The sequence below is a fragment of the Staphylococcus gallinarum genome, assembly GCF_000875895.1.
GTDB classification, from domain to species: domain Bacteria; phylum Bacillota; class Bacilli; order Staphylococcales; family Staphylococcaceae; genus Staphylococcus; species Staphylococcus gallinarum.
This window is the reverse complement of sequence record NZ_JXCF01000009.1, coordinates 1-57,119: the sequence shown is the minus strand read 5'-3', so window position 1 is coordinate 57,119 and position 57,119 is coordinate 1. Positions and strand designations below refer to the sequence as shown.

Genomic DNA, 57,119 nt, shown 5'->3' with positions numbered 1-57,119 from the left:
GTACACAAAGTAGATACGCATAATCAAGTGTTGCAAATGTATATTGATGAGGGATTGTTTACATTGAAATTAAGTGAGATTGTTGAAATAAAATAAATGGGGGTATGGTCTACATACTTTAATTGGAACGCCTCCATTAATCATTTTGAAGGGTCAGTATCAGTCGGCTTTCGGTGAGGAAATTAGTTTCGCAAAATGGATGATTATTGGGGTTCCTACGGTGATTATTTTACTGGCAATTGTCTGGGCTTATATTCGATTTGTAGCATTTAAACATGAAATGAAAACTTTGCCTGGTGGTCATAATGTTATCAAGGATAAACTTGATGAGTTAGGCAAGATGAAATTTGAAGAAAAGGTCGTTCAATTTGTGTTTATTTTAGCTAGTTTTTTATGGATTAGTAGGGAATTTTTATTAAAGCGTTGGGAATTAACATCTGAAGTTGCAGATGGCACAATCGCTATATTTATATCTGTCTTATTATTTTTAATACCTGCGAAAAATAAAGCTAAGCATAAACGTATTATTGATTGGGATGTCGCAAAGGATTTACCTTGGGGTGTCTTAATATTATTCGGAGGAGGTTTAGCATTAGCTAAAGGTATCTCCTCAAGTGGATTGGCAAAATGGTTGGGCGACCAATTACGCTTAATAGAAGGCGTCAGTCCATTACTTATCGTTATTGTTATTACTTTATTTGTACTCTTCTTAACAGAAATCACATCGAATACAGCTACAGCGACAATGATATTACCTATATTAGCTACACTATCAGTAGCAGTAAATGTTCACCCATTATTATTAATGGTGCCAGCAGCTATGGCAGCTAATTGCGCATACATGCTACCGGTTGGAACACCTCCAAATGCCATTGTTTTTGGAACAGGTCGGATTACGATAAAGAAAATGGCAAGTGTAGGATTTTGGGTAAACATGATCAGTGTGGTCGTTATCGTACTTATTGTCTATTTCCTAGTACCACCAGTGTTAGGTATAGATATTACGAAACCATTGCCACTGAAATAATATGTAAAAAAAGCGATAATGTCGACACTAAAATTGTGTCACATTATCGCTTTTCGTATTTGTTAAAACTTTGTTTTGACGAAAAATGGTGAAAGTTTTTATATCTATGATTTATCTGATAGGTCCATTTTATTAAAGGAACCAATTACTGTAACTTCAAAGTCTAAAGTATTTAATATTTTAATCACTTTATTAAGCTCGTCATTAATAGGTGAGTCAGCCTGTACGAAAAAGTGATACATACCTAGCTGTGTCTTTAATGGACGTGATTCAATCCACGATAAGTTAATATTAAATAATGCGAATGTGTTTAATATGCTCGCCAATAATCCAGGTTTATCATATTTTGGTGTGATGAGTACCATGCTATCACTTGCATCTTTAATATGCTGAGGTTGATTACTCACAACTAAAAAACGTGTTGTATTATGTGGAAAGTCTTGGATATTGTGAGCGATTGCTTTATATCCATATGGTTCGCCACTGCCTAAGGGTGCAATAGCGCCAGTTTGATCTGAAATTTTATCTAGGCTACTGATTGTACTTTCGACATAATCATAATCAAATCCGTGGTTTTGAATATATTGACTTGTCTGACTGATTGCCGGTGCAATGGAATAGACTTTGTTAATATCATTAACAGTTGCATCGTCCGGGCCATAAAGTGCAAATTGAATATCTAAATGTAATTCACCTTGTGCATAGATATTTTGTTGAGTTAATGCATCAGCGACGATATTAATGGTTCCCTCAATTGAGTTTTCAATCGGAACGACTGCGATACTTTCGTCATCATGAGATACTGCTTGAACGACCTCGTATAAATTTGATTTAGGTATAAAATCATATGCATCTTCAGATTTATATTGTTTTGCAGCTAAGTAAGAAAATGTACCCTTCGGTCCCAGATAATAAAGTTTCATAACGTTACCCCTTGTTCTATATGTTGATTACGTACTTTTAATGAAAAGGACAACCGGTCGGTGCTTTCTTTTTATAATGAAAATTAGGATCCTTGATCTCGTTTTTATACCCATGATGATAGTTTGGAACTAATGACGGTGACAAAGATGGTGCTAACCAAGACCATTTTCCTGTTACTTCACGACCTGCAGTATGTTCTGCTTGTTCAAACATTTCAAATTGCTTTGATGCAGTTAAATGATCCACTATAGAGACGCCTTCATTTCTAAAAGAATGGTAGACTGCATAATTTAATTCGACAAGTGTTCTATCTTTATTAAAAGTATTATTCCTAAGTGTATCAAATTCAAAGGCATCTGCAACAGTTTCTAATAAATTATAACGATAATTATCTGTGAAATTTCTAACTGCAATTTCATTGACCATATACCAACCATTAAAGGGAGCAGTTGGATAAGTAATACCACCTATGCTTAAATCCATACTTGAGATAATTGGTACTGCATACCATTTGAGACCTAATGATTGTAATTTTGGGTAACGGTCATGAGTAATTGGCACTTCCTTAATTAACGATTTTGGATAGTTATGGTACTTAATACTATCATTTGGCATTTGATAGATAAGTGGAAGAATATCAAAGTTTGTATGCTCGCCTTGCCAACCTAGATGTTGTGCGAGTGTTGTAACTTCCTTCTCTGCTGGGTCACCTAAATCGTCATAACCGGCATAGCGAATTAATTGATTATTGTATATAGTAGGTGGATTTGTAGCACTGAAAATAGTGATATAAGGTTTGATTCTACCATTATTTGTAGCGTGTTCAATATGATTTTCAATTTCTGTTATAAACTCTGTTTCAGTATGAATTGACCTTGCATCATTGACGGTTAAAGATTCCCAGAATAGTCTTCCGATACAGCGATTTGAATTACGCCATGCCATTTTAGCACCGTACGTGAGTTCAGCTGTTGTGTGCTCATACGTACCAGTGTTAGTGATGGCGTGTTCAATTTCTGATAAGCGTTGACGTAATGTGTCGTTGCTATAATTTAATTCATTATACATTGCTTTAATAAACGCTTTGGCTTCATTTAACATTTCTAACACCTCATAATATATTATAAAAGATTTGCTCTTAAATATAATGAGATAATTTGAAAATTCATTATTTTGTTTTGTTTCAGTCACATAATCATCATAATTTTAATTTTTATATGGAAATTGTACAATATATATAAGGTATAGAAAGAACATAAAATCCATCATATTTAAGGTGCTATCAGTGTTTCTTTTATGCTAAACTAATGGAAAAGCTGATTGGAGAGATAATTGTGTACCAATTTGAAGATGATACATTTGTATTACATAATGATTTATATCAAATAAATATGGCTGAAACATACTGGAATGATGGCATTCATGAGCGATGGTCAGTATTTGATTTATATTTTAGAAATATGCCATTTGACAGTGGTTACGCTGTATTTAATGGATTAAAAAAAATTATAGATTTTATTAGTGATTTTCATTTTTCAGCAAATGATATTGCGTATTTAAAATCAATTGGCTACCAAGATGACTTTCTAGGCTATTTAAAGGACTTGAAATTCACTGGTCATATACGCTCAATGCAAGAAGGGGAACTTTGCTTTGGGAATGAGCCGCTACTTCGAGTAGAAGCACCGTTAATTCAAGCACAACTTATAGAAACCATGTTGTTGAATATTGTGAATTTCCACACGCTAATTACAACAAAAGCGAGTAGAATTAGACAAGTTGCGAGAAACGATAAATTAATGGAATTTGGTACGCGAAGAGCACAAGAAGCAGATGCTGCTTTATGGGGAGCGAGAGCTGCATTTATCGGTGGTTTTAATTCAACGAGTAATGTGAGAGCTGGCAAACTATTTGATATCCCTGTATCTGGCACACATGCGCATGCAATGGTACAAGCATATGGCGATGAGTATATTGCCTTTAAAAAGTACGCAGAACGTCATAGAGATTGTGTGTTCTTAGTTGATACGTTCCATACATTAAAGTCAGGTGTACCAACAGCAATAAAGGTTGCTAAGGAGTTAGGTGACAAAATAAACTTTGTTGGTATCCGTTTGGATTCAGGGGATATCGCTTATTTATCTAAAGAAGCTCGAAAAATGTTAGATGAAGCGGGCTTTAAAGATGCCAAAATTATTGCCTCAAATGATTTAGATGAAGAAACAATCATGAGTTTGAAATCACAAGGTGCAAGAGTCGATTCGTGGGGCGTTGGCACGAAATTAATTACTGGCTACGATCAACCAGCACTTGGTGCGGTATATAAACTTGTTGCCGTCGAAAATGAACAAGGTGAATATGTAGATCGTATTAAATTATCTAATAATGCTGAAAAGGTAACAACACCAGGTAAAAAGAATGTTTACCGTATTATTAATAAGAAAACAAACAAAGCAGAAGGTGACTACATTACATTAGAACATGAAAATCCAAATGACGAAGCACCTCTGAAATTGTTCCATCCTGTCCACACATATAAAATGAAATTTATTAAATCATTTATAGCTAAGGACTTACACAGTGATATTTTTAAAGATGGACAACTCGTTTATGACTTACCAAGTGAAAAGGAAGCGCAACGTTATTTAACAGAGAACCTTTCACATTTATGGGAAGAAAATAAACGTCATTTAAATCCACAAGAGTATCCAGTTGATTTAAGTACTGCATGTTGGGAAAATAAACATAAACGTATATTTGAAGTGGCTGAACATGTAAAGGAGATGGAGGAAGAACATGAGTAATTTACAAGATATTATCGTAAAGGAAATGAAAGTGAAACCTGAAATAGATAGTAAAGCTGAAATTCGTAGCATCATTCAATTTATTAAAGGTTATATACAAACGCATTCTTTTATTAAGTCATTGGTATTAGGTATTTCTGGAGGGCAAGATTCAACATTAACAGGTAAATTATGCCAAATCGCAGTTAATGAATTGAGAGAAGAGCAAATAGATTGTCAATTTATTGCAGTGAAATTACCCTATGGTCAACAACAAGATGCGGACGAAGTAGAGGATGCATTAGCATTTATTCAACCGGATAAGACAATTACAGTAAATATTAAGCCTGCGGTTGATCAAAGTGTACAGTCATTAAAAGAGGCTGGAATTGAACTTACTGATTTCCAAAAAGGTAATGAAAAAGCACGTGAACGTATGAAGGTGCAATTTTCTATTGCTTCAAATAAACAGGGCATTGTTGTAGGTACGGATCATTCAGCAGAAAATATTACTGGATTTTATACTAAATATGGTGACGGTGCAGCAGATATCGCACCGATATTTGGTCTGAATAAGCGACAAGGTAGACAGTTATTACAAACTTTAGATGCCCCAAGTCATTTATATGAAAAAACACCAACAGCAGATTTAGAAGAAGACAAACCGCAATTACCAGACGAAGAAGCTTTGGGTGTCAGCTATAATGACATTGATGATTATCTAGAAGGTAAGCCAGTGTCTAGTGAAGCGAAGGCGACAATTGAACAACACTATATCAAAACAGCACATAAAAGAGAGCTAGCATACACAAGATATTCATGGCCGAAAAATTAAATTTAGCGTAATTTTTTTAGTGACAAATAAAGTGTGAGTTGATAAAATTACTTAAATTTAATGTATGAGAAAGGACAATGAATATGTCAGTAATAACTTCTAATCCGTGGTTAATGGTATTAGCGATATTTGTAGTTAATGTTGCATATGTATCATTTTTAACAATGCGAACAATATTGACGTTAAAAGGTTATCGATATGTTGCTGCTGTCGTTAGTTTTTTAGAAGTCTTAGTTTATGTTGTCGGTCTAGGGATGGTAATGTCAAGTTTAGACCAAATTCAAAATATTATTGCTTACGCTTTTGGTTTTTCAATCGGTATTATTGTAGGGATGAAGATAGAAGAAAAATTGGCTCTCGGCTATACTGTCGTCAATGTTACATCTTCAGAGTATGAATTAGATTTACCGCGACAATTGAGAGATTTAGGGTATGGTGTAACACACTATACTGCTTACGGTAGAGACGGTGACCGCTTAATTCTACAAATTTTAACGCCGAGACGATTTGAGTTTAAATTAATCGATACAATTAAACAAATAGACAATAAGGCTTTTATCGTAGCATATGAACCACGTACGATACATGGAGGCTTTTGGGCTAAAGGTCTTAAAAGTAAGAAACTTAAACAATATGATACGGATGAAGTTGAAAGTATATGAAAAAACAACAAAAATTCAAAGTAGAAGAAAACGAATCAATTCAGGATTGTTTACAGCGCATGCGTGAAGCAGGGTATATGCCGGTGAAACGTTTCGAAAAGCCTGTTTACAAAGAAAATAAAGACGGTAGTGTCGAAGTGCTAAGACAAGATATTGAATTTGTAGGTCGTTTAATGGAATCTTAAAATAATGATCGCATGGTGTTACCATGCGGTCTTTTTTTAAAGGATGAATTTAATTGAACTGAACAACAAGTTAAAAATTTTAAAAGAAAACCTAAAAGGTTTATACATTTGATAATAATTCTGTTAAACTAGTAGTGAAGAGATTAAACACGAACTTTAAACTCTATTTTTCATTAAATGTACATGTTTTTGGGTTTGTGAACTAAAACTTACGTAAGATAGGAGCTTATTTCAATGATTGAACGTTATTCAAGAGAAGAAATGTCAAATATTTGGACTGACCAAAACCGCTATGAAGCATGGTTAGAAGTGGAAATTCTAGCATGTGAAGCTTGGAGTAAATTAGGGGACATCCCGGAAGAAGATGTAAAGAAAATCCGTCAAAATGCAAAAGTGAATGTAGAACGTGCGCAAGAAATTGAGCAAGAAACACGTCATGACGTCGTTGCATTTACTAGACAAGTTTCAGAAACTTTAGGTGAAGAGCGTAAGTGGGTTCATTATGGTTTAACTTCAACAGATGTTGTAGATACTGCTTTGAGTTATGTAATTAAACAAGCAAATGACATTATTGAAAAAGATTTAGAGAGATTTATCGAAGTATTAGCACAAAAAGCAAAAGATTATAAATATACATTAATGATGGGACGTACACATGGTGTTCATGCTGAACCTACTACATTTGGTGTGAAGATGGCACTTTGGTACACAGAAATGCAACGTAATTTAGAGCGTTTTAAACGTGTAAGAGAAGAAATTGAAGTTGGTAAAATGAGTGGAGCAGTTGGTACATTTGCAAATATTCCACCAGAAATTGAAGCATATGTATGTGAGCATTTAGGAATTGATACTGCACCGGTTTCTACTCAAACATTACAACGTGATAGACACGCTTATTATATTGCGACATTAGCCTTGATTGGCACTTCTTTGGAAAAATTCGCAGTAGAAATTCGTAATTTACAAAAAACTGAAACAAGAGAAGTTGAAGAAGCATTTGCTAAAGGTCAGAAGGGTTCTTCAGCAATGCCTCATAAACGTAATCCTATCGGTTCTGAAAACATTACAGGTATCGCACGTGTGATCAGAGGTTACGTTACAACAGCCTACGAAAATGTACCATTATGGCATGAACGAGATATTTCACATTCATCTGCTGAACGTATCATGTTACCGGATGTTACTATTGCACTAGATTACGCATTAAATCGATTCACAAATATCGTGGACAGATTAACAGTCTATGAAGATAATATGAAAGCAAATATTGATAAAACATTTGGTCTAATTTATTCACAACGTGTTTTATTAGCATTAATTAATAAAGGTATGGCACGTGAGGCAGCTTATGACAGTGTTCAACCTAAAGCAATGGAATCATGGCAAACTAAGACACCATTCAGAACTTTAATTGAACAAGACGATGCAATTACAAGTCAATTGTCAAAAGAAGAATTAGATGAATGTTTCAATCCTGAACATCATTTAAATCAAGTTGATACAATTTTTGAACGTGCAGGTTTAGTTTAAAAGTTAACTTAACTTGAATTTTTCAATAAAAATCGTTACACTTTAATGTGTTAGTACGTTAAAACGAGATTAAATTGAAAAATACAGGGGTTGTTTTTATGCAAATAGAAAAATTAAGAGGACAAGCATTGGACGAATTGTTTGATGCAATTTTAACGCTTGAAAATCGTGAAGAATGTTATCAATTTTTTGATGATTTATGTACCGTAAATGAATTACAGTCATTATCACAACGATTACAAGTAGCTAAAATGATTAAGCAAGGTTACACTTACGCAACTATTGAACAAGAATCAGGTGCTTCAACTGCTACAATTTCTCGAGTGAAGAGATCTTTACAGTGGGGGAACGATGCCTACACTGTTATTCTTGAACGCATGAATATTGAAACAGCCGACTAAATAATAATTAATTACTACCAACTATGTCATAGAACTGAGTTGGTAGTTTTTTTACTATAAAAATCTTTTTTATTGTGATAAATTTTGTTGTATGTAATATTGGATGTTGACATAGTAAAGTGTAGCTTGTTAATTATTATGCGTGTATATTGGGGGATAAATGATGTGATAAGCGTATGCTTTTATATGATGGAAGGGGTAATTTATGTTAAAAAAGTTGATGATTAGCAGTGTGATTTTTATTATAATTTGTTTGATTATTATCGTCTGGTTAATCATATCGGTTGTTAAGTCTTATAATAAAAATACAGAAGAAGCAAATACAATGATAAAGCCGACTCATGCGGTGCCAATCATCACCAAAGCACAGGGCGTTACACGAGTGAATGGTCATGTCATTGTTAACAAACGTTATAGCCTACCTCCAAACTATAAGCCAAAGGAAAATAAGCATGCGCGCCATCAGCTTGATAAATTATTAGAAAATGCTCAAAAGGATAACATGGATTTAAACTATGTCAGTGGCTATCGTAGTTATAATGAACAAAAGAAAGTAGTAGCAGCATATGAGAAAAAAGACGGTAAAATGACAGCAGAGCAATATACAGCGAAACCAGGTCATTCTGAACATCAAACTGGATTGGCATTTGATGTTGGTACTCATAGACCAATGAAAGATTTTCATAAAGACTTTCAAAATTCTAAAGAAGCACATTGGTTAGAGCGTCATGTAGCTGAGTATGGTTTTATTATTCGTTATCCCAAGGGACAATCTAAACAAACTGGGTATGCTTATGAAGCATGGCATATTAGGTATGTTGGTAAAACATTAGCGAAAATAATCACAGATGAACATACTAATTTAGAACATTATTACGAAATACAATCAAAATAATAACTTAAGTTAAAAGCGCTTGGATCATGAATTTCAATTTCAGAATAATAGCGCCAATACGTAATGATTAGTACCCTTCAAAATTGACACTGGAAAATGTTAACTTTGAAGGGAATTTTTTATGGCTGGCTGAAATCCTCCTCCAAAACCTATCAAACGACATACAATTTATAAAGTGTGGGATATTTATTACCCATTTTTGTTAAATAAAGAAAGGAATTATAATACCTTGTAACTATTAAAGAATGAGAAAAAGTGAATAAATACTACCTGCATTTAGTTAAATGGATGTTAACAAAAAACTCGCTTATTGAGTCGCTCATTTTTAACATCATTTTAGAAACCACTGGCTAAAAATGATATAATACAATGTATGCTAAATAAAGGAGTAACATATCATGTATGACATAAAACAGTGGGAACATATTTTTAAATTAGACCCTGCAAAAACAATCTCAGATGAGGATTTGGAATCATTATGTATGTCAAACACTGACGCAATCATTATCGGAGGGACTGACAATGTTACAGAGGATAATGTAATCCAGTTAATGAGTCGTGTAAGACGTTATCCATTACCTTTAGCTTTAGAGGTTTCTAATGTTGAAAGTGTAATGCCAGGATTTGATTTTTATTTTATTCCAACCGTCTTAAATAGTAATGACGTTAAATTTCATAATGGCATATTATTAGAGGCTTTAAAGTCATTCGGTCATGTTATTGATTTCGATGAAGTCGTGTTTGAAGGTTATGTTGTGTTGAATCCTAAGAGTAAGGTTGCCGAATTGACTGATGCGAGCACAGATTTGTCAATTGAAGATATTGAAGCGTATGCTCAGATGATTAATGATATGTATAAGTTGCCTGTCATGTACATAGAATATAGTGGGACATATGGTAATAAAGATTATGTAAAAGCTGCAGCTGATATGTTAACTGAAACACAATTATTTTATGGTGGTGGTATTGACAGTTTAGAGGCTGCAAGAGAAATGGCAGCATATGCAGATACCATAATTGTCGGAGATGTTATATATACAGATATTAAACAAGCATTAAAAACAGTTAAAATAAAGGAGTCACATAAATGAATGCATTAGTTAGTAAGATGAATGATGAACAAAGCCAAGCAGTACGTACGACTGAAGGTCCATTGCTGATAATGGCAGGAGCAGGATCAGGTAAGACACGTGTATTAACACATCGTATAGCTTATTTGCTTGATGAAAAAGATGTGTCTCCATATAATGTGTTAGCAATAACGTTCACAAATAAAGCTGCAAGAGAAATGAAAGAACGTGTAGAGGCATTAGTTGGCGAAGAAGCGCAAGTAATTTGGATGTCAACATTCCATTCAATGTGCGTGAGAATATTAAGACGTGATGCTGATCGTATAGGTATTGAAAGAAACTTTACGATTATCGATCCAACAGATCAAAAGTCTGTCATTAAAGATGTATTGAAAAATGAAAATATCGATAGTAAAAAATTTGAACCAAGAATGTTTATCGGAGCAATCAGTAACCTTAAAAATGAATTGAAAACACCGGAAGATGCTCAAAACGAAGCTCAAGATTACCATTCACAAATGGTAGCTACAGTATATAAAGGTTATCAAAGACAACTTTCACGTAATGAGGCATTAGATTTTGATGATTTAATCATGGTAACAATTCGTTTATTTGAACGTGTGCCAGAGGTGTTAGATTATTATCAAAATAAATTCCAATACATTCATGTGGATGAGTATCAAGATACCAATAAGGCACAATATACGTTAGTTAATTTATTAGCAAGTAAATTTAAAAACTTATGTGTCGTAGGTGATTCAGACCAGTCTATTTATGGTTGGCGTGGTGCAGATATTCAAAATATTTTATCATTTGAAGAAGACTATCCAGAAGCAAAGACTATTTTCCTAGAGCAAAATTACCGTTCTACAAAAAATATTCTGAACGCAGCTAATGAGGTAATTAAACATAATTCTGAAAGAAAGCCGAAAGGACTTTGGACTGGTAATACTGATGGTGATAAGATTCATTATTATGAGGCTACGACAGAGCGTGATGAAGCGGAATATGTTGTTCGTGAAATGATGAAGCATCAACGCAATGGTAAGAAGTATCAAGATATGGCTATTTTATATCGTACAAATGCACAATCTCGTGTATTAGAGGAAACATTTATGAAATCGAATATTCCTTATACGATGGTTGGTGGTCAAAAGTTCTATGATCGTAAAGAAATTAAGGATCTATTAAGTTATTTACGTATTATTGCAAATAGTAATGATGACATCAGTTTACAACGTATTATAAATGTTCCTAAGAGAGGTATAGGTCCGTCATCAGTGGATAAGATACAAGCATACGCAAATCAAAATGATATTAGTATGTTTGATGCCTTAGCAGAAGTAGACTTTATTGGATTATCTAAGAAAGTGACACAAGAATGTGTTCAGTTTTATGAGGTAATGCAAAACTTAATAAAACAACAAGAATTCTTAGAAATTAGTGAAATTGTAGTCGAAGTGCTTGAAAAATCTGGGTATAGAGAAATGTTAGAACGTGAACAAACTTTAGAATCAAGAAGTCGTTTGGAAAATATTGATGAATTTATGTCTGTACCGAAAGATTATGAAGAAAATACACCACTTGAAGAACAATCATTAATTAATTTCTTGACGGACTTATCATTAGTTGCAGATATTGACGAAGCGCAAATCGAAGATGGTGTTACATTGATGACAATGCACTCTGCTAAAGGTTTGGAGTTTCCAATTGTCTTTATAATGGGTATGGAAGAATCACTGTTCCCACATATTAGAGCTATAAAAAGTGACGATGATCACGAAATGGAAGAAGAACGTAGAATATGCTACGTAGCCATTACAAGAGCAGAAGAGACATTATATATAACTCACGCAACTTCAAGAATGTTATTTGGGCGCCCACAATCTAACGTGCCATCAAGGTTCCTAAGAGAGATTCCTGAAGATTTATTAGATAAAGTAAATCAATCTAAGCCAAGATCACAAACTACCAATGGATTTAAATCAGCGACGAAACAACCAGCAAAGCGTGGATATAGTAGACGCGCGACAACATCAAGTAATTCGCAATCAACTTCAGATTGGAAAGTTGGAGATAAAGTCATTCATAAATCTTGGGGTGAGGGTATGGTTAGTAATGTAAATGAAAAGAATGGTTCAGTAGAATTAGATATTATTTTCAAATCTCAAGGACCTAAACGATTACTCGCTCAATTTGCACCGATAGAAAAGAAAGGGGAATAACACTTGGCAGAGTTACAAACACGTGTAAAAACGTTACACAAATTATTAAACCAATATAGTTACGAATACTATGTACAAGATAACCCATCGGTACCCGATAGTGAATATGATAAATTATTACATGAATTAATCGACATTGAAGCAGAACATCCAGAATTGCGTTCACCAGATTCACCAACAGTAAGAGTTGGTGGATCGGCGCAATCTACATTTGAAAAGGTTGCACATGATACACCAATGTTGAGTTTAGGCAATGCATTCAATGAAGAAGATTTGCGCAAATTTGATCAGCGTATCAGGGACCTTATTGGTCCAGTTGAATATATGTGCGAATTGAAAATTGATGGATTAGCCGTTTCTCTTAAATATGAGAATGGTCGTTTCGTACAAGGCTTAACACGTGGCGATGGGACGATTGGTGAAGACATTACAGAAAATTTACGTACCATTCATGCGATACCATTAAAAATCAACGATACGCGAACTTTTGAAGTTCGTGGTGAGGCATACATGCCACGTCAATCATTTATTAATTTAAATGAAGAAAAGGAAAAAAATGATGAGCAACCTTTTGCCAATCCACGAAATGCTGCAGCAGGTTCATTACGCCAATTAGATTCTAAATTAGCGGCCAAACGTAAATTGAGCGTATTTTTATATAGTGTCAATGACTTTACACAGTTTAATGCTGTTACACAAAGTGAAGCGTTAGATGAGTTAGATGAACTAGGATTTAAAACGAATCACGAACGCCAACGTGTAGAAACGATAGACGAAGTTTTACAATATATTGAAAAATGGACAGCACAGCGTGAGGATTTACCTTATGACATTGACGGTATAGTTATAAAGGTTAATGCTATTGACCAACAAGATGAATTAGGTTTTACTCAAAAATCGCCAAGATGGGCCATTGCATATAAGTTTCCAGCTGAAGAAGTGATTACAAAGCTAAAAGATATTGAACTAAGTATTGGGCGAACTGGCGTAGTCACACCAACTGCAGTATTAGAACCTGTTAAAGTTGCAGGGACAACAGTATCACGTGCCTCGTTACATAATGAAGACTTAATACATGAAAAAGACATCAGAATTGGTGACAGTGTAATTATCAAAAAGGCTGGAGATATCATTCCGGAAGTTATAAAAAGTGTTATCGACAGAAGACCTGAAGATGCGACTGTTTATCACATGCCTACGCATTGTCCAAGTTGTGACCATGAACTTGTTCGTATTGAAGGAGAGGTAGCACTTAGATGTATCAATCCTAAATGTCAGGCACAATTGGTAGAAGGTATGATTCATTTTGTTTCTAGACAAGCAATGAATATTGATGGTTTAGGTACGAAAATTATTCAACAATTATATGAAAACGAAAAAATTAAAGATGTAGCAGATATTTTTTATCTAACGGCAGAAGACCTATTACCACTAGAGAGAATGGGTGAAAAGAAAGTCAATAATCTTTTAACTGCGATTGAAAATGCTAAATCTAATTCTCTAGAACAATTACTTTTTGGTTTAGGTATACGACATCTAGGGGTAAAGGCGAGTAGAGTTATTGCTGAAAAATATGGCTCTATCGATAAATTATTTGAAGTAACCGAGGAAGAATTTACCAGTATTCATGATATTGGTCATAAACTCGCTCAATCAGTGGTTACATATTTAGAAAATGAAGATATTCGTGCGCTAATTGATAAACTTAAAGCGAAAAATGTTAATATGCTTTACAAAGGTGTGAAAGTTTCTGAAGTGGAAGGTCACCCTGAGTTCAATGATAAAACAATTGTATTGACCGGTAAGTTACAACAGATGACTAGAAGTGAAGCTTCTAAATGGTTAGAAAATCATGGTGCTAAGGTGACAAGTAGTGTCACTAAGAGTACAGATTTAGTTATTGCTGGTGAAGATGCTGGTTCAAAATTAACAAAAGCTGAAAAGTTTGGTACTGAAGTCTGGTCAGAAGAAGAGTTTATGAATAAACAAAAAGAAATTGAGGGATAGAGGAGATCTGGCATGAAAAGAACGCTTATATTAATCATCTCGGCGATTTTTGTGTTGTCTGCATGTGGTAATGATGACAATGGCAACAACAAAAAACAACAAGCAACAAATGATCAACAAGAATCAGGCTCTGTAAAAGAAATTGCAACTGATAAAAATGTCCAAGGTAATAACTATAGAACCATTCTGCCGTTTAAAGAAAGTCAAGCTCGTGGTGTATTACAAGATAATATGGCAAATAGTTATAATGGTGAAGACTTTGAAGATGGCTTATTGGAATTAAGTAAAGAAGTATTCCCAACTGATGACTATATCTATCAAGATGGTCAGTACTTTGATAAGGATACAATTAATGCTTATCTACAACCCAAATATACTAAGAGTGAAGTAGATAAGATGGACGAAGATGAGCGCAAAGAAAAGAAAGCGAATGAAAATTTAGGTTTAAATCCTTCACATAAAGGTGAAAGTGATCCTGAAAAAATTGCCAAAAAATCACCGGCATATCTTTCTAATATTTTGGAACAAGATTTCTATGCGAGTGGAGATACAAAAGGTAAGAAAATAAAGGGTATGACTATTGGATTAGCGATGAATGGTACATATTACTATCAAAAGGAAAAAGATGGCGAAACATTTAGTAAAAAATTAGACGATAAAGAAATCAAAAAGCAAGGTCAACAAATGGCTAGTGAAATTCTATCAAGATTGAGAGAAAATAAAGAACTTAAGGATATTCCTATCCACTTTGCTATTTATAAGCAATCTGGTGAAAACTCTATTGTACCAGGTGAATTTATCAGTGGTACGACAGTAGAAGAAGGAAAAACACGTATCAATGAATGGAAAGATATTAAACAAAAAACAGTGTTACTACCTTCAAATGAAGCAGCTGATTTAGATGAAAATTTAAACACGAATTTCAAACAATTTAATGATAATTTGCAAAGTTATTTCAATAACTTCTCTCAAGCTGTTGGGACGGCTAAATTTGATAATAAAAAAGCGAAGCAATTGTCTGTTGATATTCCGATAGATTTCTATGGTAAAGCAGAAACAATTGGAATCACACAATATGTTACGGAACAAGCTGAAAAATATTTCGATAATATTGATGAATATGAGATTCACATTAAGGATGGAAATGATTCAAAAGCATTAATCAGCAAAACAAAAGATGATAAAGAGCCACAAGTTCATATTTATAAAAACAATAATTAAAAATTATGAGATTTAAATTCCAAATAAAGCACTCAGATGAATGAATTAAATTTATCTGAGTGCTTTATTTTTATATATTACGTATTGTTGGCTCGCTTTCCTAGGGGACAGCTTCAGCCTATAGTCTTCCGCTCGTCCTGTTCCCTCAGGAGTCTCGCCAAAATACGTAGAAAACATTTGTGACTTTTAAATTAGCATTCATTTAAATGCTTGTATTCAATTTGTCTTGTTTATGTTGCTATATCAATCATTAAATAAATAATACTTCAGCTGTTGGTTTATTATTCATATTTCTTATTGTTGGCTCGCTTTCCTAGGGGACAGCTTCAGCCTGTAGTCTTCCGCTTGTCCTGTTCCCTCAGGAGTCTCGCCAAAATACGTCATTGCCAGATCTGAGGGTAGATTAAAATACTTTAAAAAAAGGCAATTCCTATATTATTTCAATAGAAATTGCCTTTTCATGTATCTAATATTTTAATATCTCAGACGTTATGTGATTTGTTAAAAACTTTTTATTAATCTTTCAATATACGTTTCACTTCTGCGATATCATGATCTACAAAGTCTCCTGGCTTCTTAGTCATTTTACTAACGACATAAGTTACGATGACACTAGCTAAGAATCCTGGGATAATTTCATACATACCAAAAATTTCATTAATTTCAGCGAGTGGTTTAATCCACGCAATCCAAATGATAACAACGATTGCACCAACAATCATACCACTTAAAGCACCAGCTCTTGATAAACCTTTCCAATAAAGTGAGAAGATGACAAGTGGACTAAATGCTGCACCGAAACCTGCCCAAGCATTACCAACTAAGTTTAAGATCGTATCGTTTGGTGACCAAGCAATCCAAATTGCTACTATCGCCACAAGTAATACAGATAAACGACCGACCATTACAAATTCTTTTTCATGTGTCTTTGCTTTTTCTTCTCCACGAATTAATTTGTAAAAGTCCTCAGTTAAAGAACTAGAGGTAACGAGCAATTGTGAAGAAATGGTGCTCATAATTGCTGCTAAAATTGCTGCAAGCAAGAAACCACCAACTAATGGATGGAATAAGATTTGACTCATAATAATAAATAGAGTTTCAGGGTCTTCCATTTTAATGTTGCGTTCAGAAATGAAAGCAATACCTGTAAGTCCAACTGCTACGGCACCAAGTAAACCAACCACCATCCAGCTAATACCAAGGCGACGCGCTTTTGGTAACATTTTATGTGTTTTAATAGACATAAAACGCACAATGATATGTGGTTGTCCAAAGTAACCTAATCCCCATGCTAATAGTGAAATAATTCCTAACACTGTTGTCCCTTTAAATAAATTTAAATTCGTTGGTTTCATTTCGGCAACTTGTCTAAATGTATCTAAGCCACTTAATTCAATCAAAGCAACGATAGGTACCATAACCATAGCAATTAACATGATTACACCTTGGAAGAAGTCAGTGATGGATACTGCCATATAACCTCCAAAGAATGTATAAAAAATAACGATTGCAGCGACTAAAATTAAACCAAAGTGATAATTTAAGCCAAATGCGCTCTCGAATAATTTACCACCAGAAACAAAACCTGAATGAGTATATAAAGTAAAGAAGACGACGATAATTAAGCCAGAAATAATTTTAATATAATTTTTACGATCGTCTAATCTATTCTTGAAGAAATCAGGTAATGTGATAGCATCCCCAGCTATTTCTGTATAAACACGTAGTCTTGGTGCTACTACAAAGTAATTTATGTATGCACCTAGTGAAAGACCAATAGTGATCCACATTGCTGATAGACCGGTACTGTATACCGAACCAGGTAATCCCATTATCATCCAACCACTCATATCAGAGGCACCAGCAGATAAAGCTGTTACATAGGGCCCTATGCTTCTACCTCCGAGCATAAATTCACTCAAGTTACCAGTTGACTGTTTATAACCATAATAACCAATCACAAGTAAAATGAGGAAATAAACTACGATCATGATATATGTTTGCCAAGTTGCATGTACTTGACTGGCTAATGAAGAACCTAAAATCATCATGATGAACATCCCCCTTTGTCTATAAGTATATAATTGTGTTACATGAATTATTATACATTGAATTTAATTGTTAGAATAGTGGGAATTCAAATAAATTTTATAAAAATCTTTTTATCACAGTAAATTAAGCGCTTACAATATAATAGTGCAATTATATCCCGTGTATAAAAAAGGGTGGTTTAATATGCAAAATGTACATCGCAACTTTAATAAAATTATAAAAGAGTCAAGTTGCTTAAAATTATATTGTTGATTAAAATCACAAGGAAAGATAAAGCTTTATAGACTAATTTACTGATAATAGTGAAAAACTTAGATTTTTAAGCGAAATTTTGGTACAATTTTGTAATGAATGAGTAAAAAGGAGGCTTTTAATTTAATGGCTAAAGTTACACGTGAAGAAGTTGAGCATATTGCAAACTTAGCTAGACTTCAAATTACTGAAGAAGAAACAACTGAAATGCAAGATACATTAGAAAGTATCTTAAATTTTGCCAACCAAATTGATACTGCAGATACAAGTGATATCGAACCAACATATCACGTTTTAGATTTACAAAATGTATTACGTGAAGATAAAGCAATCGAGGGTATTCCTCAAGAGCTTGCATTGAAAAATGCAAAAGACACTGAAGATGGTCAATTTAAAGTACCATCTATCATGAATGAGGAGGACGCGTAAGATGACCATTCGTTATGAGTCTGTAGAAAATTTAATTAAATTAATTAAAAATAAAGAAGTTAAACCGTCACAAATCGTTAGTGATATATACGATGCAATAGAAGAAACAGATCCAACAATTAAATCGTTTCTTGCTTTAGATAAAGAAAATGCTATTAAAAAAGCACAAGAATTAGATGAATTACAAGCGAAAGATCAAATGGAAGGGAAACTATTTGGTATCCCAATGGGAATTAAAGATAACATTATTACAGAAGGCGTGGAAACAACGTGTGCAAGTAAAATGTTAGAAGGATTCGTACCGATTTATGAATCAACTGTAATGAATAAACTACATAATGAGCAAGCGATACTAATCGGTAAAGTCAATATGGATGAGTTCGCAATGGGTGGTTCAACAGAGACTTCATATTATAAGAAGACAGTGAATCCATTTGACCATACTGCTGTTCCTGGTGGATCATCAGGTGGTTCTGCTGCAGCGGTTGCAGCCGGTTTAGTACCATTTACTTTAGGATCTGATACAGGTGGTTCTATTCGTCAACCAGCAGCATATTGCGGAATTGTAGGATTGAAACCAACATACGGTCGTGTGTCTCGCTTTGGATTAGTTGCATTCGCTTCATCTTTAGACCAAATTGGACCATTGACTCGTACTGTTAAAGATAACGCATTAGTACTTGAAGCAATTACTGGATTAGACGAACATGATTCAACAAGTGCACCAGTTGAAGATGCTGATTTTACTTCAGATATCGGTAAAGACATTAAAGGATTAAAAATTGCATTACCTAAAGAATATTTAGGAGAAGGTGTTTCTGAAGAAGTTAAAGCATCTGTACAACAAGCAGTTGAAACTTTAACTGAATTAGGAGCTACCGTAGAAGAAGTATCACTACCTAATACTAAATATGGTATTCCATCATATTATGTTATTGCATCTTCTGAAGCATCATCAAACTTATCACGTTTTGATGGTATTAGATATGGTTATCACTCACCTGAAGCAAACTCATTAGAAGAATTATACAAAATGTCTCGAAGCGAAGGCTTTGGTGCTGAAGTTAAGCGTCGTATTTACTTAGGAACATTTGCTTTAAGTTCAGGATACTATGACGCATTTTATAAAAAATCACAAAAAGTAAGAACACTTATCAAAAATGATTTTGATCGTGTATTCAAAGAATATGACGTTGTTGTTGGTCCAACTACACCAACTCCAGCCTTTAATCTAGGTGAGGAAATTGATGATCCATTAACAATGTATGCAAATGATCTATTAACGACACCAGTTAACTTGGCTGGTTTACCAGGTATTTCTGTTCCTTGTGGTAAATCTAACGGTCGTCCAATTGGCTTACAATTTATCGGTAAACCGTTCGATGAGAAGACGTTATATCGTGTTGCTTACCAATATGAAACAAAATTCAATCTTCATAATGAATACGAAAATTTATAAGGAGTGGAAACCATGCATTTTGAAACAGTTATTGGACTAGAGGTCCATGTTGAACTTAAAACAGAATCTAAGATGTTCTCTCCATCACCAGCGCATTTTGGTGCAAATCCAAACTCTAATACGAACGTAATTGATCTTGCTTACCCAGGTGTCTTACCAGTAGTAAATAGACGTGCAGTAGACTGGGCGATGAGAGCTTCAATGGCATTAAATATGGATATTGCTACAGAATCTAAATTCGATCGTAAAAACTATTTCTACCCAGATAATCCGAAAGCATATCAAATTTCTCAATTTGACCAACCAATTGGTGAAAATGGTTATATTGATATTGAAGTAGGCGGAAAAACAAAACGAATCGGTATTACACGTCTTCATATGGAAGAAGATGCTGGTAAATCAACGCACAAAGATGGTTATTCATTAGTTGACTTAAACCGTCAAGGTACACCATTAATCGAGATTGTGTCTGAGCCTGACATCCGTTCTCCACAAGAAGCATATGCTTATTTAGAAAAATTACGCTCAATTATTCAATACACTGGCGTATCTGATTGTAAAATGGAAGAGGGATCATTACGTTGTGATGCTAACATTTCTTTACGACCATATGGTCAAGAGGAATTTGGTACTAAAGCAGAGTTGAAAAACCTTAACTCATTTACTTACGTACGTAAAGGTCTTGAATATGAAGAAAAACGTCAAGAAGAAGAATTATTAAATGGCGGAGAAATTCTTCAAGAAACACGTAGATTTGATGAATCAACTGGTAAAACAATTCTAATGCGTGTGAAAGAAGGTTCTGATGATTATCGTTACTTCCCAGAACCTGATATTGTTCCACTTTATGTAGATGAAGAATGGAAAGAGCGCGTACGTCAAACTATTCCTGAATTGCCAGATGAAAGAAAAGAAAAATATGTTAATCAATTTGGTCTGCCAGCTTACGATGCACATGTCTTAACATTAACTAAAGAAATGTCAGATTTCTTTGAAGGTGCAGTAGAAGCAGGTGCCGATGTGAAATTAACATCAAACTGGTTAATGGGTGGCGTAAATGAATATCTAAATAAAAACCAAGTTGAGCTGTTAGATACAAAATTAACACCAGAAAATTTAGCTGGTATGATTAAGTTAATTGAAGATGGCACAATGAGTAGTAAAATTGCTAAAAAAGTATTCCCAGAATTAGCTGAAAATGGTGGAGATGCTAAACAAATTATGGAAGATAAAGGACTAGTTCAAATTTCTGATGAGGCTACATTATTGAAATTTGTTAACGAAGCTTTAGATAATAATCCACAATCTGTTGAAGACTTTAAAAATGGTAAAGGTAAGGCGATGGGCTTCTTAGTCGGTCAAATTATGAAAGCCTCTAAAGGTCAAGCAAACCCACAATTAGTTAACCAATTATTAAAGCAAGAATTAGAAAAGAGATAATTGAGTAATTAATATAATAGCTTGGGGTCATCATTGCACATAGCTTATACAAGTAGGGCTAATCCAATTTTTTTGGATTAGCCCTACTTGTTATTTTATAGAAAAAGGTTATCTTATATTTTTAAACATAATGACTATCTATTGATTTTCAGTCAATGATACAGTTTATGTGGAAGTCAATTTTGTCTATTTGCATAATATATTCAGTTAATTTGGTCTAAATGCTTTTATCCATTTCATAAATCATTTAATATAGAGTATGAGTAAATGAAGTTGAGGGATAAAATATGAGAAAACGAGCTAGAATCATTTATAATCCAACGTCAGGTAAGGAATTATTTAAACGTACGTTACCAGATGTGTTAATAAAATTAGAAAAAGCTGGATTTGAGACGAGTGCATATGCGACTGAAAAGGTTGGCGATGCGACTGCAGAAGCAGCAAGATGTTTAGAACATAACTACGATGTACTGATTGCAGCTGGTGGTGATGGTACCCTTAATGAAGTAATCAATGGTATCGCTGAACAGCCTAACAGACCCCAATTAGGTATTATTCCAATGGGGACTGTGAATGATTTTGGACGTGCTTTACATCTGCCTAATGACATCATGAGTGCAATCGATGTTATTATAGAAGGTCACAGTACCAAAGTTGATATTGGTAAGATGAATAGTAGATACTTTATAAACTTGGCGGCTGGCGGTCAACTCACACAAGTTTCATATGAGACACCAAGTAAATTGAAGTCGATTGTAGGACCTTTTGCATACTATATCAAAGGTTTCGAAATGTTACCACAAATGAAGGCTGTCGATTTACGTATAGAATATGATGATGAAGTGTTCCAAGGTGAAGCCTTGTTATTCTTATTAGGTTTAACAAATTCGATGGCAGGATTTGAAAAGTTAGTACCAGATGCCAAGCTAGATGACGGACATTTTACATTGATTATCGTTGAGAAGGCTAATTTAGCAGAATTAGGGCATATTATGACGTTAGCTTCAAGAGGCGAGCACACCAAACATCCAAAGGTGCATTATAAGAAAGCAAAATCAGTCAGTGTGTCATCATTCGTTGATATGCAGTTAAATGTCGATGGCGAATATGGCGGTAAATTACCAGGTAATTTCTTGAATTTAAAGCAACACATTGAAGTTTATACACCGAGTGATGTTCACAATCAAGAATTAGTAGAACAATAATAACGTAAATTAAGCTTGAAGTGTGTATTCACTTTAAGTTAAAATAAATAGTCGAAAAAATTTAAAAGAGAGTTAAGCGACGAGGTTAGGTAAACATCAAGTATCCTAACCTCTTTTCATGTGGGGTGAAATAATGAGTACATTACAAAAAAATGAAGTGCGAGAAGGTAAAGTGATTGATTTGACACATGAAGGGCATGGTGTTGTTAAATTAGATCGCTATCCTATTTTTATACCGAATGCATTAATTGATGAAACAATTGAATATAAAGTGATTAAGGTAAAAAAGAACTTTGCAATTGGTAAGTTATTAGATATTAAAGTACAAAGCAATCAAAGAGTTGAACCACCCTGTGTTTATTATTACAAGTGTGGTGGTTGTCAGTTGCAACACTTGTCATATCAAGCACAGTTAGCAATGAAAAAAGAGCAAGTAATTAATTTGTTTCACCGTAAGGCCAACTTCGAAAATACTATTATCCATGACACAATAGGAATGGAGACGCCATGGCGCTATCGAAACAAATCTCAAATTCCTGTAGGTAAAAATGAAAATAATGATGCAATCATGGGTTTTTATCGTCAAAGAAGTCATCAAATCATAGATATGGATGAATGTTTAATACAAGATACAAAACATCAAGATGTAATGAATCATGTGAAGCAATGGTGCAATGAACTAAATGTGAGTATTTATGATGAACGCAAAAAAGCTGGACTTATGCGTCATGTTGTTATCAGAACAGGTCATTATACTGGAGATTTGATGGTTATATTTGTTACAAATGGTAAGAAATTCAAACAAAGTGACATTATGACTCAAAAATTAATTGAAACATTTCCAAATATAAAAAGTGTAAAGCATAATATTAACAATACCCATTCTAATGTCATCATGGGTGACGTTTCACATACACTTTATGGTGTAGATCAAATTGAAGATACTTTATCAGATATTACCTTTAAGATTAGCGATCAATCGTTTTACCAAATTAACTCTACTCAAACTGAAAAATTATATCAACGTGCGATTGAATATGCAGATTTACAAGGCGAGGAAACAGTGTTAGACACATATTGTGGTATAGGTACCATTGGTCTTTACATGGCACCAAAAGCAAAGCATGTATATGGTGTTGAAGTTGTACCTGAAGCTATTGAGGATGCTAAAAAGAATGCGACTATAAACCAGTTTGAAAATACTACTTTTGTCTGTGGTAAAGCAGAAGAAGTTATTTTAAAATGGAAAGCACAAGGAATCAAGCCTGATGTAGTTATGGTTGATCCCCCACGCAAAGGTTGCGATGAAAGTTTTTTAGATACATTATTAGAATTAAATCCAAGAAGAATTGTCTATATATCTTGTAATCCTTCAACGCAACAAAGAGATGCACAACATTTAGCAACTCAGTACGAGTTAACACAAATTACACCTGTCGATATGTTCCCACATACAACACATGTGGAAACAGTGGCGCAATTTGATAGAATATAATATTTGTTAGTAAAAGGTAATAAAGGGAATAGACCAACTAACATAGAACTATAATATTTCGAAATATTGCAGGAAACGGATGTTTGTTAAAATTCAATTACAGGCAACTAACTTTCGTGAAATGTACTTTAAACGTGGGAATAACCATTGTATACTCTAGGTAATAGGTAACGATTGGGAGGTTAGCTAATGTTTAAAATTGATTTGCTTGCTAATAAAAAAGCATTGGAAAGGTTTATATTGTTCCAACTCACAGTGGTTATGATTTCAATTTTATTTTGCTATAAGTTGGCATATTCATTAACGCATATTATTGAGCAAAACATCGTCTTTAACATGATATTTGGGATTCTAGGGTTTACGGTGATTTATTTCTTACATGAACTGATTCATATCGTATGTTTTAAATTGTTCTCTAAAGGTGAGAAGCCCACATATAAATTTAAACTGGGCTTGTTGTCGACACATATGCCAAAGGTATATTTTAAAAGATGGCAATATATCATTATAATGTTAGCACCTTTAGTCGTTATCACAGCATTATTATTTATTGTATTTTCATTTTATGCTTACTCATCAATATTGTTTATTGCTAGTATACATGTGGGATATTGTGTACTTGATATTTATTTTGTGACTGGGGCATTAAATAGTAAAGTCAAACTTATTGAAGATACTGAAGAGGGTATATTGTTTTATACAGAAGATAAGACTACATACCGCACTGAGCTAGAATAAGCTAAATTAGGCAATTGCAATTGTATATTATGTTAGTTCGATTATAGAGCCAATGATTTCAAGTTATTATTGAAACCATTGGCTTTAACTATGTCATGAATTGTAAATATTTTAAATTTCTAATAACTCAATAGAATAGACAAATGGCTACAACTGAAACTAAATTGCTAGTATAATAAATGTACTAGAAGGTAATATCCATGATGAAATTTTATGACATAAATGAAAAGGAGGTGTATGGTATTGGCAGAAAGACGCATTATTCATGTTGATATGGATTATTTCTTCGCGCAAGTTGAAATGCGTGATAATCCAAAGTTAAAAGGGAAACCAGTTATTGTAGGAGGTAAAGCGAGTAGTCGGGGCGTGGTATCTACAGCATCTTATGAAGCACGTCAATATGGTGTTCATTCTGCAATGCCTACAGCTCAAGCGCATAAACTATGTCCGAATGGCTATTATGTTTCTCCAAGATTTGAAGCATATAAAGCAGCTTCTGATAAAATTATGAAAATATTTAAAAGTTATACAGATATTGTTGAACCATTATCTTTAGATGAGGCGTATTTAGATATAACCCATTTGGTGAGACCTGATCTTCCAGCATCAAGTATTGCTCAATATATAAGAAGAGATATTTTTGAGGAAACAAAGTTAACAGCTTCAGCTGGCGTATCATACAATAAATTTCTCGCTAAATTAGCCAGTGGTATGAATAAGCCCAATGGTTTAACAGTAATTGATTATAATAATGTTCATGAAATATTGATGAATTTAGATATTGGTGATTTTCCAGGGGTAGGTAAAGCATCAAAAGAAAAAATGCATGAACACCATATATTTAATGGACAAGATTTATATAATCAAAGTGAGTATGAACTGATAAGGTTATTTGGTAAACGAGGTCATGGTTTATATAATAAAGCGCGTGGAGTCGATCATAATCCTGTAAAACCAACAAGAATTCGTAAATCTGTAGGTACTGAGAGAACCTTTTCAACTGATATGAACGACGATGACGCGATATTACAAAAAATATGGGAACTAAGTAATAAAACTGCAGATAGATTAGCTAAAATTCAAAAGTCAGGTAAAACAGTAACCGTAAAAATAAAAACATATAAATTTGAAGCCTTATCAAAGCAAAAAAGTTTAAGGTCACCTGTTAGAAATGAAACAGATATCTATAATATCGCTTATAGCCTGTATGCTGAGTTGAAGGACCCTGAAGTACCAATTCGATTAGTTGGTGTAACTGTAGGTAATTTAGAACGCTCAACATACGAAAATATGACTATTTATGACTATATTTAAATTACATTAATGTAAACATGAACAGGCACGAAACAAATTTTTGCTTCGTGCCTGTTCTGCATATTAATAAACTAATCTTTATCAGTTAAATCTTTACCATAAATCTTTAACATGCTATCTAAATTTTCATAGTGTTGTAATAATCTGAATGTTATCATAGCGCATGCTTTCGCATCATTTAATGCATCATGATGACCATGGAAACCTAAATTGTAATATTGCATCATATAATTTAGTCCATAGCGATGGTGATTGATTGTTCTTCTGGATAATTGCAATGAACAAAAGTATCTCATACTAGGTGTTTGTTGACCTATTGCCTTTATACTTTCATGCAATACATTCATATCAAACGCAGCATTATGCGCAACAACAGGTAAATTACCAATAAAATCTAACATATGTGGATAGACAAATGCAAAGTCAGGTGCATTTTGAACATCATCTGGTTGAATACCGTGTACTGCTATGTTTTGTTGAGAAAAATAGTCATTCGGATTTACTAATGTGTAAAATGTTTCAGTGATTTGATGATTGACTACTTTAACCATACCAACTGAACAAATGCTTGTGCGTTTACCATTTGCAGTTTCAAAGTCCAAGGCAATAAATGCGTCGTCTTTCATTGTGCAAGTTCCTTTCAAAGTAAAAATATATCGTTTAAATTACTAGCTTCAATTATAAATAATATCCATATTGTTAGTAATATTATTATACACTATATAGAAATATTCATGGCACAACTTGCATAATCAATTGCAATGATAAAATATAAAAAACCCATTCTTAAATGTGAATGGGTGAGCCGTTATGGAACGATTGAACTTAAGTTTAAAAAATATAGACTGAATTATGAACCTTATTCTTCATTAAATGTACGTGCTGCAAGTTCTTTTTCGTATAAATAAAGTGTATTGCTATCATCACCAATACGTTTCAAGTAATCGATGTGTGTTTCAAACATTGATTCTTCTTCAACTTGTTCATCTAGGAACCAATTTAAAAATGAAATTGTTGCATAATCTTTATCTTTATTTGCTAATTCTGATAAATTATAGAAACGACGTGTAACATCTTGTTCTTGTGCAAGTCCATCTTCAAATGTTTCTAAAATATTTTTGAAATCAGATTTTGGTGCTGAAATAGCTGAGAACACTGCTTTTTCACCACGGTCATTAATGTAATCATAAATTTTTTGACCATGAAATCTTTCTTCTTTAGCTTGTTGGATATAAAAGTTAGCAAAACCTTCATATGAACCATTGTCACAGTATGCTGCCATTGCCATGTATGCATGGGCTGCGTAAAATTCATGGTTCATTTGTTCATTTAATGCGTCTAACAATTCTTTGTTTAACATAAGTAATAGCCTCCATATATCATTTTTTTTAGTATAACAAATCTATTCTCATTAGTAAATAATAATTATTATAATCTAGAGATTGGGTATGATAATTCTTAATGAGAATTGTTTGGAATACAACTTAATCATGTTATAATATTTTAAGTGAAGAAGTAGAGGAGGAACGACATGAGACGTTGGACTGCGACACGACTAGCAAAAGTAGCAAGGCAAGCGAGCAGAGCTGCAGGGAAAAAGGGCACTGACTTGCCAGGTCAAATTGCTAGAAGAGTAGATAAAAATATATTAAGAAAATTAGCTTCTCAAGTGGATGAAATTGTATTTATAAGTGGTACAAATGGGAAAACAACCACTTCAAATTTAATAGGTCATACTTTAAGAGCCAATGATATTAAAATCATACATAATAATGAAGGTGCGAACATGGCAGCTGGCATCACTTCGGCATTCATTTTACAAATCAAACCAGCAACAAAGATTGCTGTTATTGAGATTGATGAAGGATCGATACCAAGAGTGCTAAATGAAGTAACGCCGACAATGATGGTATTCACAAACTTCTTCCGAGACCAAATGGACCGCTTTGGTGAAATTGATATTATGGTTAACAATATTGCTAATGCTATTAGTAATAAAGGTATTAAGTTGTTACTAAATGCTGATGATCCATTTGTAAGTAGATTGAAGATTGCAAGTGATACAGTTGAATATTACGGTATGAAAGCTCATGCACATGAATTTGAACAAAGTACAATGAATGAGAGCAAGTATTGTCCTAATTGCGGACAACTATTACATTATGATTATATCCATTATAACCAAATTGGGCATTATCATTGTAATTGTGGCTTTAAGCGTGAAGCAACGAAATACGAAGTATCTCACTTTGATTTAACCCCTTTTATTAATATATCCATTGAAAATGAAATGTTTAATATGAAAATTGCAGGCGATTTTAATGCTTATAATACAATTGCAGCATATACAGTTCTGAGAGAATTAGGATTAAATAATGATGCGATACGAAGAGGATTTGAAACATACACATCAAATAATGGACGTATGCAATATTTCAGAAAAGATAGTAAAGAAGCAATGATAAACCTAGCTAAAAATCCTGCCGGTATGAATGCGAGTCTTTCAGTAGGTGAACAATTAGAAGGACGTAAAGTATATCTAATGAGTTTAAATGACAATGCTGCTGATGGAAAGGACACATCCTGGATTTATGATGCCGACTTTGAAAAGCTAATACGTCAGGATATTGAAGCGATAATCGTTACAGGGACTCGTGCGGAAGAGTTACAATTGAGATTGAAATTGGCTGAAGTAAATGTACCAATCATATTAGAGAAAGACATTTATAAGGCCACTGCTAAGTCAATGGAGTTTAAAGAGAGTTTTACTGTGGCGATACCAAACTATACTTCATTAACGCCAATGCTTAGTCAGTTAAACCACTCTTTTGAGGAGGGGAAAGATAAATGAACGAATTAACGGTTTATCACTTTATGCCAGATAAATTAAACCTTTATAGTGATATAGGGAATATCATTGCATTAAAGCAACGTGCCAAGCTGAGAAACATTAAATTAAATGTCAGAAATGTAAATGAAACTGAAGGTGTAACATTAGATGACTGTGATATTTTCTTTATCGGTGGTGGTAGTGATAGAGAACAATCATTAGCTACTAAAGAACTAAGTAAAATTAAAGAAAAATTAAAGACTGCAATTGAAGACGGTATGCCAGGCTTAACAATTTGTGGCGGTTATCAGTTTTTAGGCAGTAAATATATTACACCTGATGGTACAGAATTAGCAGGTTTAAACATTTTAGACTTTTATACTAAATCACAAACTGACCGACTGACTGGTGATATAGTAATTGAAAGTGAGACATTTGGTACAATTGTTGGTTTTGAGAACCATGGTGGAAGAACGTATCATAATTTTGGTACGCTAGGTAAAGTCGTGCATGGTTTTGGTAATAATGATGACGATGCAAAAGAAGGGATTCATTATAAAAATTTATTAGGTACTTATTTACATGGGCCAATTTTACCTAAAAATCATGAAATAACGGATTATTTATTGGAGAAGGCATGTGAGAGAAAGAATATTCCATTCGAGCCGAAACAATTAGATAATACGGAAGAAGAAGCGGCAAAGCAAGTTATTGTCGACCGTGTTTCAAAGTAACAGGTATAGCATAATCCTATTCTTATAGGTTTAATAAAGATATAACTAAAACTGCCAATACAGTGCGTGCACTGTATTGGCAGTTTTTATATGGAAATATTCTGTTTTGATTTGATGATTTCTTAGAAACAATCATTTAACCAGTGACTAAACGAGGTCTATCACGTTATCAGGTACTTTAGCAATGTACTAAATAAAATAAACAAAGTCTAGACGATTACCAATAAAGACTTTAAATGAACCTTGCTTTGAAACTGTATGACAAGAAGAGTAAAGTGTTTAAAATCGATTGTAACCATTTAGGCAAATCGATGATCTAATATACGATAGATTAATAATATTTCGTAAATAATATGGCTCTTTATTTGATTGTCATCAAATTCATCTAACCCTTTAACAGATGCTTTTAACACGGAAGCAGCACGTCGTTGTCTTTCGAAATGTCCGGTTTTATGAATTTCACTAATACTATGTGCAATATTAAGTATTGCAAGGCGTTCCTCGCAAGTAAACACTTCATATGTATCCTTAGGTAAATAAACAAGGTTAGAAAGATGTGTGATAAATAATCTGTTAGTGTGTGAGCGTGTCGTTAATGATTTAAGTCTGATCCATTCATCGTCATGGTGTTTATGGTAACTGAGTTCGTCTTTTTGATAGGATAGCAGTGTTTCTACCTTTTGGTTTAAATCTAACAATGCGTTCAATTGATTGAAGGGTGCTCCTTTAGTAAACTTCCCAAGTAACAGTTGTTTCATGCGTGTGTTGAATAAATCATACATCAAAGATTCCGTTAAATTAATATTGTCTTCAAGTTGATCATAATACTTGGGTGGTAAGACGATGAAGTTGACTAACCCAGCAGTGACCAATCCGATAATGGCAGTCAATAAACGCGAAAAGAAATTGAAATAGTATGCTTCATGTATACCTGGAATCATCGCCATCGCTGTAAGCGTTGCTACCGTGGTACCAACATGTAAATTAAGTTTAGTACATAAAATAATAGTAAATGTTGCACTAAAGGCGTATGAAAATGGCGACTGGTCACCAAAGATAAAGGTGAATACAACAGAAAATAATGCACCAATTACAGTTGCAGGCAAACGTTTGTAGCCTTTTTTTAATGATGCTTTAGCAGTTGGTTCTATTGTTACGATAGCTGTTAATATTGCGAAAATAGGATTTAAATCTAAGGCTAAACAAAAAAATGCAGTTAAAAATGTAGCTAAACCTGTTTTAATTGTTCTTGCACCGATAATGCGTTTATACCAATTATCATTCATTAACAAAACTCCTAGTAGATTAAAAAATCAAACGTAGTATATAAACAAAAGTTGCCGTATGATTCATTCAAGTATAGTGTTAAACTGTACTTGTTGAATTTTTCTAATTTATTATATCAAAAAAAATCTGCTATAATAAGAAAGAATATAAATTTTAAAAAGGAACGGGATAAAATGATTGTAAAAACAGAAGAAGAATTAATTGCGTTAAAAGACATTGGTTATATCTGTGCTTTAGTTCGCGACAAAATGCAAGCTGCTACAGTACCTGGTATCACAACTAAAGAATTAGATGATATTGCAAAGGATTTATTTGAAGAACATGGTGCAATTTCTGCTCCTATCCATGATGAAAACTTCCCAGGGCAAACATGTATAAGTGTAAATGAAGAAGTTGCTCATGGTATCCCTGGTAAACGCACAATTAAAGAAGGCGACTTGGTAAATATAGATGTTTCTGCATTAAAGAATGGTTATTATGCAGATACTGGAATTTCATTTGTAGTCGGCGAATCAGATAATCCATTAAAGCAAAAGGTATGCGATGTGGCTTTAGAAGCATTTGAAGCGGCAATGACAAAGGTGAAACCAGGTACGAAATTAAGTCAAATCGGGAAGGCTGTACACGCAACAGCACGTAAAAATGATTTGACAGTAATCAAAAACCTAACGGGGCATGGTGTTGGCCAATCATTACACGAAGCACCAAACCACGTAATGAATTATTATGATCCAAAAGATAAAACATTATTAAAAGAGGGCACTGTAATAGCAGTAGAGCCGTTTATTTCAACAAATGCTACATTCGTTACAGAAGGTAAAAATGAATGGGCATTTGAAACAAATGATAAAAGTTTTGTTGCACAAATTGAACACACAGTGATTGTGACAAAAGATGGACCTGTTTTAACTACTAAAATAGATTAAAAAGTGTTTCGGTCTAAAGTCCTAATATAAGATGGTTCCGGAGCCTATTACAATGGCTCCGGATATTTTTTATAATAGAATCTAATCAAGCATGAGGTGATTCTATGAATTATATTACGTTATATTTAGAAAAAGTTACGAGAAATACATTTTATAGCAGTTTAGTAGAATACAGAGATGCATTAGATAAAAAATTAAGAAGCATCGAATTATATATCAAATACTTAATTGAAAGAAAAGCATATTTAGAAGAATTAATTGACAGTTTAACTTTAACCTTAGAGAATAAATATATCGATAAAATAGAGGAAAAACATATTTATTGCGCTAAGGAAATCGATGATAATGAAATTGAAAATATTAAAAATAAATTAAATGGAATGGAAGCAGACTACGCGAGAATTGAAGCCGATTTATCACATCAAGCTACAGAGAAAGCAAATGTAGAAACAGAATGTGATTTAATCGAACGTATTAGTTTAGTCGCTTGAAGAAAGGTGGCGAAACATGACTCATAAATATATATCAACTGAAATGTTGATCATATTTACAGCTTTAATGATCATAGCCAATTTTTATTACATTTTCTTTGAAAAGATTGGCTTCTTATTAGTGTTATTACTAGGGTGCATTTTAGTTTATGTAGGTTACTTATATTTTCATAAAGTAAGAGGACTATTGTCTTTTTGGATAGGAACATTATTAATTGCCTTTACATTACTCTCTAATAAATACACTATTATAATTTTATTTATCTTTTTAATTGTCTTAATTGTGAGATATATTATTTATAGATTTAAACCATTAAAAGTTGTTGCAACGGACGAAGATGTAGAGTCACCCGAGTTTATTAAGCAAAAATGGTTTGGTGAACAACGTACACCAGTTTATGTATATAAATGGGAAGATTTACAGGTTCAACACGGCATTGGTGATGTCCATATAGATATGTCAAAAGCAGCAAATATTAAGGAAAATAATACAGTTGTTGTGAGACATATTTTAGGTAAAGTACAAATCATTGTTCCGCTTAATTATAATATTAAATTAAATTTCACCACTTTATATGGTAATGCTTATATTAATGATAAGTCTTACAAAGTGGAAAACAATAATATAAAGGTTGAAGAACAGACTAAAGCTGAAAATTATGCTGTGAATATCTTTGTTTCAACATTCTTAGGTGATGTTGAGGTGATTTATAAGTGAATCACTATATAAGAGCGATTGGCTCGATGTTAATATTAGTTTATAGTACATTTTTTGCAATCTTTTTTATAGATAAAGTGTTTGTAAATATCATGTATTTCCAGGGCATGTTTTACACACAAATATTTGGTATTCCAGTATTACTTTTTCTAAATTTACTAGTAATATTGTTATGTATCATTGTGGGTTCTGTTTTAGCTTATAAAATAAATCAACAAAATCATTGGTTACAAAACCAAATAGAACGCTCAATTGAAGGTCAAACAGTAGGGATTAATGACCAAAATATTGAACTGTACAATGAAACGATAGAATTGTACCAAACGTTAGTGCCACTTAATCAAGAGGTACATAAACTGCGTATGAAGACGCAAAATTTAACAAATGAGTCATACAATATTAATGACGTTAAGGTTAAAAAAATAATAGAAGATGAAAGACAAAGGTTAGCTAGAGAATTACATGATTCTGTAAGTCAGCAATTGTTCGCTGCGAGTATGATGCTTTCAGCTATTAAAGAATCGAACTTGGAGCCACCTTTAAACCAACAAATTCCAGTCCTAGAAAAAATGATTCAAGATTCACAACTAGAAATGCGTGCTTTACTCTTACATTTGAGACCAATTGGTTTAAAAGATAAATCATTAGGTGAAGGTATTAAAGATTTAGTCGTTGATTTACAAAAGAAAGTACCTATGAAGGTTGTACATGATATTGAAGAATTTAAAGTACCTAAAGGTATCGAGGATCATTTGTTTAGAATAACGCAAGAAGCTATTTCTAATACATTAAGACATTCTAAGGGAACTAAAGTTACGATTGAATTATTTAATAAAGAAGATTATCTTTTATTACGTATTCAAGATGATGGGAAAGGCTTTAATGTTGACGATAAATTAGAGCAAAGTTATGGGTTGAAAAATATGCGAGAACGTGCACTTGAAATTGGCGCGACTTTCCATATTGTATCGTTACCTGATGCAGGTACAAGAATTGAAGTGAAAGCACCGTTAAATAAGGAGGAGTCTAATGACGATTAAAGTATTATTTGTTGATGATCATGAAATGGTTAGAATAGGAATTTCAAGTTATTTATCAACACAGTCAGATATTGATGTGGTAGGAGAAGGTAAATCAGGAAAAGAAGCTATTGAAAAGGCACATGAACTACAACCAGATTTAATCTTGATGGATTTACTCATGGATGACATGGACGGTGTCGAAGCTACCGAGCAAGTTAAAAAGGACTTACCTCAAATCAAAGTAGTTATGTTAACAAGTTATATAGAAGATAACGAAGTATATCGAGCACTAGATTCAGGGGTTGATAGTTATATTCTAAAGACAACAAGTGCAAGTGATATTGCTGAAGCAATTAGGAAAACACATGCTGGTGAATCTGTTTTTGAAGCAGAAGTACTAGTGAAAATGCGTAATAGAATGAAACAACGTGCAGAATTATATGAAATGTTAACAGAGCGTGAAATGGAAATCTTATTACTTATAGCTAAAGGTTATTCAAATCAAGAAATCGCGAGCGCATCACATATAACAATTAAGACCGTTAAGACACATGTTAGTAATATATTGAGTAAACTTGAAGTTCAAGATAGAACACAGGCTGTTATCTATGCCTTTCAACATAATTTAATTCAATAATAAAAAGGACAATCGATTATTTCGATTGTCCTTTTTATTATTAATTTTATATTTATATATTCTGTTGATTATTGATTTCTGCTAATGTTTGTTCTTCTGGTGTTTTACCGGCGATTACTTTTCGTTGATGCATAATTGCATTAATTTCAGCGCCAATAATGATAATAAAACCAGTAATGTATAACCAAAGCATTAATATGATAACCCCGGCGATACTACCATATGTTTTAGAATAGTTGGCAAAATTAGAAATATAAATACTAAATAGGTAAGTCCCACCTAAAAATACAATTGTTGCAAAAATAGCACCAGGTATAACAGATTTCATTTTAATCTTCACATTAGGTGCTAATGTGTACAATACAACAAAAGCTATAAACACAATAATGAGAGGTAAAATAAATCTCACTAAGTTAAAAATAATCTTAACTTGTTCACCAAGACCGAGTGGACCAAATAGCAGTGCACCAATTTGCTGGCCAAATGTTGGTAAAATCATTGCAATTGGGAAGATAATAACCATTGCTAGTGTGAAAAGTACACTGAGTAATTTAGAGACGATAAAGTTCCTACTGTCTTCAACATCGTATGCAACGTTAAATGAATTCATGATTGCGGTCATACCATTAGAAGCTGACCACAATGCCATTATTAAACCGATTGAAAGTAAGCCACTACTTGCGTTGCCCATGATATCTCCAATTATAGATGATACTTGGGGTGCGTAATCTGGTGGTACATGTTCTTTAATCATAGAACGAATTGTCGACTGTTTTATACCTACCATAGGAACTATAGACAATAAGAATAGTAACATTGGAAAAAGTGATAGCATAAAGTAATATGATAATTGTGCAGATAGACCTGATGCATCATCTTTACCAATACGATAAATTAAATATGAGAAAAAATTAGAATCCTTGGTATACTTTACAGGTTTATTAATGCGAGATACAAAAAATGTTTGATTTTCTTTCTTTGCTGACTTTGATTTGAATTGATCAGGTGTGATATAAGTTCGATCACGTTTCGATTTACTTTTATGTTCATTTTGAGTATGTGTTTCTTGTTCTTCCTCTTTAATTTCATTAAGGAATTCAGAAGTACTTCGTTTTTGTTTAGACATATCAAAGCTCCTTATGTATTATATTTTCATATACCACTTTAATATACTGTAAAAATTGTTTTTGGTAAATATGTGTTACGTGATTCTTTCTATAAAACTCTAATTTATCTTTTTTAAAAATATTGTTTAGACTTTTGATTGTATAAAAAAACAATACCAGAGCAAATGCACTCTAGTATTGTTTGCAAAGTGGTTAAATAAAGTTAACCATTTAAACGATTATTTTTACGGTCTACAAATGTATCCTTTGCATCCTTTAATGAACGTTCTAATTCAGGATTGTTGCGTCTAATTTCTTCAACTACATCTTTCCAGTAAAGAACTTCATCTTTAATATTCCCAATTTTTGAAGGTTTTTGTGAACGATTACCTTCTTTAGCATCTTTAATTGATTGTTTTAATGATTGGCGTGTTGATTTATCTGCTAAAGTTATAGTGCCTCCAATCACGGCACCTAATAAAATTCCCGGTATTAATTTGTTTTGCATGTCGTGTTACCCCTCTCCTAAATTTGAATCTTTAAGTATAAAATCAATTAAATTATCACAAGATGATTGTACCATTTTATATACACCTTCGAAATTATTTGTATAGTATGGATCAGGGACATCTGTTTCCTCCATATCACTAAACTCTAATAGTTTAAACAATTGTCCTTTGATATTTGGGTTGATGTTACGTATGTTTTCAACATTACTTTGATCCATTGCAATGATATAATCGAAATCATCTGTAGATGTGAATAACTCACTAATCATTCCATCAATCGAAATATTATTTCGTGATAGTATGTCTTGCGTACCTTCATGTGGTGGTTCACCGAGATTCCATTTACCTGTACCTCGTGAATACACCTTTATGTCGGTAATGTTGCGTTCTTGTAATCTTTGTCTCATGATGCCTTCAGCCATAGGTGAACGACAAATATTTCCAAGACAAACAAATGCTACTGAAATCATTGTGTACCTCCAAATTGTATAATCCTAATTCCCATTTTAAAGCTTTTTTAATCATTTCTAAAGGGCATTTATGATAAAAGTTTAACAAGATAGGTAATTTTGATAAAATAAAACGTAAAAAGAGGTGAGTACTGTGACAACAAGAAATGAACAAATGATTGAAGAAATTCGTGAAAAATTAAACTTGGTTAATCAAAGTTTAATTGATCCAGAAAAATATAAGACTGCGAATGAAGAAGAAGTGCAAGAAATCCATGAGTATGTTACTTCTAAAGATTCTTTTACTCCAAGTGAAACAGCGGCTATTGCAGATGCACTTGGACAACTTCGCAAATAAACAAAGGAGCGTGTTAATATGACAAATTTACAAGATAAGTTACAGCAATATGCGCAATTACTCGTAAATGTAGGTATGAATGTACAAAAAGGGCAACCGGTATTTATTCGTTCAAGTGTAGACGCATTAGAATTGACACATTACATAGTTGAAGCTGCTTATGAAAGAGGAGCTTCAGATGTTAAGGTTGAATATAGTGATGATCGGTTAACACGTTTGAAATTTGAACATGAATCGTTAGACCATTTTGAGAATAATGAAGTTAAAGCATATGAAGTAGAAAAAAGAATGGATTATGTTAATAGAGGTGCAGCAAACCTTGCGTTAATCACTCAAGATCCAGACTTATTGAACGGAATTGGTAATGATAAATTAGGAACTTTCCAACGCGCATATTCAATTGCGTATAAAGGCTATATGGAAAAAAGCCAGAAAAATGAATTTCCATGGTGTGTTGCCGCATATCCTTCTAAAGCTTGGGCGAAACGTGTATACCCTGAGTTAAATGAGGGTGATGCATATGAGAAATTTATTGATGAAGTGTTAGATATTGTTCGTGTAGATGGCAATGATCCGGTTGAAAATTGGAAAAATCATGTTGCTAACTTAAGTAAACATGCAGAAAAATTACAAAGTAAACAATATAAAGCGCTACAATATATCTCTGAAGGTACAGATTTAGAAATAGGATTACCTGATGGCCATATCTGGGAAGATGCGACAAGCTATACAAGTAAAGGACAAAAATTTGTTGCCAATATTCCTACTGAAGAAGTGTTTACTGCACCACATAGAGCGAAAGTAAATGGTTATGTAACGAATAAATTGCCATTAAGCCATAATGGTAATATTATAGATGGCTTTAAACTTACGTTCAAAGATGGTGAAGTTATAGATTTTGAAGCAGCTCAAGGAGAAGCGGTATTAAGAGATTTATTAAATACTGATGATGGTGCCAAACGTTTAGGGGAAGTTGCATTAGTACCTGATGATTCCCCAATTTCAAATAGAAATACGATTTTCTATAATACGTTATTTGATGAAAATGCATCATGTCATGTTGCATTAGGTGCTGCATATGCATTTAACCTTCAAGGTGGTACAGAAATGACTACTGAAGAGAAAATAGAGAATGGACTAAATGATTCATTAATACATGTTGACTTTATGATTGGAAGTTCGGACTTAACAATATATGGCATTACACAAGATGGTAAAAAGGAATTAGTATTTGAAAATGGTAATTGGGCATAAATTCTAATAACTGAGATATAAACGATGATGAAAATTATAATGGGAAAAATTGAATTAAATCTTGTTTGTATAAATAATTTACAGATAGGTCATACGACTTAAAGAGGGGATATGAGTATATATGGGAAATCGAAAGAGTAAGCCAATGTCAGAAGGACGTAGTGTGAAGGCGTTACAAGTTTTTCCACAAGACACTAACCACCATCACACAATGTTTGGTGGAACTATGATGGCTAATATTGATCAAATTGCTGCTATTACAGCTATGAAACATAGTAATGCACAAGTGGTGACAGCGTCTACGGATTCTGTAGACTTCTTGAAGCCAATAAAAACAGGAGATGTTGTATCTTACGAAGCGATGGTCACATTTGCAGGCACATCATCTATGGAAGTATGTGTACAAATTATAATTGAAGATGTATTGAATAATGAACGTCATTTAGCAGCACTTAGTTTTTTAACATTTGTTGCATTGGATGATCAAGGTAAGCCTGTTGGAGTCCCAGACGTATATCCTGAATCTGAAACTGAAAAATGGTTCCATGATACGGCGCCTGCTCGCGTTAAACGACGTAAAGAACGTCGAACAGAGAGTAAAAACACAATAGAATTTTTGTCGAATGTACAAAAAATAGAATAAAGTATAGGTGTTAAATTCTTAAATGATGAAACTATCTACAGAACATTATTGTTTTGTAGGTAGTTTTTTTATATGTTGTGTTGTAAATCATTGTTTCGTAAAGCTCATCAAAGGTTTTTGATCATTAATGGGCTTGTTATTGATCGCTTATCTAGGGGGATGGATCGAGCATTGGTCTTGGCACTCGCCCTAATCCCTCAGGTGTCTCGAAAACAAGACGAAGTGCATATATCATTACTACAAAAAAGAAGACACTTCGTATAATTTAATAAACATACTAAACTAAATTAACGAGGTGTCTTATGTATAAAAATTTTAAATATATCTCAATTAACTCTACCAATGGAAACTGTAATACTTATACCTAAAACCGACATCGCACCTATTGAATATCATTTAGTAGAAACAATTCCACAAAAATGTATGCAACCATTTCTATGGTGCTTCTTTTTATCATCCTAAAAGGATGTTAAAAGTCATCGAATTTATTTTAATCTGTAAGACGAATGTCTAGGCTCATGTAATATATTCACTTATAAATACTTATTACATATGATTTTATGTCATTGAATATATACGGTGCATTTGACGTTCTTTTTCTTTAAAGTCAGTATTAGGGTAATACATATTTTTTACTAATACATTTGGACCCAAACAATTAAATTCTGAACAATGACAATTTAATGATTGTGCTAAAGGTGTTTGTAACCATTGATTAAAGACATCTGGTAATTTATCTGATTTGATATTAGAAATAGTTCCATTTTCATCACCAAAGTCAGTCACAATGACATTACCAGTAAACACATTGACATTTAATCTGTTTCGTCCGTCAGGATCATTTCTCATAGTAACATTTTCAGTATCACGTAATCGTTGAAGTAATGCTTGGTCTTGTTCATCATTGATACAAGGGTAAATAGGCAATGTACCAAATAACATCCAAGTATTAGGATCACGAAAGTCTAATAAATGATGAATTGCTTTTTTCATATCAGCTAATGGTAAGACTTCTAATTGACTGGCAAAATCAGCAGGATACATCGGATGTATTTCATGGCGACTACATTTCATATCATTTACAATTTCTTGATGTATTTTTTCTAAATGGGGTAAGGTACTTTGGTTTAACATTGTTTCTGCAGATATAAACATACCTTGTTCAGACAATGTACGTGCATTAGTAATCATTTGATCGTATAACTTTAATTTAGCTTTGATTGGTGGTTGTTTTTCCATTGCTCCAAAGCCAACATCGGTGAATGTATCAATTGTTCCCCAATTGTGAGAGATGTGCATTACATCAATATATTCTGCAATGTCTAAATATCTATCTAATGGCAATGTTAAGTTTGAGTTCATTTGGACATAGATGCCACGATCGTAGGCATATTTTAACAATGGTTTAACAACATTTCTTATAGATTTTTTAGAGAACATTGGCTCTCCACCAGTAATTGACATCGTTTTTAGGTGTGGGATTTCATCTAATCTGCGATAAATCAAATCCATTGGTAATGGGTCAGGGTCCGTTGTTTGTAATGTATAGCCTACAGCACAATGGCTGCAACGCATATTACATAAATTAGTTGTCGTAAATTCTATATTACTCAACGTCAATTGATTATGTGCCTGAATATCGTTATATGATTCCCAAGGGTCGTTAGTAATCGTGATAGGTTTTTTAGTATTCACACTATAGGTGTTTAGCATTATTAAAACTTCCTTCTTTTTGCTTTTCTATATTTAAATGAATTGATTAGCGGTTATCATGTACAGATTGAACATTTATCATTACTAATAGCTACTTATAATGAATTAAATTTTATGTAGTAATCATTATAGGTATATAAATGATTATGATAATAGTACTAATTCTTCTATTTTACTATAAATATTATTCAGACTATACCTATTTTTGTCAAATTCATGTTAGGATTAACATATCTTATATAAAGGAGTTCCTTACAAAATGAATGAAAACCAAACAATTGATCAAATTAAAACAAGATTAGAAAAATTCATTGATGACATTGATCATGTAAACCCTGATGAAGTTAGAGTGGAAGATATTGATGAATGGATCGGACTTTTAGATCAATTAGAGGAAAAAGTTAAAACAGTATCTAAATCAAATGATCAATAGTATCTATAGGTATTCAGATTTGTTTAATAATGTTTAATTCACGTTACTTTTGTCTATATAAAATATAGAACATAAAAGAGAAAGGTGATATTACATGGCTAAAAAAGTAGCAGTTATTGTAACTGATGAATTTGAAGATATTGAATTAACAAGTCCACAAGAAGCAATTGAAGAGGCAGGTCATGAAGTCGTTATTATTGGTGATGAAGCAAATAGTGAAGTCGTTGGGAAACATGGCGCAAAAGCCACTGTTGATTTAAGTATTGCCGATGCAAAACCAGAAGACTATGATGGTTTATTAATCCCAGGTGGTTTCTCACCAGACCATTTACGTGGTGATTCTGAAGGTAGATACGGTACATTTGCTAAGTACTTCACTAAAAATGACGTGCCAACATTTGCTATATGCCATGGTCCACAAATATTAATTGACACAGATGATTTAAATGGTCGTACACTTACTGCTGTATTAAATGTACGTAAAGACTTATCTAACGCTGGTGCGCAAGTAGTCGATGAATCAGTAGTAGTTGATAAAAATATCGTAACAAGCCGTACACCAGACGATTTAGACGATTTCAATAGAGAAATTGTTAATCAACTAAATGACTAGTTATAACGTAAACACAGTGTTTGATAATTATTTAAGTCATCACTTTTAAATCAATTTGAGTCTGGGACATAAATACCCAGCATTAAGCCCATCAAAGATTTTTAATCTTTGATGGGCTTGTTATTGCTTGCATACCTTGATAACTTGAGGCTGGGTCAATCCTCCTTCTCGACACGCATCCTACTTTCTCAGGTATCTCGTAAACAATACTCAGTTCTTATATATTGTTACTACAAAAAATAAGACGCTTTATATTGAAGTAATTGAGACAGAAATTATCACTGAGATAAACTAAGTATTGAAAAAACGAGTTAAGTAATGAAGAATTAAGTAAAATTACAAATCATTAACAGTAAAAATTATCGATTTTAATTTAGTCTGAAAGACTAATGTCCTAGACTGTTTTATTAATTAATTTGATTAAAGCAAAAATGTTATTTTCTATTAATATAGTAGAGAGTGACATTTTTTTATTTGCTCACTAAGTAAAAATAACTATTTATTTGAAGTAAATCTATTCATTTGAAAGCTTTTTAAAACTTGATATTGAGATATTCATACACCTTGCGACTGATTTTTGTACTTTCTTGTAGATAAACGTTTAAACTCTTGTTAAACTCACTTATAATATAGTGAGAGCAATATAAAGGAGCTGCCGCATGAAAAGAAGCGATCGTTACAAGCAATCCACAATGCAGTCAAAAGAGAAAAATTATAATCAGCCCTATCACAACACTTATGTTCAACCGGTGAGTAAACCGCAGAAAAAGAAAAAAGGTAGGGGTTTAATATTCAAAATATTATTACCAATCGTATTAATCTTCGCAATTTTTATAGGTGTTATGTATGCCTTATCTTTGCAAGCAAATGTTGATGACTTAAAGAGTATAGAAGATAAATCAAGTTATGTATCTGCTGCAGACATGCCTGACTACACTAAAGGTGCATTTGTAGCAATGGAAGATGAACGCTTTTACAAACACCATGGCTTTGATTTCAAAGGTACTTCTCGAGCATTATTTTCAACTTTAAGTGACAATAATGTTCAAGGTGGTAGTACATTAACACAACAAGTTGTTAAAAATTATTTTTATGATAACGAACAATCCATCACACGTAAAATTAAAGAATTGTTTGTAGCGCATAGAGTTGAAAAGACATATGATAAGGATCAAATTTTAAGTTTTTACGTAAATAATATTTACTTTGGAAGTAATCAATATACAGTTGAATCAGCTGCTAATCATTATTTTGGCACAACAACGAATAAGAATAATTCAAATTTACCGCAAATTACTGTGTTACAAAGTGCAATGTTAGCCAGCAAGGTGAATGCACCTAGCGTATATGATTTAAATGATATGTCAGATAATTTTATTAATAGAGTTAAAGTTAATTTAGAAAAAATGAAACAGCAAAACTATATTACTGAAGAGCAATATCGTACAGCTATTGAACAATTAGGTGTATAAGTAGAAACTCAACATCTCACGTAGGTGTTGAGTTTTTTGTATCAATAATTTCAATATATAAAATTGTAATTTATAATAGGAAAGGTGGAACAGTATATATAGCTAATGAGGTAATATTTTTTTGAAATAAAGCTTAAAAAAACATTATAATAGTCACTATAATTCCATTCATATGTGATATAAGTTATTCTTATTAAGTGGAGTGAGTAAAATGCCGAAAATCACAAAAATAGAAGTGCAAAAAAACAATAAAGAACGATTCAATTTATACTTAGATGAAGCATTTGAAATGGGAATAGATGTTGATACTTTTGTCCAATTCAATTTGAAAAAAGGTCAAATCTTAGAAGCGAGTGATATGGAAAAGATTCAAAAATACGAGTCATATCGACAGGCTTTAAATGCAGCAATACAATACCTTTCTTATAGAAAAAGAACTGAATTTGAAGTACAACAATATCTAGTTAAGAAAGAATTTTCTGAAATGGTAATAGCTAAAGTAATTGATTATTGTCATAAAGAAAAGCTAATTGATCATAATGATTTTGCAAATAGTTTAAAAAATACAATGATTTTGACTACTGACAAAGGTCCTGGGGTATATAAACAGAAGTTGCATCAATCTGGTATTGAAAAATCAATTATAGATGAATACGGCCAACTATATGAAGCGGAACAACCTTTGGAAGATATTCTGAAATTAGCTAATAAAATTTGGAATCAAAAAAAGGGACCAAGTATTAAAAGAAAAGAAAAATTAACGCAATCACTATTACAAAAAGGCTATTCCTTTGAAAAGATAAAAGAAGTTATGTCTGAAATGGATTTTTCACAATCTGAAGAAGAGGTTGATCTATTAATACAGAAAGATTTAGAAAAAGTTTATAATAAAAATACGAGAAAATATACGGGTAGTCAATTAATCAATAAGACAATAGAAGGTCTTATGAGAAAAGGTTATACCTATGATAAAATCAAGTCAAAGTTAGAAGAGAGTGGTATCAATAGTGGAACAGAAGAAATTGAGTGAGATGAGTGAAATTGAATTAAGACATGAAATTCAAGGTTATAAAGAAAAAATGAGAAAAGCTGAGATGAATGGCATTTTAAATGAATATGACGTCTATCAAAGTAAAGTCATTGTGGCCGAAAGCTATTTAGTTGATAGAACTAAAATAGAAATAGGTAAAATTTATAAATTAAATGATGGTACAGATAGTTATTTTAAGGTGGAACGTCTAAAGGGCATATTTGCATGGGGATTTAGAATTAATAGTTCAGAACCTGAAGAAGGATTGCCAGTAGCATTATTAAAATTGTAGAAGGATGACGATAGAATGGGTAGTTCAATTATTTTAAAGTTACTTAATGTAACGCATTATTATAGAAATAAACAATCTAAAAAATGGTATCTACCTTTTGGTTATGATGCTGAAGATATAGAATTGAATAATATTAACCTACATATCTATCAAGGTGAGGCTTTAGGTATTATTGGTGAACCAGAATCTTCTAAAGAACGTGTCGGTCGTATTTTGAGTGGTGAAATTAAACCTGATAAAGGTAAGGTTGTAAGAAAGACTGATTTATTTTATGCAGATATGCAAGATAGGTCGATGCAAGATAATACTGTACTTGATTATGTGAAAAATGCGGTATTATTATTTCCATATAAAGCATCTGAACATAAAGTGGAACAGATTTTAAAATATGCTCATTTAACAGAAGCGGAAACGACGAAGATAAATGAATTAACGGATGAAGCATATGCGCGTCTATTATTTACGTTGGCGCGTACATCTAATGCTAATATTCTTATCTTTAACCAAGTTATCACACATTTGGATGAGACATTTTTTGAGCGTGCAATTGAATTAACGGATGAATACATAAGCAAGAGTTTAACTATGGTCATGATAGAGGATGATGTCGAGCGTGTTGCAAGAACGAGTAATTATATAGCTTGGTTCTCACATGGTCAATTAAGAAAGGAAGGCTCACTGAAACAAGTCCTACCGCTTTATAGAGATCATGAAATTGATCGTACTTCTTTAGAAACAGCTGAGGAAAAAGAAAATTTTGATGTGGACTGGAAAAAATCTAGGGCACGTATACCTGAATTAACATATAACTTTAGACGCGTTGAACGTTATAATCATGTAAGACCACCAGTTTCGTTATATAGATTTTGGAGTTTAATCAGTATATTTTTAATAGGGCTGATCATAATGGCTCTTTTAATGTTCAATGACATTGGTAAATTAAATATTAACCAAAATATTGATCAGTCTACAATTCAAAACCAACATAAAAACCCATATGAAGAAAAGCTAGCGTATGGAATTGTACTTGCTGATTCTGTGAAATTAGATAGCATGCAGAATACTGCTGCAAAGACAGTTGCTAAATATGGATTTGTTACGATAACAGGAGAAAATACAAAATATTACCGTGTGGTAGTAGATAACAAGAATTATAGAATTGCGAAAAACAAATTACGTTATTTTGATCCAGCAGGTTTGTTTGAATCACATAGTTTTAAAAGTATAGCACCATATATGCATAAAAATTATAGTAACTATAATGAATTTTTTAACAGTCACTTACATAAAAAGCATGGCAAAGTGACAGATTCGTTAGTACCAGAAACTGATAAAGATAATCGATTTGTTGTACCAATTGTACAACAGCCAATATCAATGATTTTCAATGATCAAAATAAATTAACAGGCTTTACTATTCCGATAAAGGATAAAGATAAATTGAAAAAGAAATTTGATATTGAAGGTGACTTCTGGATTACTAAATCAGGTGACGGTTACTATATGGCAGATTTAAAAAATAATAAATGGTTATATATTGAATTGTAGGTGTGAATAATGATAGATAGTTTGATTAATTTTTATAAAAATATACCATATCTGTTAAAACATGTTTTGGTACGTTTTAAAGAAAGATGGATATGGTTTGTTGCGCCATTCGTTGCTAGCATTATTATCTTATTAATTATGATGTTGGTATTTAAAATGAATAACACAGAAGAAATAAAACAAGCGCGTGCGTATTATCGATTAGCAGCACTTACAAGCTTTTCTTTTATGTGGATAACGATTTACCAAGTTTATTTGATTTATAAGAAAGATTACTTCATTAGTAAGTTATATAATATAAATCCGATTTTCCAAAATATTATTATTACTATAGCGTCTAGTATCTTAATGTTTATTTCACTTATTATTATCATTTTTGCGACGCCAGTTAATATAGAAAGCTCTGTTATTTCCACATTATATTATGTGATAATGGCTTTAATATTCATGGTTGTTGTATCAACTATTATGGGTTTAATTTCTATATTAACGACGAAATTAAATTTAATATATTACATTATTTCAGCGATAACATTTTTTATTGTGCCAATTATTTTTATTCCAACTACAAATGAAGGTATTGTGACACATATTTTAATGTTAAACCCGGTATATTATCTTATTGAGGGCGTTTCCCAGTCAGTCGTTTTAGGCGCGTTGAGTTTAAATAATTTACCATATCATATTTACTTCTATTTATTTATTGGATTGTTATGTGTCATTATATATGCTTTGTATCGTACAATTGCTAATAAAAAATATATATTTTTTACACGTAAACAACAAAAAATAGCTAGCCAAACTGAAATTAATGATGAAGATTCTGAAGCAGTTCAAAATTCAAATCCTTCTTAATAGATACGTAATTAAAAAAATAACCCTTAGCTATCATTGTCAACGACTTAGACAAGATAGTTAAGGGTTATTTTAATTGCAAAATCTAACTTAGCATTCTAAAACAAATAGCAAATTGTTATTTTGCAAAAAGTTTTTTTTGCAGTTTATCTTCACTAAATACCCAACCGATATAGGAATGATCGATATTATTTTCCGAATCTAGATGTGCAATGGCAACAAAAGAATAATGTCCGTTTTTTAAATAACGTAAATCAATCAAACGAATTTCAGTAGTACCATCATCATTTTTAGTCGCTTGCCAACGATAAATAGAAGAAAAGTTTAAAAAAGTTTTAATGTTTTTATCGTTTTTTACATAGTCCATTAAATCGTCACTTGGAAAAGGATGACGTTTTGATTTATCACTAAATACAATGTTTCTACTAAAACTTCGACCAACGTAATCATATGACTCTGTTTGAATAGCCACGCGCCACTCAAAAAATTTCATGGTAGGTGCAACGAATACTTTGACCGGTTGATGCTCTTGTTGTATTTGTTGCAGTGCACGTTTTTTAATAATTGCTTGCATTCGAAACCGAATTATATAATATATAACAAGTACGCCAATTAAAGGGAAAAACACAGCAAAAGGATGTAATCCAATTACCCAAAGTGCAATGCCAATACACCATATTACAAAAATAATTGGATCGAATGTATTAATGACGCTAAGTTGAATCCATTTATTCGTAATAGGTCTCAATGCCTGTGTACCATATGAGTTGAATATATCTACAAATACATGTAAAAAAACTGCGAGTTGCGCCCATAACCATATGTGAGTGATATCAACATTTTTAAAGAATGTGAAGATAAATAATGCTATTAATAGAGGCCATAATATTGTAAAAGGGATTGAATGTGTGATACCTCTATGATTTGATATATAAGTTGCATTATCTTTTAGCTTTAGCACTGTATCACCGTCAGGGATGAGGGAGCCGACTACTAAAGTTGTTGCAGTTGCTGCAAAAGACCCAGCCATTGCAGGATCTTGAGTTGCTAAAGCGGTTAAGCCTATGCCCATGACAATATGTGTAGCTGTGTCCATAATGTTTCACTCATTTCGTATCAATGTTACATTTATTATAATCGAATTTTTAAAATAATAAAAATATCCCAACTAATTACAAGAAAAAAATTACGTGAAAAATAGAAAGAGATGTGTGTGATGTTTAAAGAAAATGAATTTAAAACGAATTTAGTTACATGGTTTGATGAAAATCAACGTGAAATGCCTTGGAGAGAAACATCCAATCCATATTATATATGGTTGAGCGAAGTGATGTTACAACAAACACAAGTAAAAACAGTTATAGATTATTATCTTAGATTTACGAAAAGGTTTCCCACAATTGAAGATTTAAGTAACGCACATGAAGATGATGTATTAAAATACTGGGAAGGATTGGGCTACTATAGTAGGGCTAGAAATTTTCATACAGCAATTAAAGAAGTCGCTGATAAATTTCAGGGGAAAGTGCCTGATGACCCACAACAATTTGCCGATTTAAAAGGTGTAGGACCATATACACAAGCTGCGGTTATGAGCATTGCATTTAACCAACCATTGGCGACGGTTGATGGAAATGTCTTTAGAGTTTGGTCTAGGTTAAATAATGACTACAGGGATACCAAATTACAGTCAACAAGAAAAGCATTTGAACAAGAATTATTACCATATGTACAAAATGAATCTGGTACATTTAATCAAGCGATGATGGAATTAGGGGCACTCATTTGTACACCTAAAGCGCCACTCTGTCTATTTTGTCCGGTTCAAACACAGTGTGAAGCATTTGAGAAAGGGACTGTATTGGAATTACCTGTCAAAACAACAAAAGTAAAGAAAAGACATATAAAGCAACATGTTTATATCGTAAAAAATGAAAATAATGAATATTTAATTGAACAACGAACACAAAAATTACTTAATCAAATGTGGGAATTTCCAATGTATGAGGCTGAAAGTAATGAAAGTATACAGCAAACGTTAGGACAGGAAATTTCATTTAATGAAAAACCTGTATATACATTAAAACATCAATTCACTCACATTACATGGGATATATCAGTGTTTGTTGCAGAATCAACGATAACGAAAAATTCACTTGTATTACCTGAAAATATGACCTGGATGAAACTTACAGATAAAGCATCATATAACTTTCCAGTAAGTATGACTAAAATTTATAATCATATTTGTCAGTCAGAGTAGGTCTAAACTCGTTGCAAGAAACAAAGATATGTTATAATTTAACTTGTGAAATCTAAGAAAAGGTGGTGTGGAGCATGGTTAAAGAATCCATACCTAAAGAAGGACAGACGATAAAGATTCAAAGTTATAAACATGATGGTAATATTCATCGTGTGTGGTCTGAAACTACTATATTAAAAGGTACGGATCATGTTGTTATCGGTGGAAATGATCATACTTTGGTCACTGAAAGCGATAGTAGAACATGGATAACGAGAGAACCAGCGATTGTTTATTTTCATTCTGAATATTGGTTTAATGTGATATGTATGTTTAGAGAAGATGGTGTATATTACTATTGCAATCTTTCGTCACCCTTTGTGTGTGATGAAGAAGCGTTAAAATATATCGATTATGATTTAGACATAAAGGTTTATCCAAATGGCAAATATCATTTGCTAGATGAAGATGAATATGAACAACATATGAAACAAATGAATTATTCATCTGATATTGATGAAATATTAAGACGTAATGTCGATATTTTACAACAATGGATAGAACAAAAGAAAGGGCCTTTTGCTCCCGACTTTATCAAAGTGTGGCGTGAAAGATATAAGAAAGTAAGAAATTATTAAGCATATTTAATGAGATAAGTTAGATAATCATTTATAGTAATATAGGTATGTCTTACAAAATGTAGTTATGCTATATTTTGTAAAAAATATAACTGTAATCGCTAGCGTAATGATTAACTAACTAAGATAATGCGTTTACAACAGCCTTAGTTGAATTTCAACTTGGGCTGTTTCATTTGTAATAATATTTTTGGGGGGAAATGTATTATGATTCGCAGATATTTAAAGTTTGTGCAACCATATAAATGGCGAATCATTGCTACAATTATTATTGGTATTATTAAATTTGGTATCCCTATGTTAATTCCGTTATTAATTAAATTTGTTATTGATGATGTAATAAATAACGGTGACATATCGACACCAGAAAAATTCACAAGATTATCTATTGCTCTGGGTATAGCAGCATTTATTTTTGTGATTGTCAGACCACCAATAGAATTTTTAAGGCAATATTTGGCACAATGGACAAGTAACAAAATTTTGTACGATATTAGAAAGAAATTATATAACCATTTACAAGCATTGAGCGCTCGTTTTTATGCTAATAACCAAGCAGGGCAAGTTATTTCAAGGGTGATTAATGATGTAGAACAGACAAAAGATTTTATACTTACTGGCTTAATGAATATCTGGCTAGACTGTATAACAATTGTGATTGCACTCAGTATTATGATGTTTTTAGATGTGAAATTGACATTGGCAGCAATCGTAATCTTCCCGTTCTATATTTTAACTGTTTATTTTTTCTTTGGCCGTTTGAGAAAGTTAACACGTAAGAGATCTCAAGCACTAGCAGAGGTTCAAGGATTTTTACATGAACGAGTTCAAGGTATGTCTGTCATTAAGAGTTTTGCTATTGAAGATAATGAAGAGAAAAATTTCGATAGACATAATAGACACTTTTTAGATCGTGCGTTTAAACATACTAGATGGAATGCCTACTCATTTTCAGCAATTAATACTGTGACAGATATTGGTCCAATTATCGTAATCGGCGTGGGTGCGTATTTTGCGATTACAGGAAATATTACAGTTGGTACTTTGGCTGCATTTGTGAGTTACTTAGAACAACTATTTGGACCGCTCCGTCGATTAGTTTCTTCATTTACAACATTAACTCAAAGTTTCGCGTCTATGGATCGTGTATTTCAATTAATGGATGAAGGATACGATATAAAAAATAAAAAAGGCGCATTACCAATTGAAATTAAAAAAGGTCATATCGAACTAGATCATGTTAGTTTCAAATATAACAGTGATGAATCTACTATATTAAACAATATAAACCTTGATATTAAACAAGGTGAAACAGTAGCATTTGTTGGTATGAGTGGTGGAGGTAAATCAACCTTAATTAATTTGATACCGAGATTCTATGATGTTTCTGATGGTGAAATCCGCATTGATGGTACAAATATTAAGTCTTATCTTACGGGTAGTTTAAGAAACCAAATTGGTTTAGTGCAACAAGATAATATATTATTTTCTGATACAATCAAAGAAAATATTTTACTTGGGCGACCAGATGCAACTGATGAAGAAGTGATAGCAGCAGCTAAAATGGCGAATGCTCACGACTTTATCATGGATTTATCTGAAGGATATGACACTGAAGTTGGTGAAAGAGGCGTAAAATTATCAGGTGGTCAGAAGCAAAGAGTTTCAATTGCACGTATATTCTTGAATAATCCACCAATTATTATTCTAGATGAAGCGACAAGTGCATTAGATTTAGAAAGTGAAGCCATTATTCAAGATGCGTTAAACGTATTAAGTAAAGATCGTACAACGTTAATTGTGGCTCATAGATTATCTACCATTACACATGCTGATAAAATTGTGGTTATTGAAAATGGAGAAATTGTTGAAGTTGGTAATCACGAAACCTTATTGAGTAAAAAAGGTGCGTATGAACATTTATACAGTATACAAAATCTTTAACAATATATAGAAGAAACCCCAAACACTAATAGTTAAGTTAGTGTTTGGGGTTCTTTTGTTATAAGTCAAAATCTTCTGCCTCAATATCAATTTCATTGTCATTACGATGATAAGAAAAGAAACTGATACGCAATCGGTCGAGATGTTCGAGTATATATCGGTATTCTTCGATTGCTGCAATGATTTGCATTATATTTGCATATGAATATTCTGTTTGATAAGGCGATTTAATAATTTCCTTCTGAAAGGCATCCATTAAATCTTTCTTTTGTGGATTTTCAATTTGACTATCTAATTGACCTACATCATATCTTGCTCTTTTGGATAGACTGACAAATATTTGCTCATGATATGCAATAAGCGTATCAATTTCTAACTTTATTTGTAGTAATAATTCGTGGTTGAGATTGTGCAAGTCATTTTGATAGCGATTCATTCTCTTTAATACTTCATATGCTTGTCTAGTACTACGAACGACTTCTTTAAATAGTATCTTCTTCCTATTTTGCGAAAAGACTTGCTTCTTGGTCCATGGATTTTCCTCTTCGTAATAACCAAATACCTGTTCTAATCTATTGATACGCTTACTAATCAATCCTCTATCTTCTTTAATGTTCTGATATTCAGAAGTATCATTCAAGACTAATTTAAACCACACGAATATGTCAGAGCATATGTTTTGAGAATTATAGTATATTTTCGATTCAAACTTTGGTGGTAAAAATAACAGATTAACAACAGATGAACTTAAGACGCCAATCATAACAAGTACGAAACGATAAAATGCAGATATATAAAAGTTTCCAGTGTGCTGTCCCATAATTATCAATGCTGTCACACTCGCTAAAGTCGCCACATGTGCGAGGTTAAATCGGAATAATATAGCTATTAATAAGATGACAGTGACTCCTAATATGACTACGTTATTACCAAACACTGTAACCATAGCTACAGCTAATAAAGCTCCTACTACATTACCAAGTGCTTGTTCTGATACAATCTTTAGCGATCGATAGACACTTGGTTGCATTGCGACTACTGCACTGACTCCAGCAATTGCTTTTAATCCAGCTTCATTAGGTAGTAGAGAAGCGATAAACAAAGCAAGTATAATAGCTATACCTGTTTTGAGAATACGAGCTCCTAATTTCAAATGTACCGCTCCTTCATCATAAAATATTATTTTTTATTTATACTTGTTATACAACGATTGTCGATAAAATTCAAGTTTATTTCATTTGGCTAAATGCATAGTCAGCAGCAGCTAAAGTTTGGTCAATTTCTTTTTCAGTATGTTCTGTAGTTAAGAACCATGCCTCAAATTTGGAAGGTGCTAAATTAATCCCTTGATTCAACATTAATTTAAAGAATTTTGCAAAGGCTTCTCCATCTGAATTCTCTGCTTGATCATAGTGTGTTACTTTTTCATCTGTAAAATAGAGTGTCAATGCGCCATAGACTCTATTTACTGTTGCAGTAATGTTATGTTTACTAATTAATTCATTTAATCCATCTTCTAATCTTTTACCTAAATTATCAAGGTGTTCATAAACACCATCTTGTTCAAGAACTTCTAATAAAGCTATGCCAGCTTTCATTGAAAGAGGGTTACCTGCCATTGTACCAGCTTGATAAGCAGGGCCTAAAGGTGCAACTTGCTCCATAATGTCTTGTTTACCACCATATCCGCCGATAGGAAGTCCGCCTCCGATGATTTTTCCAAAAGCAGTTAAATCAGGATAAACTTTATATAAATCTTGGGCACCGCCGTAATGGAATCTAAATGCTGTGATAACTTCATCATAAATTACTAAACTACCATTATTATGTGTAAGTTCATTAACTTGTTCTAGAAAACCTGGTTTTGGTTCCACCATACCAAAGTTTCCTACTATTGGTTCAACTAATACACAAGCTATATCATCTCCCCAATATTCCAATGCTTCTTTATATGATTCAATATCATTGTAAGGAACTGTAATTACTTCCTTTGCAACACTTTCAGGAACACCTGCAGAGTCAGGGGAACCTAATTGGGATGGCCCACTACCAGCAGCTACTAATACTAGATCTGAATGTCCATGATATTGACCAGCAAATTTCACAATTTTATTACGCTTAGTATATGCTCGAGCTACTCTGATTGTGGTCATCACAGCTTCTGTTCCAGAATTAACAAATCTTATTTTTTCTAAAGAAGGAATTGCATCGCGTAATTTTTTAGCAAAATCAATTTCTAGTTCTGTAGGGGTACCATATAACACACCAGAAGCAGCCTGTTCTTGAATTGCTTTAGTAATATGTGGATGTGCATGACCAGTAATGATAGGTCCGTATGCCTGTAGATAGTCAATATATTTATTTCCATCAACATCAAATAAGAAAGGACCTTGTCCAGAACGCATCATTACAGGAGCGCCACCTCCAACGGCTTTATATGAGCGAGAAGGTGAGTTCACCCCTCCTAATATATATTCATTAGATGCTTGTTGAAGTCTTTCACTTTCAGTAAAATTCATTAATATCAACCTCTTTTAATTTTATATTTTCGCCTATTATCGTATCATAAAATTAATAATAAACAGAATAGGGTGAGTTTGATGTTGAAAAAAGGCGATATGTTTCCACAATTTAAATTAGAAAATCAAAATGGTGAAGTTATTTCTAATGAAACAATTAAAGGTAATAAGACAGTACTTTACTTCTATCCGAGAGATAATACACCTACTTGTACTACGGAGGCTTGTGACTTTAGAGATAACTTGGCTAGCTTTAATGAACTAGGTGTTAATGTATTTGGTATTAGTGGTGATAGTAAGAAAAAACACCAAAACTTTATTGAAAAATTAGGGTTAAATTTTGATTTGCTAGTTGATGAAGATTTCCAATTATCCAAAGCTACAGGTGTTTATCAATTGAAGAAATCATTCGGTAAAGAATCTATGGGAATTGTTCGAACAACATTTATATTAGATGAAGAAGGAAAAGTCATAGATGTTATTGAAAAAGTAAAAGTAAAAACACAGATGGAAACACTTAAGAATATATTGGGGTGATGTTAGGTGAAAGTCGTGAGTTTGAAAAGATTAGGAGATTTGGAACAAGAGCTGACAAATCGGTTTCCAGATGTCGAATTTCTTTTTACTAAAGGTGTAAATGAAATTGCTAAATCTGATAGATCAACGCTCGATATTTTAATTGGCTATGATAGCAACTTAGATGAAAGCTTTTTAACTGAATGTCCAAACTTAAAATGGATAGCATGGTATGCAACGGGTGTTAATAAACTGCCGTTAAATTATATAGCTAATCAAAATATTTTACTGACAAATGGTAAAGGAATTCATGCAAAACAAATGGCAGAGTTTATTACTGCCTTCATCTTAGATGATTATAAAAAAATGAGAACTTCATATATAAACCAACAAAATAAAGTATATGATTCCAAACTAACAGCTGATAGAGTGGGTAAACAAACCGTACTTTTTTTAGGTACAGGAACAATTGCTCAAAGAACAGCGCATGTGTTACAAGCTTTAGATATGAATATCCTAGGTATTAATACTACAGGGCATAAAGTAAATGGCATTAATAAGACCTATGCATTAAAGGAGTTATTGAGTGTATTACCGGAAGCGGATATAGTAGTTAACACATTGCCAGAAACAGCGAACACGATTCATCTATTAACAAGTGAGCATTTCTCACAAATGAAAAATACAGCATTATTTATAAATGTTGGTAGAGGATCCATTGTTAAAGAAGATATATTGATTAAAGTGTTAAAGGATAGCGTAATAAGACATGCTTATCTGGATGTTTTTGAGAAAGAGCCTTTAACGCAACAAAATGAGCTGTTTAATTTATCAAATGTAACTATAACTGCTCATATAACAGGCAATGGAAAGGAAAACTTCCAAGAAGCTACAGATTTATTTACAAAGAATCTAACTCATTTTCTCAATAACAACCATCTAATTGAGAATGAAGTTGATGCGAAACAAGGTTATTAATGGATTATAATGTTTGTATATTGACATATTCCTTAATTAGAAGTTATATTTATATTAAGTAATAATAATTATTAAATAGAAAGATGGTGAACGATATGAGTGCAGAGATGGACACAATTGAACATGAGTTAGAAGATTCAATAGCATCTTTAAGAAATGCAGGGATTAGAATCACACCTCAAAGACAAGCAATATTAAAGTATCTTATTGCATCAGAGACACATCCTACTGCTGACGAAATTTATCAAGCACTTTCACCTGATTTTCCAAATATTAGTGTTGCGACAATATATAATAACTTACGTGTCTTTAAGGATATTGGACTCGTTAAAGAATTGCCTTATGGTGATTCCTCTAGCCGATTTGACTTTAATACACATAATCACTACCATGTGATCTGTGAGAGTTGTGGTAAGATTGTAGACTTCCATTATCCACAGTTAGATGAAGTGGAACAATTAGCACAACATGTAACAGACTTTAATGTTACGCATCACCGAATGGAAATTTATGGACTATGCAAAGATTGCCAAGATAAAAAGTAAGAGTAACATCGTTATAAATAACTAATTATAGAAGAAACACGTCTCAATTTGATTGATTCGTGTTTTTTTTTAATTTCAAAATTTATAGCAATTAAAGTTGCTGCTGAATTAAACAGGGTAGTGATTTTGAATATTTATAATACGAAAATTAAAACCTTTTTAAAATAATGATGCTTAAAATCATGAAAATGAGGTAAAATATAAGCAATATAGCCACAAATATTTACACTATTTTAAATCTATGTACATATTATCGATAATTAGTAATTACAAAGGTAAAATTAAACCTAAAAATATTGATAAATATGATTGACGATTACGAATTCTCTTGATATTATATAAAAGTCGTCAAAACAAGGCGGCGAACGAATTTAACTTCTCAAACAAATATTTAAAAAGTGTAAATTTGACACTTGTTAATGTGATTGAAAGGTTATACAATATTAAATGTTGAGTTAACAAACGCAACAAACTTAATAAAATAAAAAAAGAAATTTATTCTTGACTTAATAAAAACTTAATGTTAAAATAAATTCTTGTAACACATTAATGAACATTGAAAACTGAATCGCAATATGTCAACGTTAATTCCGAACACAACGATAATCGTTGGTTCAAAAAACGTGTTAATGATAACACAAATTAGTATTTTATGAGCTAATCAAACA

At 32.6% G+C, this 57,119-nt stretch carries 54 protein-coding genes and 2 pseudogenes; 43 read left to right on the top strand and 13 right to left on the bottom strand.

The window, feature by feature from the left end:
• Positions 1–106: 106 nt before the first annotated feature.
• Positions 107–1,027, top strand: a pseudogene (locus SH09_RS08400) (SLC13 family permease); the annotation flags it as partial.
• A 104-nt stretch (positions 1,028–1,131) separates the two neighbouring features.
• Here the strand turns inward: SH09_RS08400 and pheA are convergent.
• Entirely contained in the window at positions 1,132–1,950 is an 819-nt protein-coding gene (pheA, locus tag SH09_RS08395; RefSeq protein ID WP_042739204.1) for a prephenate dehydratase, read from the bottom strand.
• A gap of 37 nt (positions 1,951–1,987) precedes the next feature.
• The gene (locus SH09_RS08390; RefSeq protein WP_042739203.1) at positions 1,988–3,052 is read right to left on the bottom strand and encodes a nitric oxide synthase oxygenase; all 1,065 of its coding nucleotides are present in this window, start codon (positions 3,050–3,052) and stop codon (positions 1,988–1,990) included.
• A 233-nt stretch (positions 3,053–3,285) separates the two neighbouring features.
• Here SH09_RS08390 and SH09_RS08385 point away from each other — a divergent pair, with 233 nt between their 5' ends.
• From SH09_RS08385 to SH09_RS08335, 11 genes are all read left to right on the top strand, one after another.
• Positions 3,286–4,755 (top strand): nicotinate phosphoribosyltransferase, encoded by a 1,470-nt coding sequence (locus SH09_RS08385; protein ID WP_042739202.1) that lies wholly within the window; start codon positions 3,286–3,288, stop codon positions 4,753–4,755.
• A complete protein-coding gene (gene nadE, locus SH09_RS08380) occupies positions 4,748–5,569 on the top strand; it encodes an ammonia-dependent NAD(+) synthetase (RefSeq protein WP_042739201.1) in 822 nt (273 codons plus the stop codon). The genes SH09_RS08385 and nadE overlap by 8 nt, the downstream gene beginning before the upstream one ends.
• Positions 5,570–5,652: 83 nt before the next feature.
• A complete protein-coding gene (locus tag SH09_RS08375) occupies positions 5,653–6,231 on the top strand; it encodes a DUF2179 domain-containing protein (protein WP_042739205.1) in 579 nt (192 codons plus the stop codon).
• Positions 6,228–6,416 (top strand): NETI motif-containing protein, encoded by a 189-nt coding sequence (locus SH09_RS08370; RefSeq protein WP_042739200.1) that lies wholly within the window; start codon positions 6,228–6,230, stop codon positions 6,414–6,416. The genes SH09_RS08375 and SH09_RS08370 overlap by 4 nt, the downstream gene beginning before the upstream one ends.
• A gap of 234 nt (positions 6,417–6,650) precedes the next feature.
• On the top strand, positions 6,651–7,946 hold the full coding sequence (gene purB / locus SH09_RS08365) for an adenylosuccinate lyase (protein WP_042739199.1): 1,296 nt from the start codon (positions 6,651–6,653) through the stop codon (positions 7,944–7,946).
• Positions 7,947–8,044: 98 nt separating this feature from the next.
• Entirely contained in the window at positions 8,045–8,347 is a 303-nt protein-coding gene (locus SH09_RS08360; protein ID WP_042739198.1) for a YerC/YecD family TrpR-related protein, read from the top strand.
• Between the two features lie 205 nt (positions 8,348–8,552).
• Complete coding sequence (locus tag SH09_RS08355) at positions 8,553–9,242, top strand: M15 family metallopeptidase (RefSeq protein WP_042739197.1); 690 nt, start codon at positions 8,553–8,555, stop codon at positions 9,240–9,242.
• A gap of 398 nt (positions 9,243–9,640) precedes the next feature.
• Positions 9,641–10,333, top strand: a complete 693-nt coding sequence (gene pcrB, locus SH09_RS08350) for a heptaprenylglyceryl phosphate synthase (protein WP_042739196.1) — start codon at positions 9,641–9,643, stop codon at positions 10,331–10,333.
• Positions 10,330–12,537, top strand: coding sequence for a DNA helicase PcrA (gene pcrA / locus SH09_RS08345; RefSeq protein WP_042739195.1), 2,208 nt, complete (start codon positions 10,330–10,332; stop codon positions 12,535–12,537). Before pcrB ends, pcrA begins: the two co-directional genes overlap by 4 nt.
• Before the next feature lie 3 nt (positions 12,538–12,540).
• Complete coding sequence (gene ligA, locus SH09_RS08340) at positions 12,541–14,544, top strand: NAD-dependent DNA ligase LigA (RefSeq protein WP_042739194.1); 2,004 nt, start codon at positions 12,541–12,543, stop codon at positions 14,542–14,544.
• A gap of 12 nt (positions 14,545–14,556) precedes the next feature.
• Entirely contained in the window at positions 14,557–15,765 is a 1,209-nt protein-coding gene (locus SH09_RS08335) for a CamS family sex pheromone protein (protein ID WP_042739193.1), read from the top strand.
• Between the two features lie 515 nt (positions 15,766–16,280).
• Here SH09_RS08335 and putP read toward each other — a convergent pair.
• Positions 16,281–17,816 (bottom strand): sodium/proline symporter PutP, encoded by a 1,536-nt coding sequence (putP, locus tag SH09_RS08330; RefSeq protein WP_042739192.1) that lies wholly within the window; start codon positions 17,814–17,816, stop codon positions 16,281–16,283.
• A gap of 379 nt (positions 17,817–18,195) precedes the next feature.
• Between putP and gatC the strand changes: the two genes are divergently transcribed.
• The 7 genes from gatC to dinB all read left to right on the top strand — a co-directional run bounded on the left by gatC (position 18,196) and on the right by dinB (position 26,149).
• Entirely contained in the window at positions 18,196–18,498 is a 303-nt protein-coding gene (gene gatC / locus SH09_RS08325; protein ID WP_042739191.1) for an Asp-tRNA(Asn)/Glu-tRNA(Gln) amidotransferase subunit GatC, read from the top strand.
• Between the two features lies 1 nt (position 18,499).
• Positions 18,500–19,957, top strand: a complete 1,458-nt coding sequence (gene gatA / locus SH09_RS08320) for an Asp-tRNA(Asn)/Glu-tRNA(Gln) amidotransferase subunit GatA (protein WP_042739190.1) — start codon at positions 18,500–18,502, stop codon at positions 19,955–19,957.
• A gap of 12 nt (positions 19,958–19,969) precedes the next feature.
• Positions 19,970–21,397 carry an Asp-tRNA(Asn)/Glu-tRNA(Gln) amidotransferase subunit GatB gene (gatB, locus tag SH09_RS08315; protein WP_042739189.1) on the top strand — a complete coding sequence of 476 codons (1,428 nt, stop codon included), beginning with the start codon at positions 19,970–19,972 and terminating at the stop codon, positions 21,395–21,397.
• Between the two features lie 287 nt (positions 21,398–21,684).
• Entirely contained in the window at positions 21,685–22,602 is a 918-nt protein-coding gene (locus SH09_RS08310) for a diacylglycerol kinase (RefSeq protein ID WP_042739188.1), read from the top strand.
• A 133-nt stretch (positions 22,603–22,735) separates the two neighbouring features.
• A complete protein-coding gene (gene rlmD, locus SH09_RS08305) occupies positions 22,736–24,097 on the top strand; it encodes a 23S rRNA (uracil(1939)-C(5))-methyltransferase RlmD (RefSeq protein ID WP_042739187.1) in 1,362 nt (453 codons plus the stop codon).
• 189 nt (positions 24,098–24,286) lie between these two features.
• Positions 24,287–24,835: a DUF3267 domain-containing protein gene (locus SH09_RS08300; protein ID WP_042739186.1), complete on the top strand. Its 549-nt coding sequence runs from the start codon at positions 24,287–24,289 to the stop codon at positions 24,833–24,835.
• 243 nt (positions 24,836–25,078) lie between these two features.
• Complete coding sequence (gene dinB, locus SH09_RS08295; protein WP_042739185.1) at positions 25,079–26,149, top strand: DNA polymerase IV; 1,071 nt, start codon at positions 25,079–25,081, stop codon at positions 26,147–26,149.
• A gap of 71 nt (positions 26,150–26,220) precedes the next feature.
• Here the strand turns inward: dinB and SH09_RS08290 are convergent, their stop codons facing one another.
• Positions 26,221–26,775, bottom strand: coding sequence for a 3'-5' exonuclease (locus SH09_RS08290; RefSeq protein ID WP_042739184.1), 555 nt, complete (start codon positions 26,773–26,775; stop codon positions 26,221–26,223).
• 233 nt (positions 26,776–27,008) lie between these two features.
• The gene (gene ftnA, locus SH09_RS08285; protein WP_042739183.1) at positions 27,009–27,509 is read right to left on the bottom strand and encodes an H-type ferritin FtnA; all 501 of its coding nucleotides are present in this window, start codon (positions 27,507–27,509) and stop codon (positions 27,009–27,011) included.
• A 171-nt stretch (positions 27,510–27,680) separates the two neighbouring features.
• On the opposite strand from ftnA, the gene murT reads away from it, so the two are divergent.
• Together murT and gatD are read left to right on the top strand one after the other, a co-directional pair.
• The gene (gene murT / locus SH09_RS08280) at positions 27,681–29,000 is read left to right on the top strand and encodes a lipid II isoglutaminyl synthase subunit MurT (RefSeq protein WP_042739182.1); all 1,320 of its coding nucleotides are present in this window, start codon (positions 27,681–27,683) and stop codon (positions 28,998–29,000) included.
• Positions 28,997–29,713, top strand: a complete 717-nt coding sequence (gene gatD, locus SH09_RS08275) for a lipid II isoglutaminyl synthase subunit GatD (protein WP_042739181.1) — start codon at positions 28,997–28,999, stop codon at positions 29,711–29,713. Before murT ends, gatD begins: the two co-directional genes overlap by 4 nt.
• A gap of 299 nt (positions 29,714–30,012) precedes the next feature.
• On the opposite strand, the gene SH09_RS08270 is transcribed toward gatD, so the two are convergent.
• Positions 30,013–30,999, bottom strand: coding sequence for an FUSC family protein (locus tag SH09_RS08270; RefSeq protein ID WP_042739180.1), 987 nt, complete (start codon positions 30,997–30,999; stop codon positions 30,013–30,015).
• A gap of 174 nt (positions 31,000–31,173) precedes the next feature.
• Here SH09_RS08270 and map point away from each other — a divergent pair, with 174 nt between their 5' ends.
• From map to vraR, 5 genes are all read left to right on the top strand, one after another.
• The gene (gene map, locus SH09_RS08265; RefSeq protein WP_042739179.1) at positions 31,174–31,926 is read left to right on the top strand and encodes a type I methionyl aminopeptidase; all 753 of its coding nucleotides are present in this window, start codon (positions 31,174–31,176) and stop codon (positions 31,924–31,926) included.
• Between the two features lie 104 nt (positions 31,927–32,030).
• Entirely contained in the window at positions 32,031–32,417 is a 387-nt protein-coding gene (locus SH09_RS08260) for a hypothetical protein (protein ID WP_042739178.1), read from the top strand.
• 16 nt (positions 32,418–32,433) lie between these two features.
• Positions 32,434–33,135, top strand: coding sequence for a cell wall-active antibiotics response protein VraT (gene vraT / locus SH09_RS08255; RefSeq protein WP_042739177.1), 702 nt, complete (start codon positions 32,434–32,436; stop codon positions 33,133–33,135).
• Positions 33,132–34,175, top strand: coding sequence for a sensor histidine kinase VraS (gene vraS, locus SH09_RS08250; protein ID WP_042739176.1), 1,044 nt, complete (start codon positions 33,132–33,134; stop codon positions 34,173–34,175). Before vraT ends, vraS begins: the two co-directional genes overlap by 4 nt.
• Complete coding sequence (vraR, locus tag SH09_RS08245) at positions 34,165–34,794, top strand: response regulator transcription factor VraR (RefSeq protein ID WP_042739175.1); 630 nt, start codon at positions 34,165–34,167, stop codon at positions 34,792–34,794. The genes vraS and vraR overlap by 11 nt, the downstream gene beginning before the upstream one ends.
• Positions 34,795–34,846: 52 nt before the next feature.
• Here the strand turns inward: vraR and SH09_RS08240 are convergent, their stop codons facing one another.
• The 3 genes from SH09_RS08240 to SH09_RS08230 form a co-directional block, all read right to left on the bottom strand.
• Positions 34,847–35,920 carry a YihY/virulence factor BrkB family protein gene (locus SH09_RS08240; RefSeq protein ID WP_042739174.1) on the bottom strand — a complete coding sequence of 358 codons (1,074 nt, stop codon included), beginning with the start codon at positions 35,918–35,920 and terminating at the stop codon, positions 34,847–34,849.
• Between the two features lie 203 nt (positions 35,921–36,123).
• Positions 36,124–36,408 carry a magnesium transporter CorA family protein gene (locus SH09_RS08235; RefSeq protein WP_042739173.1) on the bottom strand — a complete coding sequence of 95 codons (285 nt, stop codon included), beginning with the start codon at positions 36,406–36,408 and terminating at the stop codon, positions 36,124–36,126.
• 6 nt (positions 36,409–36,414) lie between these two features.
• Positions 36,415–36,879 carry a low molecular weight protein-tyrosine-phosphatase gene (locus SH09_RS08230; RefSeq protein ID WP_042739172.1) on the bottom strand — a complete coding sequence of 155 codons (465 nt, stop codon included), beginning with the start codon at positions 36,877–36,879 and terminating at the stop codon, positions 36,415–36,417.
• A gap of 154 nt (positions 36,880–37,033) precedes the next feature.
• Between SH09_RS08230 and SH09_RS08225 the strand changes: the two genes are divergently transcribed.
• The 4 genes and pseudogenes from SH09_RS08225 to SH09_RS17440 all read left to right on the top strand — a co-directional run.
• Complete coding sequence (locus SH09_RS08225) at positions 37,034–37,216, top strand: DUF1128 family protein (RefSeq protein WP_082039199.1); 183 nt, start codon at positions 37,034–37,036, stop codon at positions 37,214–37,216.
• Positions 37,217–37,234: 18 nt separating this feature from the next.
• Positions 37,235–38,470, top strand: a complete 1,236-nt coding sequence (locus SH09_RS08220) for an aminopeptidase (RefSeq protein WP_042739170.1) — start codon at positions 37,235–37,237, stop codon at positions 38,468–38,470.
• A gap of 121 nt (positions 38,471–38,591) precedes the next feature.
• A complete protein-coding gene (locus SH09_RS08215; RefSeq protein ID WP_042739169.1) occupies positions 38,592–39,113 on the top strand; it encodes an acyl-CoA thioesterase in 522 nt (173 codons plus the stop codon).
• 302 nt (positions 39,114–39,415) lie between these two features.
• A pseudogene (locus SH09_RS17440) lies at positions 39,416–39,594 on the top strand (IS5/IS1182 family transposase); the annotation flags it as partial.
• 77 nt (positions 39,595–39,671) lie between these two features.
• Here SH09_RS17440 and yfkAB read toward each other — a convergent pair.
• Positions 39,672–40,826: a radical SAM/CxCxxxxC motif protein YfkAB gene (gene yfkAB, locus SH09_RS08210; RefSeq protein WP_042739168.1), complete on the bottom strand. Its 1,155-nt coding sequence runs from the start codon at positions 40,824–40,826 to the stop codon at positions 39,672–39,674.
• A 259-nt stretch (positions 40,827–41,085) separates the two neighbouring features.
• Here yfkAB and SH09_RS16340 point away from each other — a divergent pair, with 259 nt between their 5' ends.
• The 7 genes from SH09_RS16340 to SH09_RS08180 all read left to right on the top strand — a co-directional run bounded on the left by SH09_RS16340 (position 41,086) and on the right by SH09_RS08180 (position 47,069).
• A complete protein-coding gene (locus SH09_RS16340) occupies positions 41,086–41,259 on the top strand; it encodes an SE1561 family protein (RefSeq protein ID WP_107513199.1) in 174 nt (57 codons plus the stop codon).
• A gap of 94 nt (positions 41,260–41,353) precedes the next feature.
• On the top strand, positions 41,354–41,872 hold the full coding sequence (locus tag SH09_RS08205) for a type 1 glutamine amidotransferase domain-containing protein (protein WP_042739167.1): 519 nt from the start codon (positions 41,354–41,356) through the stop codon (positions 41,870–41,872).
• Between the two features lie 659 nt (positions 41,873–42,531).
• On the top strand, positions 42,532–43,344 hold the full coding sequence (sgtB, locus tag SH09_RS08200) for a monofunctional peptidoglycan glycosyltransferase SgtB (protein WP_042739166.1): 813 nt from the start codon (positions 42,532–42,534) through the stop codon (positions 43,342–43,344).
• Positions 43,345–43,555: 211 nt separating this feature from the next.
• Positions 43,556–44,374 carry a recombination regulator RecX gene (recX, locus tag SH09_RS08195; protein ID WP_042739165.1) on the top strand — a complete coding sequence of 273 codons (819 nt, stop codon included), beginning with the start codon at positions 43,556–43,558 and terminating at the stop codon, positions 44,372–44,374.
• Entirely contained in the window at positions 44,352–44,666 is a 315-nt protein-coding gene (locus tag SH09_RS08190; RefSeq protein WP_042739164.1) for a YfhH family protein, read from the top strand. Before recX ends, SH09_RS08190 begins: the two co-directional genes overlap by 23 nt.
• A 15-nt stretch (positions 44,667–44,681) precedes the next feature.
• Entirely contained in the window at positions 44,682–46,214 is a 1,533-nt protein-coding gene (locus tag SH09_RS08185) for an ATP-binding cassette domain-containing protein (RefSeq protein WP_042739163.1), read from the top strand.
• Positions 46,215–46,223: 9 nt separating this feature from the next.
• Positions 46,224–47,069 (top strand): sugar ABC transporter permease, encoded by an 846-nt coding sequence (locus SH09_RS08180; protein WP_042739162.1) that lies wholly within the window; start codon positions 46,224–46,226, stop codon positions 47,067–47,069.
• 118 nt (positions 47,070–47,187) lie between these two features.
• On the opposite strand, the gene SH09_RS08175 is transcribed toward SH09_RS08180, so the two are convergent.
• Entirely contained in the window at positions 47,188–48,165 is a 978-nt protein-coding gene (locus SH09_RS08175; RefSeq protein ID WP_042739161.1) for a metal-dependent hydrolase, read from the bottom strand.
• Positions 48,166–48,285: 120 nt separating this feature from the next.
• Here SH09_RS08175 and mutY point away from each other — a divergent pair, with 120 nt between their 5' ends.
• The 3 genes from mutY (at position 48,286) to SH09_RS08160 (ending at position 51,893) form a co-directional block, all read left to right on the top strand.
• Positions 48,286–49,332 carry an A/G-specific adenine glycosylase gene (mutY, locus tag SH09_RS08170; protein WP_042739160.1) on the top strand — a complete coding sequence of 349 codons (1,047 nt, stop codon included), beginning with the start codon at positions 48,286–48,288 and terminating at the stop codon, positions 49,330–49,332.
• A gap of 74 nt (positions 49,333–49,406) precedes the next feature.
• Positions 49,407–49,949, top strand: a complete 543-nt coding sequence (ntdP, locus tag SH09_RS08165; protein ID WP_042739159.1) for a nucleoside tri-diphosphate phosphatase — start codon at positions 49,407–49,409, stop codon at positions 49,947–49,949.
• A gap of 207 nt (positions 49,950–50,156) precedes the next feature.
• Positions 50,157–51,893: an ABC transporter ATP-binding protein gene (locus tag SH09_RS08160; RefSeq protein WP_042739158.1), complete on the top strand. Its 1,737-nt coding sequence runs from the start codon at positions 50,157–50,159 to the stop codon at positions 51,891–51,893.
• Between the two features lie 58 nt (positions 51,894–51,951).
• Here SH09_RS08160 and SH09_RS08155 read toward each other — a convergent pair whose 3' ends face one another.
• Positions 51,952–53,046 (bottom strand): FUSC family protein, encoded by a 1,095-nt coding sequence (locus SH09_RS08155; RefSeq protein WP_042739157.1) that lies wholly within the window; start codon positions 53,044–53,046, stop codon positions 51,952–51,954.
• Between the two features lie 76 nt (positions 53,047–53,122).
• Complete coding sequence (locus tag SH09_RS08150; RefSeq protein ID WP_042739156.1) at positions 53,123–54,412, bottom strand: glutamate-1-semialdehyde 2,1-aminomutase; 1,290 nt, start codon at positions 54,410–54,412, stop codon at positions 53,123–53,125.
• Between the two features lie 81 nt (positions 54,413–54,493).
• On the opposite strand from SH09_RS08150, the gene bcp reads away from it, so the two are divergent.
• The 3 genes from bcp to perR all read left to right on the top strand — a co-directional run bounded on the left by bcp (position 54,494) and on the right by perR (position 56,451).
• Entirely contained in the window at positions 54,494–54,949 is a 456-nt protein-coding gene (bcp, locus tag SH09_RS08145) for a thioredoxin-dependent thiol peroxidase (protein WP_042739155.1), read from the top strand.
• Between the two features lie 6 nt (positions 54,950–54,955).
• Complete coding sequence (locus SH09_RS08140; RefSeq protein ID WP_042739154.1) at positions 54,956–55,906, top strand: phosphoglycerate dehydrogenase; 951 nt, start codon at positions 54,956–54,958, stop codon at positions 55,904–55,906.
• Positions 55,907–56,001: 95 nt separating this feature from the next.
• Entirely contained in the window at positions 56,002–56,451 is a 450-nt protein-coding gene (gene perR / locus SH09_RS08135) for a peroxide-responsive transcriptional repressor PerR (protein ID WP_042739153.1), read from the top strand.
• The last annotated feature ends 668 nt before the right edge of the window (positions 56,452–57,119 follow it).

Coding starts and splice junctions, on each gene's coding strand:
- pheA (WP_042739204.1), bottom strand. CDS start 1,950: ATGAAACTTTATTATCTGGGACCGAAGGGTACATTTTCTTACTTAGCT.
- SH09_RS08390 (WP_042739203.1), bottom strand. CDS start 3,052: ATGTTAAATGAAGCCAAAGCGTTTATTAAAGCAATGTATAATGAATTA.
- nadE (WP_042739201.1), top strand. CDS start 4,748: ATGAGTAATTTACAAGATATTATCGTAAAGGAAATGAAAGTGAAACCT.
- SH09_RS08375 (WP_042739205.1), top strand. CDS start 5,653: ATGTCAGTAATAACTTCTAATCCGTGGTTAATGGTATTAGCGATATTT.
- SH09_RS08370 (WP_042739200.1), top strand. CDS start 6,228: ATGAAAAAACAACAAAAATTCAAAGTAGAAGAAAACGAATCAATTCAG.
- purB (WP_042739199.1), top strand. CDS start 6,651: ATGATTGAACGTTATTCAAGAGAAGAAATGTCAAATATTTGGACTGAC.
- SH09_RS08360 (WP_042739198.1), top strand. CDS start 8,045: ATGCAAATAGAAAAATTAAGAGGACAAGCATTGGACGAATTGTTTGAT.
- SH09_RS08355 (WP_042739197.1), top strand. CDS start 8,553: ATGTTAAAAAAGTTGATGATTAGCAGTGTGATTTTTATTATAATTTGT.
- pcrB (WP_042739196.1), top strand. CDS start 9,641: ATGTATGACATAAAACAGTGGGAACATATTTTTAAATTAGACCCTGCA.
- pcrA (WP_042739195.1), top strand. CDS start 10,330: ATGAATGCATTAGTTAGTAAGATGAATGATGAACAAAGCCAAGCAGTA.
- SH09_RS08335 (WP_042739193.1), top strand. CDS start 14,557: ATGAAAAGAACGCTTATATTAATCATCTCGGCGATTTTTGTGTTGTCT.
- putP (WP_042739192.1), bottom strand. CDS start 17,816: ATGATGATTTTAGGTTCTTCATTAGCCAGTCAAGTACATGCAACTTGG.
- gatC (WP_042739191.1), top strand. CDS start 18,196: ATGGCTAAAGTTACACGTGAAGAAGTTGAGCATATTGCAAACTTAGCT.
- gatA (WP_042739190.1), top strand. CDS start 18,500: ATGACCATTCGTTATGAGTCTGTAGAAAATTTAATTAAATTAATTAAA.
- gatB (WP_042739189.1), top strand. CDS start 19,970: ATGCATTTTGAAACAGTTATTGGACTAGAGGTCCATGTTGAACTTAAA.
- SH09_RS08310 (WP_042739188.1), top strand. CDS start 21,685: ATGAGAAAACGAGCTAGAATCATTTATAATCCAACGTCAGGTAAGGAA.
- rlmD (WP_042739187.1), top strand. CDS start 22,736: ATGAGTACATTACAAAAAAATGAAGTGCGAGAAGGTAAAGTGATTGAT.
- SH09_RS08300 (WP_042739186.1), top strand. CDS start 24,287: ATGTTTAAAATTGATTTGCTTGCTAATAAAAAAGCATTGGAAAGGTTT.
- SH09_RS08290 (WP_042739184.1), bottom strand. CDS start 26,775: ATGAAAGACGACGCATTTATTGCCTTGGACTTTGAAACTGCAAATGGT.
- ftnA (WP_042739183.1), bottom strand. CDS start 27,509: ATGTTAAACAAAGAATTGTTAGACGCATTAAATGAACAAATGAACCAT.
- murT (WP_042739182.1), top strand. CDS start 27,681: ATGAGACGTTGGACTGCGACACGACTAGCAAAAGTAGCAAGGCAAGCG.
- gatD (WP_042739181.1), top strand. CDS start 28,997: ATGAACGAATTAACGGTTTATCACTTTATGCCAGATAAATTAAACCTT.
- SH09_RS08270 (WP_042739180.1), bottom strand. CDS start 30,999: ATGAATGATAATTGGTATAAACGCATTATCGGTGCAAGAACAATTAAA.
- map (WP_042739179.1), top strand. CDS start 31,174: ATGATTGTAAAAACAGAAGAAGAATTAATTGCGTTAAAAGACATTGGT.
- SH09_RS08260 (WP_042739178.1), top strand. CDS start 32,031: ATGAATTATATTACGTTATATTTAGAAAAAGTTACGAGAAATACATTT.
- vraT (WP_042739177.1), top strand. CDS start 32,434: ATGACTCATAAATATATATCAACTGAAATGTTGATCATATTTACAGCT.
- vraR (WP_042739175.1), top strand. CDS start 34,165: ATGACGATTAAAGTATTATTTGTTGATGATCATGAAATGGTTAGAATA.
- SH09_RS08240 (WP_042739174.1), bottom strand. CDS start 35,920: ATGTCTAAACAAAAACGAAGTACTTCTGAATTCCTTAATGAAATTAAA.
- SH09_RS08235 (WP_042739173.1), bottom strand. CDS start 36,408: ATGCAAAACAAATTAATACCGGGAATTTTATTAGGTGCCGTGATTGGA.
- SH09_RS08230 (WP_042739172.1), bottom strand. CDS start 36,879: ATGATTTCAGTAGCATTTGTTTGTCTTGGAAATATTTGTCGTTCACCT.
- SH09_RS08225 (WP_082039199.1), top strand. CDS start 37,034: ATGATTGAAGAAATTCGTGAAAAATTAAACTTGGTTAATCAAAGTTTA.
- SH09_RS08220 (WP_042739170.1), top strand. CDS start 37,235: ATGACAAATTTACAAGATAAGTTACAGCAATATGCGCAATTACTCGTA.
- SH09_RS08215 (WP_042739169.1), top strand. CDS start 38,592: ATGGGAAATCGAAAGAGTAAGCCAATGTCAGAAGGACGTAGTGTGAAG.
- yfkAB (WP_042739168.1), bottom strand. CDS start 40,826: ATGCTAAACACCTATAGTGTGAATACTAAAAAACCTATCACGATTACT.
- SH09_RS16340 (WP_107513199.1), top strand. CDS start 41,086: ATGAATGAAAACCAAACAATTGATCAAATTAAAACAAGATTAGAAAAA.
- SH09_RS08205 (WP_042739167.1), top strand. CDS start 41,354: ATGGCTAAAAAAGTAGCAGTTATTGTAACTGATGAATTTGAAGATATT.
- sgtB (WP_042739166.1), top strand. CDS start 42,532: ATGAAAAGAAGCGATCGTTACAAGCAATCCACAATGCAGTCAAAAGAG.
- recX (WP_042739165.1), top strand. CDS start 43,556: ATGCCGAAAATCACAAAAATAGAAGTGCAAAAAAACAATAAAGAACGA.
- SH09_RS08185 (WP_042739163.1), top strand. CDS start 44,682: ATGGGTAGTTCAATTATTTTAAAGTTACTTAATGTAACGCATTATTAT.
- SH09_RS08180 (WP_042739162.1), top strand. CDS start 46,224: ATGATAGATAGTTTGATTAATTTTTATAAAAATATACCATATCTGTTA.
- SH09_RS08175 (WP_042739161.1), bottom strand. CDS start 48,165: ATGGACACAGCTACACATATTGTCATGGGCATAGGCTTAACCGCTTTA.
- mutY (WP_042739160.1), top strand. CDS start 48,286: ATGTTTAAAGAAAATGAATTTAAAACGAATTTAGTTACATGGTTTGAT.
- ntdP (WP_042739159.1), top strand. CDS start 49,407: ATGGTTAAAGAATCCATACCTAAAGAAGGACAGACGATAAAGATTCAA.
- SH09_RS08160 (WP_042739158.1), top strand. CDS start 50,157: ATGATTCGCAGATATTTAAAGTTTGTGCAACCATATAAATGGCGAATC.
- SH09_RS08150 (WP_042739156.1), bottom strand. CDS start 54,412: ATGAATTTTACTGAAAGTGAAAGACTTCAACAAGCATCTAATGAATAT.
- bcp (WP_042739155.1), top strand. CDS start 54,494: ATGTTGAAAAAAGGCGATATGTTTCCACAATTTAAATTAGAAAATCAA.
- perR (WP_042739153.1), top strand. CDS start 56,002: ATGAGTGCAGAGATGGACACAATTGAACATGAGTTAGAAGATTCAATA.